This is a genomic window from Glutamicibacter protophormiae (assembly GCF_016894325.1).
GTDB lineage: Bacteria > Actinomycetota > Actinomycetes > Actinomycetales > Micrococcaceae > Glutamicibacter > Glutamicibacter protophormiae.
On record NZ_CP069806.1, the window covers coordinates 1,021,512 to 1,078,951 of the forward strand.

Annotated in this window: 54 protein-coding genes and 1 tRNA gene (1 of these 55 only partly in view); 42 read left to right on the plus strand and 13 right to left on the minus strand. The window is 62.7% G+C overall.

The features are described from left to right. The 4 genes from JQN66_RS04890 to JQN66_RS04905 form a co-directional block, all read left to right on the plus strand. A protein-coding gene (locus JQN66_RS04890) for a phage holin family protein (RefSeq protein WP_204676869.1) crosses the window boundary here: on the plus strand, positions 1-634 show its 3' portion. The gene continues 209 nt to the left of window position 1, outside the view; the window shows 634 of its 843 coding nt (coding positions 210-843); the start codon falls outside the window, past its left edge; its stop codon occupies positions 632-634. Between the two features lie 71 nt (positions 635-705). Next, positions 706-1,626 carry a DMT family transporter gene (locus JQN66_RS04895; protein WP_204676870.1) on the plus strand — a complete coding sequence of 307 codons (921 nt, stop codon included), beginning with the start codon at positions 706-708 and terminating at the stop codon, positions 1,624-1,626. Positions 1,627-1,675: 49 nt separating this feature from the next. Continuing rightward, positions 1,676-2,863, plus strand: a complete 1,188-nt coding sequence (locus JQN66_RS04900; RefSeq protein ID WP_204676871.1) for a glycosyltransferase — start codon at positions 1,676-1,678, stop codon at positions 2,861-2,863. 98 nt (positions 2,864-2,961) lie between these two features. Next, a tRNA-Ile gene (locus tag JQN66_RS04905) sits at positions 2,962-3,035 on the plus strand. Between the two features lie 109 nt (positions 3,036-3,144). Here the strand turns inward: JQN66_RS04905 and JQN66_RS04910 are convergent. Continuing rightward, positions 3,145-3,675 carry a M23 family metallopeptidase gene (locus JQN66_RS04910; RefSeq protein ID WP_204676872.1) on the minus strand — a complete coding sequence of 177 codons (531 nt, stop codon included), beginning with the start codon at positions 3,673-3,675 and terminating at the stop codon, positions 3,145-3,147. Between the two features lie 393 nt (positions 3,676-4,068). Between JQN66_RS04910 and rpsB the strand changes: the two genes are divergently transcribed. The 6 genes from rpsB (at position 4,069) to JQN66_RS04940 (ending at position 9,407) form a co-directional block, all read left to right on the plus strand. Then, positions 4,069-4,905 carry a 30S ribosomal protein S2 gene (gene rpsB / locus JQN66_RS04915; protein ID WP_204676873.1) on the plus strand — a complete coding sequence of 279 codons (837 nt, stop codon included), beginning with the start codon at positions 4,069-4,071 and terminating at the stop codon, positions 4,903-4,905. 141 nt (positions 4,906-5,046) lie between these two features. Further along, positions 5,047-5,883 (plus strand): translation elongation factor Ts, encoded by an 837-nt coding sequence (gene tsf, locus JQN66_RS04920; protein ID WP_204676874.1) that lies wholly within the window; start codon positions 5,047-5,049, stop codon positions 5,881-5,883. Positions 5,884-6,075: 192 nt separating this feature from the next. Beyond that, positions 6,076-6,798: a UMP kinase gene (gene pyrH, locus JQN66_RS04925; protein ID WP_188947692.1), complete on the plus strand. Its 723-nt coding sequence runs from the start codon at positions 6,076-6,078 to the stop codon at positions 6,796-6,798. A gap of 77 nt (positions 6,799-6,875) precedes the next feature. Then, positions 6,876-7,433 (plus strand): ribosome recycling factor, encoded by a 558-nt coding sequence (frr, locus tag JQN66_RS04930; RefSeq protein WP_188947693.1) that lies wholly within the window; start codon positions 6,876-6,878, stop codon positions 7,431-7,433. Between the two features lie 50 nt (positions 7,434-7,483). Further along, on the plus strand, positions 7,484-8,683 hold the full coding sequence (locus JQN66_RS18460; RefSeq protein ID WP_239464144.1) for a phosphatidate cytidylyltransferase: 1,200 nt from the start codon (positions 7,484-7,486) through the stop codon (positions 8,681-8,683). Between the two features lie 151 nt (positions 8,684-8,834). Beyond that, positions 8,835-9,407: a DivIVA domain-containing protein gene (locus JQN66_RS04940; protein ID WP_204676875.1), complete on the plus strand. Its 573-nt coding sequence runs from the start codon at positions 8,835-8,837 to the stop codon at positions 9,405-9,407. 107 nt (positions 9,408-9,514) lie between these two features. Here JQN66_RS04940 and JQN66_RS04945 read toward each other — a convergent pair whose 3' ends face one another. The 4 genes from JQN66_RS04945 to JQN66_RS04960 are packed head-to-tail and all read right to left on the minus strand — an operon-like array spanning position 9,515 to position 13,338. After that, positions 9,515-10,939, minus strand: a complete 1,425-nt coding sequence (locus tag JQN66_RS04945) for a sodium/solute symporter (protein ID WP_204677483.1) — start codon at positions 10,937-10,939, stop codon at positions 9,515-9,517. A 43-nt stretch (positions 10,940-10,982) separates the two neighbouring features. Continuing rightward, positions 10,983-11,375: a hypothetical protein gene (locus JQN66_RS04950; protein WP_204676876.1), complete on the minus strand. Its 393-nt coding sequence runs from the start codon at positions 11,373-11,375 to the stop codon at positions 10,983-10,985. 15 nt (positions 11,376-11,390) lie between these two features. Continuing rightward, on the minus strand, positions 11,391-12,107 hold the full coding sequence (locus tag JQN66_RS04955) for a LytR/AlgR family response regulator transcription factor (RefSeq protein ID WP_188947696.1): 717 nt from the start codon (positions 12,105-12,107) through the stop codon (positions 11,391-11,393). 49 nt (positions 12,108-12,156) lie between these two features. Next, positions 12,157-13,338 carry a sensor histidine kinase gene (locus JQN66_RS04960; protein ID WP_204676877.1) on the minus strand — a complete coding sequence of 394 codons (1,182 nt, stop codon included), beginning with the start codon at positions 13,336-13,338 and terminating at the stop codon, positions 12,157-12,159. Between the two features lie 211 nt (positions 13,339-13,549). Between JQN66_RS04960 and JQN66_RS04965 the strand changes: the two genes are divergently transcribed. Further along, positions 13,550-13,897 carry a DUF485 domain-containing protein gene (locus JQN66_RS04965; protein ID WP_204676878.1) on the plus strand — a complete coding sequence of 116 codons (348 nt, stop codon included), beginning with the start codon at positions 13,550-13,552 and terminating at the stop codon, positions 13,895-13,897. An 11-nt stretch (positions 13,898-13,908) separates the two neighbouring features. After that, complete coding sequence (locus tag JQN66_RS04970; RefSeq protein ID WP_417372844.1) at positions 13,909-15,516, plus strand: solute symporter family protein; 1,608 nt, start codon at positions 13,909-13,911, stop codon at positions 15,514-15,516. 78 nt (positions 15,517-15,594) lie between these two features. On the opposite strand, the gene JQN66_RS04975 is transcribed toward JQN66_RS04970, so the two are convergent. Next, complete coding sequence (locus JQN66_RS04975; RefSeq protein WP_204676880.1) at positions 15,595-16,065, minus strand: Lrp/AsnC family transcriptional regulator; 471 nt, start codon at positions 16,063-16,065, stop codon at positions 15,595-15,597. Positions 16,066-16,215: 150 nt separating this feature from the next. On the opposite strand from JQN66_RS04975, the gene pdhA reads away from it, so the two are divergent. The 11 genes from pdhA to JQN66_RS05030 all read left to right on the plus strand — a co-directional run bounded on the left by pdhA (position 16,216) and on the right by JQN66_RS05030 (position 31,965). Next, entirely contained in the window at positions 16,216-17,334 is a 1,119-nt protein-coding gene (gene pdhA / locus JQN66_RS04980; protein ID WP_204676881.1) for a pyruvate dehydrogenase (acetyl-transferring) E1 component subunit alpha, read from the plus strand. After that, entirely contained in the window at positions 17,334-18,335 is a 1,002-nt protein-coding gene (locus tag JQN66_RS04985; RefSeq protein ID WP_204676882.1) for an alpha-ketoacid dehydrogenase subunit beta, read from the plus strand. The genes pdhA and JQN66_RS04985 overlap by 1 nt, the downstream gene beginning before the upstream one ends. Continuing rightward, positions 18,335-19,675: a dihydrolipoamide acetyltransferase family protein gene (locus JQN66_RS04990; protein WP_204676883.1), complete on the plus strand. Its 1,341-nt coding sequence runs from the start codon at positions 18,335-18,337 to the stop codon at positions 19,673-19,675. Before JQN66_RS04985 ends, JQN66_RS04990 begins: the two co-directional genes overlap by 1 nt. A 196-nt stretch (positions 19,676-19,871) precedes the next feature. After that, the gene (locus JQN66_RS04995) at positions 19,872-21,518 is read left to right on the plus strand and encodes a peptide ABC transporter substrate-binding protein (protein WP_204676884.1); all 1,647 of its coding nucleotides are present in this window, start codon (positions 19,872-19,874) and stop codon (positions 21,516-21,518) included. 190 nt (positions 21,519-21,708) lie between these two features. Continuing rightward, positions 21,709-22,635, plus strand: a complete 927-nt coding sequence (locus JQN66_RS05000; RefSeq protein ID WP_204676885.1) for an ABC transporter permease — start codon at positions 21,709-21,711, stop codon at positions 22,633-22,635. Beyond that, positions 22,628-23,638, plus strand: coding sequence for an ABC transporter permease (locus tag JQN66_RS05005; protein ID WP_204676886.1), 1,011 nt, complete (start codon positions 22,628-22,630; stop codon positions 23,636-23,638). Before JQN66_RS05000 ends, JQN66_RS05005 begins: the two co-directional genes overlap by 8 nt. Positions 23,639-23,641: 3 nt before the next feature. Further along, complete coding sequence (locus tag JQN66_RS05010) at positions 23,642-25,285, plus strand: ABC transporter ATP-binding protein (RefSeq protein WP_204676887.1); 1,644 nt, start codon at positions 23,642-23,644, stop codon at positions 25,283-25,285. A 459-nt stretch (positions 25,286-25,744) separates the two neighbouring features. After that, positions 25,745-27,547, plus strand: a complete 1,803-nt coding sequence (locus tag JQN66_RS05015; protein ID WP_204676888.1) for an ABC transporter family substrate-binding protein — start codon at positions 25,745-25,747, stop codon at positions 27,545-27,547. 139 nt (positions 27,548-27,686) lie between these two features. Beyond that, a complete protein-coding gene (locus tag JQN66_RS05020) occupies positions 27,687-29,204 on the plus strand; it encodes an ABC transporter permease (RefSeq protein WP_204676889.1) in 1,518 nt (505 codons plus the stop codon). Between the two features lie 17 nt (positions 29,205-29,221). After that, positions 29,222-30,277, plus strand: coding sequence for an ABC transporter permease (locus tag JQN66_RS05025; protein ID WP_204676890.1), 1,056 nt, complete (start codon positions 29,222-29,224; stop codon positions 30,275-30,277). Next, positions 30,274-31,965, plus strand: coding sequence for an ABC transporter ATP-binding protein (locus tag JQN66_RS05030; protein WP_204676891.1), 1,692 nt, complete (start codon positions 30,274-30,276; stop codon positions 31,963-31,965). Before JQN66_RS05025 ends, JQN66_RS05030 begins: the two co-directional genes overlap by 4 nt. 92 nt (positions 31,966-32,057) lie before the next feature. On the opposite strand, the gene JQN66_RS05035 is transcribed toward JQN66_RS05030, so the two are convergent. Next, the gene (locus JQN66_RS05035; protein ID WP_204676892.1) at positions 32,058-32,519 is read right to left on the minus strand and encodes a GNAT family N-acetyltransferase; all 462 of its coding nucleotides are present in this window, start codon (positions 32,517-32,519) and stop codon (positions 32,058-32,060) included. A 67-nt stretch (positions 32,520-32,586) separates the two neighbouring features. Beyond that, a complete protein-coding gene (locus JQN66_RS05040) occupies positions 32,587-33,207 on the minus strand; it encodes a TetR/AcrR family transcriptional regulator (RefSeq protein WP_204676893.1) in 621 nt (206 codons plus the stop codon). Positions 33,208-33,435: 228 nt separating this feature from the next. On the opposite strand from JQN66_RS05040, the gene JQN66_RS05045 reads away from it, so the two are divergent. The 15 genes from JQN66_RS05045 to JQN66_RS05115 all read left to right on the plus strand — a co-directional run bounded on the left by JQN66_RS05045 (position 33,436) and on the right by JQN66_RS05115 (position 49,180). Beyond that, a complete protein-coding gene (locus tag JQN66_RS05045; protein ID WP_204676894.1) occupies positions 33,436-34,590 on the plus strand; it encodes an acyl-CoA dehydrogenase family protein in 1,155 nt (384 codons plus the stop codon). A gap of 63 nt (positions 34,591-34,653) precedes the next feature. Then, positions 34,654-35,868 carry a 1-deoxy-D-xylulose-5-phosphate reductoisomerase gene (dxr, locus tag JQN66_RS05050; protein WP_204676895.1) on the plus strand — a complete coding sequence of 405 codons (1,215 nt, stop codon included), beginning with the start codon at positions 34,654-34,656 and terminating at the stop codon, positions 35,866-35,868. Next, complete coding sequence (locus tag JQN66_RS05055; protein ID WP_204676896.1) at positions 35,865-37,220, plus strand: M50 family metallopeptidase; 1,356 nt, start codon at positions 35,865-35,867, stop codon at positions 37,218-37,220. The genes dxr and JQN66_RS05055 overlap by 4 nt, the downstream gene beginning before the upstream one ends. Before the next feature lie 23 nt (positions 37,221-37,243). Next, entirely contained in the window at positions 37,244-37,543 is a 300-nt protein-coding gene (locus JQN66_RS05060) for a YciI family protein (RefSeq protein WP_204676897.1), read from the plus strand. A 92-nt stretch (positions 37,544-37,635) separates the two neighbouring features. Next, a complete protein-coding gene (gene arfB / locus JQN66_RS05065; RefSeq protein ID WP_204676898.1) occupies positions 37,636-38,058 on the plus strand; it encodes an alternative ribosome rescue aminoacyl-tRNA hydrolase ArfB in 423 nt (140 codons plus the stop codon). Positions 38,059-38,187: 129 nt separating this feature from the next. Further along, on the plus strand, positions 38,188-38,742 hold the full coding sequence (locus JQN66_RS05070) for an NAD(P)H-dependent oxidoreductase (protein WP_204676899.1): 555 nt from the start codon (positions 38,188-38,190) through the stop codon (positions 38,740-38,742). Positions 38,743-38,788: 46 nt separating this feature from the next. Further along, positions 38,789-39,698 (plus strand): IS5 family transposase gene (locus JQN66_RS05075; protein WP_239464072.1). Its coding sequence is split into 2 segments (ribosomal slippage): positions 38,789-39,157 and positions 39,159-39,698, totalling 909 coding nucleotides; the frame shifts between segments, so codons are not numbered across the junction. A 160-nt stretch (positions 39,699-39,858) separates the two neighbouring features. Then, positions 39,859-41,025 (plus strand): flavodoxin-dependent (E)-4-hydroxy-3-methylbut-2-enyl-diphosphate synthase, encoded by a 1,167-nt coding sequence (ispG, locus tag JQN66_RS05080; RefSeq protein ID WP_204676900.1) that lies wholly within the window; start codon positions 39,859-39,861, stop codon positions 41,023-41,025. A gap of 37 nt (positions 41,026-41,062) precedes the next feature. Further along, the gene (locus JQN66_RS05085; RefSeq protein WP_204676901.1) at positions 41,063-41,875 is read left to right on the plus strand and encodes a GNAT family N-acetyltransferase; all 813 of its coding nucleotides are present in this window, start codon (positions 41,063-41,065) and stop codon (positions 41,873-41,875) included. Between the two features lie 135 nt (positions 41,876-42,010). Continuing rightward, positions 42,011-42,658, plus strand: coding sequence for a hypothetical protein (locus tag JQN66_RS05090; protein WP_204676902.1), 648 nt, complete (start codon positions 42,011-42,013; stop codon positions 42,656-42,658). Between the two features lie 50 nt (positions 42,659-42,708). Continuing rightward, positions 42,709-43,422 (plus strand): hypothetical protein, encoded by a 714-nt coding sequence (locus tag JQN66_RS05095; RefSeq protein ID WP_204676903.1) that lies wholly within the window; start codon positions 42,709-42,711, stop codon positions 43,420-43,422. Positions 43,423-43,500: 78 nt separating this feature from the next. Next, positions 43,501-44,247 carry a hypothetical protein gene (locus JQN66_RS05100; RefSeq protein WP_204676904.1) on the plus strand — a complete coding sequence of 249 codons (747 nt, stop codon included), beginning with the start codon at positions 43,501-43,503 and terminating at the stop codon, positions 44,245-44,247. A 304-nt stretch (positions 44,248-44,551) separates the two neighbouring features. Beyond that, positions 44,552-46,363, plus strand: a complete 1,812-nt coding sequence (locus JQN66_RS05105) for an APC family permease (RefSeq protein WP_204677484.1) — start codon at positions 44,552-44,554, stop codon at positions 46,361-46,363. Positions 46,364-46,536: 173 nt separating this feature from the next. Continuing rightward, positions 46,537-48,324, plus strand: coding sequence for a proline--tRNA ligase (locus JQN66_RS05110; protein WP_204676905.1), 1,788 nt, complete (start codon positions 46,537-46,539; stop codon positions 48,322-48,324). Between the two features lie 46 nt (positions 48,325-48,370). Beyond that, positions 48,371-49,180 carry a sulfite exporter TauE/SafE family protein gene (locus JQN66_RS05115; RefSeq protein ID WP_204676906.1) on the plus strand — a complete coding sequence of 270 codons (810 nt, stop codon included), beginning with the start codon at positions 48,371-48,373 and terminating at the stop codon, positions 49,178-49,180. Between the two features lie 317 nt (positions 49,181-49,497). On the opposite strand, the gene JQN66_RS05120 is transcribed toward JQN66_RS05115, so the two are convergent. From JQN66_RS05120 to JQN66_RS05130, 3 genes are read right to left on the minus strand one after another with little or no spacing between them, the layout of a single operon-like run. Next, positions 49,498-50,172: a response regulator gene (locus JQN66_RS05120; protein WP_204676907.1), complete on the minus strand. Its 675-nt coding sequence runs from the start codon at positions 50,170-50,172 to the stop codon at positions 49,498-49,500. Further along, complete coding sequence (locus tag JQN66_RS05125) at positions 50,169-51,398, minus strand: sensor histidine kinase (protein WP_239464190.1); 1,230 nt, start codon at positions 51,396-51,398, stop codon at positions 50,169-50,171. Before JQN66_RS05125 ends, JQN66_RS05120 begins: the two co-directional genes overlap by 4 nt. After that, positions 51,365-51,742, minus strand: a complete 378-nt coding sequence (locus JQN66_RS05130) for a hypothetical protein (RefSeq protein WP_204676909.1) — start codon at positions 51,740-51,742, stop codon at positions 51,365-51,367. Before JQN66_RS05130 ends, JQN66_RS05125 begins: the two co-directional genes overlap by 34 nt. Positions 51,743-52,005: 263 nt before the next feature. Here JQN66_RS05130 and JQN66_RS05135 point away from each other — a divergent pair, with 263 nt between their 5' ends. Continuing rightward, positions 52,006-53,151 (plus strand): YihY/virulence factor BrkB family protein, encoded by a 1,146-nt coding sequence (locus JQN66_RS05135; protein ID WP_239464145.1) that lies wholly within the window; start codon positions 52,006-52,008, stop codon positions 53,149-53,151. 76 nt (positions 53,152-53,227) lie between these two features. On the opposite strand, the gene JQN66_RS05140 is transcribed toward JQN66_RS05135, so the two are convergent. Together JQN66_RS05140 and JQN66_RS05145 are read right to left on the minus strand one after the other, a co-directional pair. Next, positions 53,228-53,677 (minus strand): hypothetical protein, encoded by a 450-nt coding sequence (locus JQN66_RS05140; RefSeq protein WP_204676910.1) that lies wholly within the window; start codon positions 53,675-53,677, stop codon positions 53,228-53,230. A 504-nt stretch (positions 53,678-54,181) separates the two neighbouring features. Then, a complete protein-coding gene (locus JQN66_RS05145; RefSeq protein ID WP_204676911.1) occupies positions 54,182-55,246 on the minus strand; it encodes a hypothetical protein in 1,065 nt (354 codons plus the stop codon). A gap of 174 nt (positions 55,247-55,420) precedes the next feature. Between JQN66_RS05145 and JQN66_RS05150 the strand changes: the two genes are divergently transcribed. From JQN66_RS05150 to JQN66_RS18700, 3 genes are all read left to right on the plus strand, one after another. Then, complete coding sequence (locus JQN66_RS05150; RefSeq protein ID WP_204676912.1) at positions 55,421-55,987, plus strand: ribosome maturation factor RimP; 567 nt, start codon at positions 55,421-55,423, stop codon at positions 55,985-55,987. 2 nt (positions 55,988-55,989) lie between these two features. Beyond that, on the plus strand, positions 55,990-56,973 hold the full coding sequence (gene nusA / locus JQN66_RS05155; protein ID WP_188949110.1) for a transcription termination factor NusA: 984 nt from the start codon (positions 55,990-55,992) through the stop codon (positions 56,971-56,973). Between the two features lie 138 nt (positions 56,974-57,111). Next, positions 57,112-57,432: a YlxR family protein gene (locus JQN66_RS18700; RefSeq protein WP_204676913.1), complete on the plus strand. Its 321-nt coding sequence runs from the start codon at positions 57,112-57,114 to the stop codon at positions 57,430-57,432. The last annotated feature ends 8 nt before the right edge of the window (positions 57,433-57,440 follow it).

The following is a 57,440-nucleotide window of genomic DNA, read 5'->3' on the forward strand; positions in this document are numbered from 1 at the left end:
CGGTATCGCTGCCGTGGTCACCTTGATCAACGTTCTGACGATCTGGCTCCCAGGCTGGGCTGCAGCTTTGATTTTGGCGGGATTCTTCCTGGTTCTTGCCGCAATTCTGGCGCTTGTCGGATACCGCAAGGTCAAAAAGGCGATGCCGCTCAAGCCTGAGGCAGCGATTCGCGGCATCCGCCACGACATCGGTGTTCTCAAGGACGGCAGTAACTTCGATGTCAGCACCCTGGATGAACCGTTGAAGAAGAAGTCCGAAGACGCCGAGGGCAAGGACTCCAAGTCCAGCGAGCCCAAGCCGCCGGCACCGAGTGCCGATGAGCTCATCCTGCGCACCAAGCGCCGCCGTCGCCAGATCCAGGCCCTGCGCGACAATCTCGGAGAAAGCATCCAGGTTCCGCTGGCCAAGGTCGACAAGGTCCGCCACTTCGCCGAGAGCACCGGTGAGCGTGTCAGCAACGCGGCCGCCAAGGCTCGCAGCTTCGTGCGCCCGTCCTCCGCTTCGGGCGAAGACCTTTCGGAGTCCGACAGAGCCGCTGCCGAACGTATGGAGAAGGCCAAGCCTTTCGTCGTGGCGGCAGGCTCAGCGACCGCCCTGGCGGTTGTGCTCCGCAAGCTCTTCAAGCGCTCCTAGGCTTTGATGCCGAGGGCGGACGCGCGCAACGCCTCACGGCATGAAAACAACTAGGCCAGAAAGGCACTGACATGGTTTGGATCGCTATTACAGCGGCACTATGCAGTGCCTTTTGCCTTGCTTTCGGAGCCCACTTCCAAGCCATGGCCGTGCGCAATTCCGTGGGCGGTCTCGATCTGAAGATCGGAAACATCGGCAAGCTTGTTTCCAATGGGCGCTGGATGAGCGGTTTGCTCCTGATGGTCTCGGGCATGGCGTTGAATGTTTTTGCGCTGGCGAATGCGCCGTTGACGGTCGTGCAGCCTGTCGGCGCCATCGCGTTGGTCATCACCGCCCTGGTCAACGCCAAGGAATCGGATCTGACGCTGAACCGGCCCACCGTATTGGCCATCGCCAGCTGCATGGCCGGTTCGGTTGGTTTCGTGCTCATGGCCATTATGGTCACCAACACCAACCAGAGCATGACGCAGGCCGAAGCACACCTGATTGAATTCATCCTTGCCTGCGTCGTGGCCGCGGTGGCCCTATGCACCGTGGTGTTCCACAAGCGGCTCGGAGCGTTCTTCTACATCGTCGGCGCCGGAATCCTGTTCGGATTCGTCGCCGTGCTCGTGCGCATGATTGCAGTGGCCGTCCTGGATCTGGGGGACGCAAGCCTGTCCAATCTGCCGTGGCTCGCCGGGCTCTCCGTGGTCGTCGCCGGTTTGCTCGGATCGTATTTCGTCCAGAAGGCCTACGCCAAGGGCCCTCCCGATCTGGTTATCGCTGGACTGACCGTCATCGACCCGATCATCGGCATTGCCATCGGCGTGATCATCCTCGGGGAGCTCCGACCGGATGTGCCGGTGCTGATATCCCTGGCCATGCTGGTCGCCGGCATTCTGGCCATCATCGGTGTGGTGGCCTTGTCCAGGCACCATCCTGATGTCATTGAGCGACGGGTCAAGCATGCGGCGAACCGCAGCAAGAGTATGCAGGGCGAAGAGAAGTAGTCGTGCCACGCGGCACGCAATGGAATTAGTACATGTTGAACGACAAAGGATGCTTGTGGCCGAGGATAAACCGCTGACTATCGTCATCGCCGCCGATACCTACCCGCCGGATGTAAACGGCGCCGCCATGTTCTGCTATCGCCTGGCAACGGCCATGCATGAACGCGGCCACCGGGTGCATGTCTTGGCTGCGCGAGGAGAGTCCGGCCGAACCTATACGGAGGTTCGCGACGAGGCCATCGTGCACCGACTCAGGTCGCACGCCGTGCCGACCCACGAATATTTCCGCATCGTCTTCCCCTGGGAAGTCAATCGGCAAATTGAGAAGCTACTTGCCGAAATCAATCCGGATGTAGTGCATGCGCAAAGCCACTACATGATCGGACAGCACACCCTCGCCTGGGCGCGGAAGCACAAGGTCCGATCCATCGCTACGAACCACTTCATGCCGGAGAACCTGGACCCTTTCCTTCCGTTCCCGGTCTGGTTCAAGAAAATCGTGGCGCACAACTCCTGGCGGGACATGGGCAAGATCTTCGGCCGCGCCGACGCCGTGACCACCCCGACGCCGCTGGCCGCCAAGGCTATGCGGGAGCGGGCCAGGCTGAAGGACGTGCTTCCGCTGTCCAACGGCATCGAGGTCGGCAACTATGAGCTGGCCGAGGGTGAAACTGTGTTCAAGAACGAGGCGCCCACGATCCTCTTCGCGGGCAGGCTGGCCGTGGAAAAGAACATCAATGAACTCATTGAAGCGCTGCCGCTGATGCATTCGGTACCCAACGCAATACTCGAGATTGTCGGCGGCGGCGAGCAACGCAAGAACCTGGAACGTATCGCCGCCGAGCAGAAAGTCGGCGACCGGGTGCGCTTTTTGGGGCAAGTTCCAGATGAAGAACTCCGCCAGGCTTACCTGCGTTGCGATGTTTTCTGCCAGCCTGGCACCGCTGAATTGCAGTCGCTTGTGACCTTGGAAGCATTGTCGGCTTCCAAACCCGTAGTGCTGGCAAACGCCATGGCCTTGCCGCACCTCGTGGACGAAGGCATCAACGGTTACATGTTCACCCCCGGGGACCGGCGGGACCTGGCCGACAAGCTGGAAAAGGTGCTTGGACTCGACGAGGCGGGCCGGGCCAAGCTGGGCCAGGCAGGTCATCGCAAGGTGCTGAACCATGCGCAGGAAAAGACCATGGACGCCTTCGAAGCCCTGTATCGCGGACAAAAAGTGACCATCCACTAATTGGGTTCAAGCCCGTGCGCCGAATCGGCGTTTGGGCTGGTGATGCCCTAGAATATTTCGAGTGTGCTTCGCCTGGACTGACAGGAAAGCTCACGGATGGGGAGTTAGCTCAGTTGGTTAGAGCAGGGGACTCATAATCCCTTGGTCGTCGGTTCAAGTCCGTCACTCCCTACCCAATCGAATCGCCCGTTGACCTGTGTAAACAGGTTGACGGGCGATTTTCCTTTAGTGCTCAAGGGTCCATCTCGACCACGCTTTCACCATAATTTTTCTCCGCGCTCCTAGCGCAGCGGCAGGAGGATGGATGGCCGCAAGTCGCGGATGAGCAGCACCGGATCGATGTATTCGCCGTCGAGCCGAACGCCCCAGTGCAGGCAGCGCTTCGAGCAATGCGCTCCGGTGGCCACGGTTCCGACGTTGTCTCCCGCCTCGATCCAGGTGCCGACCGCGAGCTCGCTGCTGACGGGTTCGAGGCTGGTGACGAAACCCCCACCGTGGTCGATCACGAGCACGGGACGGTCCACCACCGTTGAACGGAAGCTGACTCGTCCCCGGTGCGGCGCCAGCACGTTCGTCCCTTCAGTCGCCCGCAGATCGACTCCCCGATGACCGGCAAGCCATTCCTGTTCGGGTTTGTCGAACGGCGTCAGAATTCCAGGCTCACCAGCCAGCGGCCATTGCCAACCCAGTCGTCCGGTGGCTGCTGCCGACAACGGGGCCTGCACAGCGGTATCGCGCGGCGTGCCCGCGGCGGTCAGCATCGTGAGCAGAAACAGCAGCTGGAGCAGCGCGAGCAGGCGAAAAGTTTTCATGGCTCCACACTGCGCCGCCGGGGGCTGGACTGCGCCGGAATGCCCGCCATTTGTGGGCGGCTCGATGGGCGCTAAGTCACCTGCCCCTCCGGCAAAGCGGGGCCGGCGGGTGTAGTACACTGAAAAGTGCAGTTTTTTGTCAGAGGTGTGTCCAAATTCGGATGTTCCGGACAGGAAATTGACTTCGCGCAAGAAGTCCCTCCCCACGCAAGCGGGGAGGCCGTCCGTTCCAGTGGTCCGAGAGAATCGGTGGACGGCGTGCGGAATGCCAAGCATTCCGGGTTCATGCCAGGGCGGATGCTCACCATGTGCATCTGCAACAACCCAAACAACTAGGGCAGTTACCGCGGGCGTTCGTGCGCCCGGTCCGCTACTGCTGAAAGGAGTTGCGACATGCCAGTCGTAACCATGCGAGAGCTGCTGAACAGCGGCGTACACTTCGGCCACCAGACCCGTCGCTGGAACCCGAAGATGAAGCGTTTCATCCTGACCGAGCGCAACGGCATCTACATCATCGACCTGCAGCAGTCGCTGTCGTTCATCGACCGCGCCTACGAGTTCGTGAAGCAGACCGTTGCACACGGCGGCTCGGTGCTGTTCGTTGGCACCAAGAAGCAGGCTCAGGAATCAATTGCCGAGCAGGCTAATCGCGTTGGCCAGCCATACGTGAACCAGCGCTGGCTCGGCGGTATGCTGACCAACTTCCAGACTGTCTCCAAGCGCGTCCAGCGCATGAAGGAACTGGAAGAGATCAACTTCGACGACGTTGCCGGTTCGGGCCACACCAAGAAGGAACTGCTGCTGCTGAAGCGCGAGCTGACCAAGCTGCAGAACAACCTCGGTGGTATCCGCAACCTGACCCGCACCCCGTCGGCCATCTGGATCGTTGACACCAAGAAGGAACACCTGGCAATCGACGAGGCCCAGAAGCTGGGCATCCCTGTTGTCGCCATCCTGGACACCAACTGCGATCCTGACGAAGTCACCTACCCGATCCCGGGTAACGACGACGCCATCCGCTCCGTCAACCTGCTGACCCGCGTTGTTGCCGACGCAGTGGCGGAGGGCCTGATTGCCAAGAACAACAAGGCTGCAGGCAAGACCGAGGGTGCCGCTGAGCCACTGGCTGAGTGGGAGCGCGAGCTGCTCGAGGGCGAGAAGGCCAAGGCTGAAGCCGCTGAGGCTGCAACCGAGGCTCCAGAAGCCACTGAGGCTCCAGAAGCCAAGTAGTCACTTCCGTGACTCCCGGAGTTTCCCTTCGGGCACTAGCGTGCTGTGAAGGGACACTCCACACTCTCGTGGGACGGGTTGGGTATCCGACCCGTCCCACGGGCAAACTAACTTGAAACTCCTAGCTGAATGGGATTGCACGTGGCAAACTACACCGCTGCTGATATCAAGGCACTGCGCGAGCGCACCGGCGCCGGCATGATGGACGTTAAGAAGGCTCTGGACGAGGCCAACGGCGACGCCGAGAAGGCCATCGAGATCATCCGCGTCAAGGGCCTGAAGGGCGCTACCAAGCGCGAAGGCCGTTCGACCGCCGAGGGCCTGGTGGCCGCTAAGGTCGACGGCAAGGCCGGCGTCATGATCGAGATCAACTGCGAGACCGACTTCGTTGCCAAGAACGACAAGTTCATCACCCTGGCCAACAAGGTCCTGGACGCAGCTGTTGCCTCGGGCGCAGCCGACGTCGAGACCCTGCTGGCATTCGAGGTTGACGGCAAGACCGTTGGCGACACCGTCATCGAAGAGGGCGCAATCCTCGGCGAGAAGGTTGTTGTCCGCCGCGTAGCACGCGTCGAGGGCGAGCATGTTGCTGCTTACCTGCACAAGACCAGCAAGGACCTGCCAGCGCAGGTTGGCGTGCTGCTGGCTGTCGATTCCGCTTCGGAAGCCGCAGCTGCCGTGGCCCACGACGTGGCCGTGCACACCGCTGCAATGGCACCGACCTACCTGACCCGCGACGAAGTTCCGGCAGAGAAGGTCGCCGACGAGCGCCGCATCGCTGACGAGACCGCTCGCGCCGAGGGCAAGCCAGAGGCCGCCCTGACCAAGATCGTTGAAGGCCGTCTGACCGGCTTCTTCAAGGAGCTTGTCCTGGTCGACCAGGCTTTCGCCAAGGATGCCAAGAAGTCCGTTGGTTCGGTTCTCGAAGAGGCCGGCACCAAGGCTGAGGCCTTCGCTCGTTTCCGCGTAGGCGCCTAAGCTTCACCGCTGAAGGCATTCGCACGAAATGCGTCCGCGGCCGCTAGCCGGCCGCACTAGAGAAAAGGGAGGTGGGCACCGAGCATACACTCGGTGGCTCACCTCCCTTTTCTCGAGCCCGGATCCCAGGGTAGCTTGGGACTCGGGATGATCCCCTCACCAAAGAATTACCAACTGCAGGAGTTAGACCCCATGTCAACCACCCCAGAAACCAAGCGTCGCCGCGTACTGCTCAAGCTCTCGGGAGAAGTTTTCGGCGGCGGCAAGGTGGGCGTCGACCCGAATACCGTCCGCGGCATTGCCGAGCAGATCGCCCAGACCGTGGGCGAGGTCGAGGTGGCAATTGTCGTCGGCGGCGGCAACTTCTTCCGCGGCGCCGAGCTGTCGGCTTCCGGCATGGACCGCTCCCGCGCAGACTACATGGGGATGCTCGGCACCGTCATGAACTGCCTGGCCCTGCAGGACTTCCTGGAACAGTGCGGCGTCGAGACCCGCGTGCAGTCGGCCATTGCCATGGCCCAGGTCGCGGAGAACTACATTCCGCGCCGCGCGATCCGCCACATGGAAAAGGACCGCGTGGTCATCTTCGGCGCCGGCGCCGGCCTGCCGTACTTCTCCACCGATACCGTGGCCGCCCAGCGTGCCCTGGAAGTCGACGCCGACGAGGTGCTGATGGCCAAGTCGGGTGTGGACGGCGTGTACACCGCCGATCCGAAGACCGATCCGACCGCGACCAAGATCGACACCCTGACCTACACCGAGGCGCTGGTCAAGAACATCCGCGTGATGGACCAGACCGCCATGACCATGTGCCAGGACAACAAGCTGGACATGCTGGTGTTCGGCATGGAAGGCGAGGGCAATGTCACTCGCGCCATCCGCGGCGAGCGAATCGGCACCACCGTCACCGCATAAGCGGTGAACGTGGCATAGGATTGTTCTAGATTTATTTTCCCTTGGTGGAAACAGCAATGAGTACTTGAGGAGTACCGGTGATTGACGAAACACTGGCGGAAACCGCCGAAAAGATGGACCGCACCATTGAGGCTGCGAAGGAAGACTTCGCGACGATCCGCACCGGTCGTGCCCACCCGGGCATGTTCTCGAAGGTCATGGTCGACTACTACGGCTCGCCAACCCCGCTGCAGCAGCTGGCATCCTTCGCCGTGCCCGAGGCGCGCACCATCACCATTACCCCGTTCGACGTGACCGCCATGCGCGAGATCGAAAAGGCACTGGGTGATCCAGAGGTCGGCGCCAACCCGTCGAGCGATGGCAAGATGATCCGCGTGACCCTGCCGGTGCTGACCGAGGAACGCCGCAAGGAATACGTCAAGCTGGCTCGTTCCAAGGGCGAGGACGCCAAGGTCTCGCTGCGCAGCCACCGCCGCAAGGCCAAGGACGCCATCGACAAGTTCGTCAAGGACGGCGAGATCGGCGAGGACGAAGGCAACCGTGCCGAGAAGGACCTGGACGCCCTGACCAAGAAGCACGTTGACGCGATCGACGAGATTCTGAAGAACAAAGAAGCCGAGCTGCTGGAAGTCTAATGCCGGGCTCGACAGATCACACTGAGGGCACGGCTTCGGCGGTGCCCTCAGTGGCATCCGGTGAAGCCAAACCCCTGACCCGCCGCGAGGCGCGAGCCCTGCAGGAAGCCCAGCAGAAGGAAGCCAAGCGCCGCGGCGCGAAGCCTGCCGCGCAGGAACCCGAAGCCGTGGGCCCGCAGCCGGAGATTGAACCGGTTCCGGCGGCCCCTGGCGCCGCGGTGGACTCGCAGCAGGCCAAGGAACGTGCCAAGGCGGCCTTCACCGCAGAGGACCGTTCACCGGTTCCTCCCGAGGAGCTCAAGGTTGAAGGGCCTGCCGAGCACCCTCCGGTCAGCGAAACCACGGACCTGGCCGAAAGCGGTGAACCGGATGCCGCCCGTGCGGCGGTGCCGACCGAACTGCTGGTGGGGGCTCCGGCCGAACCCAAGAAGTCGCGGGCCGGTCGCAACCTTCCGGCCGCGATCGGCGTCGGCCTGGTGATGCTCGGCCTGGTGCTGGCTGGCCTGTTTCTTTTCGAGCCGCTGCTGGTCGCGCTGATCGTGGTCCTGGCCGGGGTCGGCAGCTGGGAAGTCGCCCGCGCCACCACCCATGCCAAGACCTCGGTGCCATTGGTTCCGCTCTTCCTGGCCTCTGCGATGCTGCCCGTCAGCGCGATCTGGGGTGGCCTGGAAGCCGTGGGCTTCACCTACATGATCTGTTTGGTCATCGCACTGCTGGTGCGGTTGACGGAGGGGCTCAAGGGGGCCGCGGCCTCGGTGATGAGCAGCGTGTTCATCATCAGCTGGGTCCCGCTGCTGTTGTCCTTCGCGCTGCTGATCCTCGAAGAACCCAACGGCCAGTGGCTGATCGCCACGATCCTGCTGCTGGCGGTCAGCAATGACACCTTCGGCTATATCGTCGGGGTGCTGTTCGGCAAGCATCCCATGGCCCCGAAGATTTCGCCCAAGAAGTCCTGGGAGGGCTTCGCCGGGTCGATGCTCGGATCCATGGCGGTCGGCGCCTTGGCCATGCATTTCTGGCTGGACATGCCATGGTGGACCGGCGTGATCCTGGCATTCTTCACCACGATCGCGGCCACTACCGGAGACTTCTCGGAATCCATGATCAAGCGTGAGCTGGGCATCAAGGACATGAGCAACTTGTTGCCGGGGCATGGCGGCATCATGGACCGACTGGACTCGGTGGTCTTCGTCGTCCCGCTCGGCTACCTGATTTCCCACCTGCTGACGTGGAGCGTTTCCCTGCAATAATCCGCAACGCCGGCGCGGTGTGATCCTTTCCCATGGATGGCACCCGCCGGTGTGGCTTTTAACCCATGCCTCGGCTCACCCCATAGAATAACTAGGGATCACGGATCGCCTCGATCCGCCCCTGACTTTATCGAGAGAAGAAGGAACAGTCGTGTCGCAGCAGCAAGATGCTCCGTTTTCCCGGGTCCCGGATTCGGAATTCGGCTACAACGTCAAGCAGGTTGATGCGTTTCTCAGCCGCGCCCGTGCCACCTTCAACGGCGGCGGCAACGACGACAGCGTGGTCACCAGCCACCTGATCCGCCGCACGACCTTCGCCCCGCAGAAGGGCGGCTACCAGGCCCGCGAGGTCGACGGCGCGCTGGACCGCCTGGAAGACGTCTTCGCCAAGCGCGAGCGCGACGACCTGATCGCCCACCAGGGCGAGGAAGTCTGGCTGCAGCAGGTCGGCCGCCTGGCGGCGATCCTGCGCGGCCGCCTGCACCGAGCCAAGGGGGAGCGCTTCCGCCGCCCCTCGCGCACCAACGCTTCGAGCTACAACGTCGAAGACGTGGACCGCTTATGCGACCAGCTGATCGACTACTTCGAGAAGGACGTGCCGATGTCCGTGGACACCGTGCGCCGTGTGGAGTTCCGCTCCGCCACCGGCACGGAGGGATACGAGGAATCTCAGGTTGACGCGTTCCTCGACCGCGTGGTCGAGCTGATGGCCTCGATCGACTAGCACGGCACAGCTTCACAGGCCGCCGCCTGCCCGGTTCCTACCGGCAGACGGCGGCCTTCTGCGTCGCTGCGCGGGCTGCGGGCAAGGCTCCACGCCGGGCCGGCGGCTCAGAAGACCGAGTCGCGGTCCGGGACATGCAGCCGGGCCATGATGCGGTCCGTGTTGGACGGGATGCTGCGCGCGGTGGCCCGGGAGACCGCGATCATCACCACGAACGCCAGCGGGACGCTCCAGGCCGCCGGCTGGCGAAGCATGTGGAACCACAGCGCATCGACTTCCGGCAGCAGGCTGGAGACGATCAGCGACAGGCCGCAGGCGATCGCACCGGCCAGCATGCCGGCAATGGCGCCGCGGGCGGTGAGCGAGCGCCACCAGATTCCCAGCAGCAGCAACGGGCAGATGGTCGAGGCAGTGAACGCGAAGACGTTGCCGATGGCTCCGGCCAGCGCCAGGGAACTGGTCACCACGGCGATGAACACCGGCAGTGCGGTGGCCAGCACCGTGGAGATGCGGAAGCCCCGCACGGTTCCGGCAAAGAATTCCTGGGACAGCGCCCCGGCCAGCGAGACCACCAGCCCGGAGGTGGTCGACAGGAACGCGGCGAAGGCGCCGCCGACCACGATCGCGGTCAGCGCGTCGCCGAGGAACCCGTCCAGCACCGCCGAGGGCAGCAGCAGCACCGTGGCGTCGCTCTCCGCGCTGCCGCCCAGCTGCGGGGTGTAGAGCAGTCCCAGCACGCCGAGGGTGGTGGGCAGCAGGTAGAACACCGAGAGCAAGCCCAGCACGATCACGGTCGTGGAACGCGCCGCCTGCCCGGTGGGATTGGTGTAGAAGCGCACCAGCACGTGGGGCAGTCCCAACGTGCCGAAGAGCAGGGCGAGGATGATGGAGATGGTCTCGTACAGGTTCAGCCCGGCCACCGCTTCGAGCTGCGTCGTGATGCTTTCAAGGCGCGCGGTGCTGGACTGTTCGGGAATCACCTGGATGAGCAGGAAGATCGTGGGAATCACGAGTGCGGCCAGCTTGAACCAGTACTGGAAGGCCTGGACAAAGGTCACCGAACGCATGCCGCCGGAGACCACCGTGATGCACACGACCGCGGCCACGATCACCGGGCCGAGCCAGCCTGGCAGGCCGGTGGCGATCGAGAGGGTCAGCGCCGCCCCGTGCATCTGCGGAACGATATACAACCAGCAGATCACCACCACCAGGTAGGTGGTGATCTTGCGCAGCGACTTGGATTCCTCGAAACGGATCTGGGCGAAGTCCGGAATCGTGTAGGCCTGCGAGCGGCGCAGCGGCGCCGCGACGAACAGCAGCAGCATCAGATAGCCGGCGGTGTACCCGATGGGGAACCAGAGCCCCGACTGCCCGGAGAGCACAATCAGCCCGGCCACACCCAGGAACGAGGCGGCCGAAAGGTATTCGCCGCCGATGGCCGAGGCATTCCACCACGGGCGCACCGTGCGGCTGGCCACGTAGAAATCGCTGGTGGTGCGCGAAAGGCGCAGCCCGTGGAAGGCGATCAGCATGGTGGTCACGCACACCACGACTAGGGCCAGGGCAGAAAGCAGATTAATCACGGCTGATGCTCCGGTAGCGTTTCTCGTTGCGTGCCGCGGCGCCGTTGAACAGCATGCCGGCCACGATGATCAGCGGATAGATCCCCACTCCGAGAATCCACCAGGGCAAGGGGATATGCCACAGGGTGAATTCATAGACCGCCGGCCAGAAGGCGAGCAGCGCGCTGATCCCCACAAGCATGGTCAGCAGGCCGGCGGCCACGGCGCAGGCAAGACGCAGCTGGGAGCGGATAAGCTGTTGGACGTAGAATTCCTGGGCAGTGTGCTCGGGCTTGGCCGTGGCAATGGTCAGCGAGGCATCCTGCGGAGCTTGGACGCGCACCCGCTGCGGGCGCTGCTCGGCAAATCGTCCGGGCAGGGGAGCCTCCGGGGAGTCGCGCTTCACGGAATCACGCCGTACCTAGAGCGGTCGGACGCGGTTGGCTGCCAGGCGTTCGCGCAGGTAGGGCAGTGCGCGCCGGGAGATGGGAAGCTCGGTCCCGTTGACCAGCACTGCCGCCTTTCCGGTCTGCAGCCGGACATTTTCGATCTTGTCCATGCTCACCAGGTAGGAGCGGTGGATGCGCACGTAGCCCGATTCCGCCCACTGCTGCTCCAGATCGTTCAGCGGGACGCGGATCAGGTAGCTGGATTCCTTGGTATGCAGGCGGGCGTAGTCGCCCTGCGCCTGGACATAGGCGATGTCGCCGCGGGGGATGAGCTTGGTGATGCCGCCCTGGTCCACGGTGATCATTTCGGGCTTAGACGGGGCTTCTTCCACCAGCTCGCACAGGCGCCGCACGGACTCGGCCAGGCGCTGCGGGCGGATGGGCTTCAGCACGTAGTCGACGGCGGCGAGTTCGAAGGCTTCCAACGCCTGGTCTTCGTCGGCGGTCACGAAGACCACCAAGGGCGGATTGGCGAAGCGGGAGATGACCCGGGCGATATCCAGGCCGGACAGCGCGGGCATGTGGATGTCGAGGAAGAGGGCGTCCACTTCGTTTTCCTCCAGCGCCTTCAACGCGGCGGCACCAGACGTTGCACGGTGGATTTTCCCGATTCGGGAGTCCTGGCTCAGGAGGAACGCGATTTCTTCCACCGCAGGAAGTTCGTCGTCGGCGACAACCACATTAATCATGAATTGATTCTATCGTTTTTGTTTCGTTTACCTTGGGGCATTTCAGATTTCATTCGTTTATCGAACCCTTGCCGGGGGCCAGGAACTTCGGGATGCGCAGGGTGATCTGGGTGCCGGCCCCCGGCGCAGTGTCGATGATCAGCCCGTTCGAATTGCCGTAGAGCTGGCGAAGACGCACGTCTACGTTGCGCAGCCCCACATGCATGTTGACGGTGGTGCCTGCCAGCACGCTGGCCAGTTGCTCCGGATCCATGCCCACGCCGTCGTCCTCGACGCTGATGACCGCGTGCATGCCGTCCTCGGTGGCGGTGATGGAGATAACCCCGCCGTCGGGCCTGGCCTCCAATCCGTGGCGCACCGCGTTCTCCACCAGCGGCTGCAGCGAGAGGAACGGGATCTTGGTCGGGAGCACCTCCGGGGCGATCTGCAATGACACCCTGATGCGGTCGCCGAAGCGGGCCTTTTCAAGCAGCAGGTAGCGGTCGATGGCCTCCAGTTCTTCGGCCAGGGTGGTGAATTCCCCGCGGCGACGGAAGGAATAGCGGGTGAAATCCGCGAACTCGATCACCAGCTCACGGGCGCGGGCGGGATCCGTGTTGATGAAGGAGGCGATGGCGTTCAACGAGTTGTAGATGAAGTGGGGGGAAATCTGCGCCCGCAGCGCCCGCATCTGGGCTTCGAGCAGCATTGCCTTGTTTTCATCCAGCTGGGCGGTGGAGACCTGTGCGGAGACGAAGACGGCCACCTCGGAGACGGCGCGGACGAATCCGGCTCCGGCCCGCGGGCTCAGTGCGGTCACGGTTCCCACCGGCTGGTTTCCCACCATGATCGGCGCCGCCACGAAATCCTGGCCGGAGAGCCGCTTCACCTGGGTTTTCCCGGTGGCCAGGACGGTGGCGAAGGTTTCTGACGCCTGTTCTTCGAGGTCCGCGGTGAACTCGATGCCGGCGTCCGTGGCAAGGATGTGACGGGTATCGGAGATCAGCAGGACCGGGCAGTTCAGCAGCTTGCGCAGCGCCTTGGCGCTCTTGGCGGCGCCTTCCACTGTCAGTCCGCGTTCCAGGTGCGGAACGGCGACGGACATGTGGTGAAGGGTGGTGAAGGTCGCTTCATCCGCGTCGGTCCCCATCTCCTTGGTCGAACGGGAGATCTTGAATCCGAAATACCCGATGACGGCAATGCCGACCGTCACGATGGTGACGATGAGGGTGATCTGCAGGGCTGGGGACATGTATCAATCCTAAGGTCACAACCCGCAGGCTGACCGCTTGTCGCCGCCGAATGCGCCGTTGGGCGCAGGTTTTGCTCCGTTGAGCCATGACTGAGCCCAACCCCCTAGTCGGAGGCGGAACTTTCGCAGATAGTGAACTTAGTCACAGTAAAGATGTGCCTTGCATCACATCGGTTTTTTATCATCCAACCACCCGCACAAGGAGGGCATCATGAGTGCCAATCCCCACCACAATGTCGAAGACGACATTGACTTCGTGGCGGAGAGCAAGTCGGAGGAATTCCAGGAACTGCGCCGCACCCACCGCAGCTTTGTATTCCCGATGGCTATCTTCTTCCTCGTTTGGTATTTCGCCTACGTTCTTTTGGCCGACTACTTCCACGACTTCATGTCCATCAAGGTCCTGGGCAATATCAACATGGGTATCTTCCTAGGCCTGCTGCAGTTCGTGTCCACTTTCGCCATCACCGCGGCCTACGTGAGCTTCTCCAACAAGAAGCTCGACCCGAAGGCCACCAAGATCCGTGAGCGTCTGGAGAACCAGGGAGCAGATCAGTGAACAACCTAACCATCCTTGCGGCGGCGGCTGAGAAGACCACCGTCGGCAACCCGCTGGTGAATATCGCCATCTTCGTCGCCTTCGTCGGCGTTACCCTGGTGATCGTGCTCCGGGCCAGCAAGAACAACAAGACCGCCGCGGACTACTATGCCGGCGGCCGGTCCTTCACCGGGACCCAGAACGGCACCGCCATCGCCGGCGACTACCTGTCGGCTGCATCTTTCCTGGGCATTGTTGGCGCCATCGCCATCAACGGCTATGACGGCTTCCTGTACTCCATCGGCTTCCTCGTGGCCTGGCTGGTTGCCCTGCTGCTGGTGGCCGAGCTGCTGCGCAACACCGGCAAGTTCACCATGGCCGATGTGCTCTCCTTCCGCTTGAAGCAGCGCCCGGTGCGCATCGCCGCGGCGATCTCCACCCTCGCGGTGTGCGTGTTCTACCTGCTGGCTCAGATGGCCGGCGCCGGTGCGCTGGTGTCCCTGTTGCTGGGCATCGACAGCCGTGCAGGCCAGTCGCTGGTCATTGTCATCGTCGGCGCGCTGATGATCCTGTACGTACTGATCGGCGGCATGAAGGGCACCACCTGGGTGCAGATCATCAAGGCCTGCCTGCTCATCGCCGGCGCGCTGATCATGACCGTGTGGACCTTGGCGATGTTCGGATTCAACTTCTCCGAGTTGCTGGGCAAGGCCGCCGAAGTGGCCGGAAACCCTGAAATCCTCAACCCTGGCATGCAGTACGGCAAGTCCGAAACTTCCAAGCTCGACTTCATCTCCCTGGCCCTGGCCTTGGTGCTCGGCACCGCCGGCCTGCCGCACGTGCTGATGCGCTTCTACACCGTGCCAACCGCCAAGGAAGCCCGCAAGTCGGTCGTCTGGGCCATCTGGCTGATCGGTGCCTTCTACCTGTTCACCCTGGTCCTCGGCTTCGGCGCCGGCGCCCTGATCGGCCCGGATAAGATCAAGGCCGCCCCGGGCGGCGTGAACTCCGCGGCACCGCTGCTGGCCTACGAATTGGGCGGCACGCTGCTGCTGGGACTGATCTCCGCAGTGGCCTTCGCGACCATCCTGGCCGTGGTGGCCGGCCTGACCATCACCGCAGCCGCATCCTTCGCCCACGATGTCTATGCATCGGTCATCTCCAAGGGCAAGAGCACCCCGGAGAAGGAAATGAAGGTTGCCCGTCGCACCGTACTGGTCATCGGCGTCTTCGCGATCGCCGGCGGCATCGGCGCCCAGGGTCAGAACGTCGCCTTCCTGGTGGCACTGGCCTTCGCGGTAGCTGCCTCGGCCAACCTGCCGACCATCCTCTACTCGCTGTTCTGGAAGGGCTTCAAGACCCGCGGTGCAGTCTGGTCGATGTACGGCGGCCTGGGCTCGGCCATCTTGCTGATCATCTTCTCGCCGGTCTTCTCCGGCGCGGAAACCTCGATGATCCCGAGCATCGACATCTCGATCTTCCCGCTGGCCAACCCTGGCATCGTCTCCATCCCGCTGGCATTCGTGCTCGGCTGGCTGGGCTCGATCACCGATCCGAGAACCGAGGATCCGGAAAAGGCGGCGGAAATGGAAGTTCGCTCGCTGACCGGTGTCGGTGCCGAGAAGGCGGTCGACCACTAGGAATACTGAATAGCTGGACCACGCGGCTGGGGGCCGATTCGCGAGAATCGGCCCCCAGTCGCTGTTTTGGTTTTTGGATCAGGCGCTGCGCAGCGAATGCTCCAGCAGCCGAGTGGTGCGGTAGGGGACCAGCTCCGCCATCGAGAGCGCCGAATCAGCTCGGTTGACCCCTTCGATATGCAGCAACTGGCCGTGGACACGGAAAAGTTCTTCGGCATCCTTGGCCGCAACCCGCACCAGGATGTCCGCCGATCCGGTCAGGCCGTGCGCTTCGAGTACTTCCGGAATCTGTTCCAGCTGGGCCGCGATGTCTTCCAGATGGCGCTGCTCCACATGCAACTCGACGAATGACAGCAGCCCGTAGCCCAGGGACTGCGCGGGAATGCGCCGGTCGAGCGAATCGAGGACCTCGTTCTCCAGCCGGGTGATACGGGTTTGCACCGTATTGCGGCCCAGGCCCAGCGTGGTGGCCACGGCGGAGGCGGTCCGCTTCGCGGCGGTGGACAGCGCGAGCAGGATGCGGCGGTCCGTCTGGTCTAGTTGCTGCATAATGAGCACGTTAGCACTGAAATCGCAGTGCCAACAGTGCGTTTTGCCCTAATTTGAATCTAGCCATTGTGCAATCTGCGTGGCGTGAGTAGCATCACATTAAGCCCGAAGTGTGAAACTACCCCGGGCACCGACTACGCGAGAGTAAGGATGCTGATCGTGTCCACCAAGCACATCGATGTAGCCGCAGAGTGCATACCTACGCACCAGCTGCTGAACGTCGCCGGGGAACGAGTCCCGGATCGAGAACTAGACCATTACGTCACCAAGCTGACCGAGTCGGACTTGGTGGATTTCCTGAGGGACATGGTTGTCCTGCGGCGCTTGGACAACGAAGCGACCGCGCTGCAGCGCCAAGGCGAGTTGGGGCTGTGGGCCCCGCTGCTCGGCCAGGAGGCCGCGCAGATCGGTTCGGTGCGCGCCACCCGCGATTCCGATTTCATCTTCCCCTCCTACCGTGAGCATGGAGTGGCCTGGGCCAGGGGAGTGAAGGCTGAAGACCTCCTCAGCGTCTGGCGCGGGGCGCAGTCCAGCGGATGGAACCCCAACGAAGTGAACATCGCCTGCCAGCAGATCGTTATCGGAGCGCAGACCCTGCACGCCGCCGGCTACGGCATGGGCATCAAGTTCGACGGAAGCGACGACGTGGCTATCGCCTACTTCGGCGATGGCGCCACCAGCCAGGGTGACGTCAGCGAGGCGATGGTCTTCGCCGCCAGTTACCAAGCACCGGTACTGTTCTTCTGCCAGAACAACCAGTGGGCCATTTCCGAGCCCGTGGCGCTGCAGAGCCGCACGCAGATTGCCGACCGCGCCCACGGTTTCGGCCTGAAAACCTGGCGCGTGGACGGCAACGACATCCTGGCCGTCTACGCCGCCACCCAGGCCGCCTTGGCGCACTGCCGCAACGGGCTGGGCCCCACCTTCATCGAAGCGGTCACCTACCGCATGGGCTCGCACACCACCGCCGATGACCCGACCCGCTACCGCAAGCCCGAAGAGCTGGAGCAGTGGAAGGCCAAGGACCCCATCGACCGACTGGTCAAGTACCTGCACGTGATCGGCGCCGACGTCCAGTCCTATGAGCAACGAGCACAGAACGCCGCCGACGAGCTGGCCGCGCAGCTGCGTGCTGCCATCACCGCGATGCCGGACCCTGCCGTGGCCGAACTGTTCGACAACGTCTATTCAGAGGCGCATGAGCCCAGCACCCGGGCACGCGAGGGATACCTCGACTACCTGGCCGAGTTCGAGGAGGAGGGGCACTGATGGCCACCACCATGCTCAAGGCGTTGAACCAGTCGCTGCGCGACGCGCTCACCGAGGACGAGAAGGTGGTCCTGCTCGGCGAGGATATCGGAACCCTTGGCGGGGTCTTCCGCGTCACCGACGGACTGAAGAAGGAATTCGGTGAACACCGGGTCGTCGACACCCCGCTGGCCGAGTCCGGCATCGTGGGCGCCGCCATCGGCCTGGCCTACCGAGGCTACCGGCCGGTGGTCGAGATCCAATTCGACGGGTTCACCTATCCCGCCTTCGACCAGCTGGTCTCCCAGCTGGCCAAGCTGCACTACCGTTCGCGCGGCCGGGTGAAGATGCCGGTCACCGTGCGCATTCCCTATGGCGGAGGCATCGGCTCGCCCGAACACCACAGCGAATCCCCGGAAGCCTACTTCGCCCACACCGCCGGCCTGCGCGTTTTCGCGCCGTCCAGCGTGCAGGATGCCTATACGATGCTGCGCCAGGCCATCGCGAGCGACGATCCGGTGATTTATTTCGAACCCAAGCGCCGCTACCACGAGAAGGCGGAGGTCGAGCTCGCTACGCCGGAGAACGACTCTTCGCCGAAGGCCAGAGTTCTGCGCGAAGGCGGGGACGTGACGGTCGTAGGCTACGGCCCGACCACCTATACGCTCCTGGACGCGGCGCAGGCGGCGGAAGACGAAGGCGTCAGCTTGGAGGTCATCGACCTGCGCAGCCTAGATCCGCTGGATATCGACACGGTCGCGGAATCGGTGAAGCGCACCGGCAAGCTCGTGGTGGTTCACGAGGCCAGCCGCACCAGCGGGCTGGGAGCAGAGATCTGCGCCCAGATCACCGAGACCTGCTTCGACTACCTGGAGCACGCGCCGCTGCGGGTCACCGGCTTCGACGTCCCCTACCCGCCGTCCCGGCTCGAAAGCCACCACCTGCCAGATCTCGACAGGGTGATGCATGCGGTTGACACCGTGATGCGCCACCACGAGGCAACCGAAGGAGCTGCCAAGTGATGACCGCCCAAACTTTCAAGCTGCCGGACCTCGGAGAAGGGCTGACCGAATCCGAGGTGCTGAACTGGAAAATCAAGGTCGGCGAGCACGTCAGCCTGAACCAGATCATTGCCGAGGTGGAAACGGCCAAGGCAGTGGTCGAGCTTCCCTCGCCCTTCGCGGGCATCGTGCAGAAGCTGCATGCCGACGAGGGCCAGGTGGTTCCCGTGGGAGGTCCCTTGGTGACCTTCGACGACCAGCCGGTGGAGCCCCAAGCCAAAGACGGGGAGAAATCCGGCGCGGGAACCCCGGGGCATCAGGGCGGTGCCGCCGAGCGGACACCGACGCTGGTGGGTTATGGTGCTCCGGCTGCCAGCGGCAAGCGGCCGGCCCGCCGCGGCCGCGGCAAGCCAGCTGCCGTCGACAGCGCTGCTGCTACTGACAGCCCGGCCGCCGTGCACGAAGCGGCGCGGACAACGGTTGCGCGCAGTACGCCGCCCGTCCGCAAGCTCGCCAGAGACCACGGCATAGATATCGCGCAGGTGAAAGGCAGCGGGCCGGACGGCCTGGTGCTGCGCCGGGATGTCGAAGCTCTTATTAGTTCTTCTGCTGAACCCGCGGCGGATCAGCGGCCGGTTTCGGACGTGCCGGCAGCTGGCAACGGGCAGACCCGGGTCAAGATCAGCGCCATGCGAAGGGCCACGGCCAATGCCATGGTGCAGTCGGCATTCACCGCGCCACATGCCACCGAGTTCTTGATGGTCGACGTCACGAAGTCCTTGGATCTGATTGACAAGCTCCGCGCCCGTCGCGAATTCAGGAACCTCAAGCTGAATATCACGTCGCTGACGGCGCTGGTGGTTTCGCGCCTGCTGCTGAACTTCCCCAGCGTCAATGCGCGGTGGGACGGCGAGAATGATGAAATCATCCACTACGCGGACGTGAATCTCGGCATGGCTGTCGCCAGCGACCGTGGGCTGCTTGTCCCTGTGCTCAAAGAGGCGCAGAATAAGCCATTAACATCACTGGCCGCTGAATTGTCGGAGCTCATCGAGCACGCGAGGTCCGGCAGCCTGACCGCGTCCCAGCTGTCCGGCGGCACTTTTTCAATCACGAACGTTGGGGTGTTCGGCGTCGATGCCGGTACACCTATTCTGCCTCCTGGGCAGACCGGGATTCTCGCCTTAGGCCAAGTCAAACCGAGGCCTTGGGAATACCGAGGGGAAGTAGCGCTACGGCATACCTCGACGCTGGCATTGTCCTTCGACCACAGGGTGGTGGATGGAAAAGAAGCCAGTGAGTTACTTGCCGGTATCGGTGCGGTTCTTGAAGATCCCGGAATGATGAACTTTTTTCTTTAATCGCGTCTAGCTATTGACGTGTGGTCATATCATAAGTTCGAATGACTAAAAGATTGTCAAGCACTACTTTCATGATTATTCATTGGTTGTTTCGCAATATTTGATGTAATCTCATTCACTAAGTGCTATAGCTCACGCTATACCGCACGGCTCCGCGAATTGCGGAAGCAGCAACGAACTGTTGAGGAGAAATAGGATGCGATTCTCGCACGCATCGAAGGCCGTGGCTCTGTCCGCTGCCCTGGCATTGACCCTGTCGGCATGTGGCGGCGGCTCGTCTGAAACCCCTGAGGGCAACGGCGACGCACAGGCAGGCGACACTTCATACATTGTTTCGGCAAACACGACCGAGCCGCAGAACGGTCTGCTGCCGGCCAACACCAACGAAGTTGGTGGCGGCCGCGTCATGGATCTGATCTTCACCGGTCTGGTGAGCTACACCGCCGATGGCAAGACCCAGAATGAACTGGCCGAGTCGATCGAAACCACCGACTCGCAGAACTACACCATCAAGATCAAGTCCGGCCAGACCTTCTCCGATGGTTCGCCGGTGACCGCTGCTTCGTTCGTGGACGCCTGGAACTTCGGCGCTGCCGCAAAGAACGCCCAGCTCAACGCCTACTTCTTCGAGTCCATCAAGGGCTACGACAAGGTCAGTGCAGAGAAGTCGACCGACGACAAGATGGAAGGCCTGAAGGTCGTAGACGACACCACCTTCACCGTCGAGCTGTCCCAGCCTGAGTCCGACTTCCCGCTGCGCCTGGGCTACACCGCCTTCATGCCGCTGCCTGAAGCCGCTTTCAAGGATCCGAAGGCCTTCGGCGAAAACCCGGTTGGCAACGGCCCCTACAAGCTGACCACCTGGAACCACGACGTCAACCTGAAGCTGGATGTCAACGAGAGCTACGACGGCCCTCGCAAGGCCCAGAACGGCGGCATCGACTTCAAGGTCTACCAGTCGACCGACTCGGCATACCAGGACCTTATTTCCGGAAACCTGGATGTCCTGGACCAGGTTCCACCAAGCCAGCTGGCTTCGTACCAGAGCGACCTGGGTGACCGTTCGGTCAACTCGCCGTACGCAGGCAATGCAACCATCACCATCCCGGGCTACCTGGATCACTTCAAGCAGGGCGAAGAGGGCAACCTCCGCCGTGCGGCAGTCTCGCAGGCTATCGACCGCCAGCTGATCATCGACAAGGTGTACCAGGGCGGTAAGGTTATCGCCAAGGAATTCACCGCACCGGTAATCGACGGCTACTCGGACAGCATTCCTGGCAACGAGGTGCTGACCTTCAACGCCGAGGCTGCCAAGAAGGCCTGGGCCGACGCAGATGCGATCTCCAAGTGGGATGCAGATGCAGAACTGTCCATCGGCTACAACGTTGACGGCGCCGGCAACAAGGAATACGTCGAGGCTGTTGTCAACCAGCTGAAGAACAACCTGGGCATCAACGCAGTGGCTAAGCCGTTCAGCTCCTTCAAGGAACTGCGCGAGCAGGTCACCGAGCGCAAGATGACCGGTGGCTTCCGTACCGGCTGGCAGGCTGACTACCCATCGCTGTACAACTTCCTCGGTGCTCTCTACGGCACCGGCGCTGGTTCCAACGATGGCGACTATTCGAACAAGGAATTCGACGCCAAGCTGAAGGAAGGCCTTGCAGCCACCGATCCAGCTGCAGGTGCCGAGATCTTCAACCAGGCTCAGGAAATCCTGATGAAGGACCTTCCTGCCATCCCGCTGTGGTACCAGGCTGTTCAGGGCGGCTGGAGCGAGAACGTCTCCAACGTCGAATTCGGTTGGAACGGTGTCCCGCTGTACAACGAGATCACCGGCAAGTAACTACGCTCAGCATTCAGCCTGATCAAAGGCTAGATTAGCTGGGAACAACGTCAAGGGAGACCCGCAAAAACCAGGGTCTCCCTTTGGCGTGTCTGTCCTGCCTCGCAACAAAGTAACGTCGGATAACCTCCGACGGAAAGAGGAAAATAATGGCCAAGCGCCCTCTGGTGTCTCGAGGTGAGATGCAAGCATGTTAAGTTTTACCCTCAAGCGTATTGCGCAGCTGATTCCGGTATTCATCGGCGCCACGTTGCTGGTGTACTTCCTGGTCTTTGCGACCCCGGGCGACCCTATCGCGGCACTGTCCGGCGGCAAGCCGATGACTCCCGCTACCGAAGCTGCACTTCGCGCACAATACAATCTCGACCAGCCATTCTGGATCCAGTACGGTCTGTATCTGAAGAACCTGGTGACCTTCGACCTCGGCATGTCCTTCTCTGGCCAGCCAGTGGCGGACCTGCTCGGACGCGCCTTCCCCGTGACCGCCCGTTTGGCGATCTTGGCATTGCTGATCGAGGGCGTTTTCGGCATCATCTTCGGCGTGATCGCCGGTATGCGCAAGGGCAAGTTCTTTGACTCGACCATCCTGGTTGCTTCGCTGATCGTTATTGCCGTTCCCACCTTCGTGCTCGGTTTCGTGCTGCAGTTCGTGATTGGTGTGAAGCTCGAGTGGGCCAAGCCCACCGTTTCCGGTGCCGGTACGTGGAGTGAGCTGATTCTCCCCGCCATGGTTCTGGGCTTGGTTTCGCTGGCCTACGTTATTCGCCTGACCCGTACCTCGGTAATCGAGAACAAGAGCGCGGACTACGTGCGAACCGCGACGGCCAAGGGCCTGAGCCGCAATCGCGTGGTGCGGGTGCATATCCTGCGCAACTCGCTGATTCCCGTGGTGACCTTCCTGGGTGCCGACCTCGGCTCGCTCATGGGCGGCGCCATCGTGACCGAAGGTATCTTCAACGTCCCCGGCGTCGGAAACCTTTTGTATCGGGCAATCCTCAAGGGCGAGACGCCAACCGTTGTCGCCGTGGTCGGTGTCCTGGTGATCGTTTTCGTGCTCGCCAACCTGATCGTGGATATGCTGTACGCCCTGCTTGACCCGAGGATCCGTTATGCCTGAGAACCAGAACCATAATTCCGAAGCCGGCCTGCCCCTCAACCGCCGTGCAGGCAAGGTCTCCAAGTACAAGATTGAGCACTACGTCGCTCCGCTGGACGAGACGCCGTTGCAGGCAGTCGACTCCGTCAAGGAGACCGGCAAGCCGCTGTCCATGTGGGCCGAGGCCTGGCGCTCGCTGCGCAAGCAGCCTTTGTTCATCATTTCCGCGATCCTGATTCTCGCGGTCATCATTGTTGCTGCGTTCCCGCAGTGGTTCACGTCGCAAGACCCCACGTACTGCGCGTTGGAGAATTCGAACGAGCCGGGGCGCGAAGGCCACATCATGGGCTTCAACCTCCAAGGCTGCGACATCTACTCGCGCGTCATCTACGGTACGCGAGCTTCGCTGCTCGTCGGCATCTTCACGACCTTGATCGTGATCATCGTCGGTGGCACCATCGGTGCATTGGCTGGCTTCTACGGCGGCTGGATCGATACCATCTTGGCCCGACTGGGCGACATCTTCTTCGCCCTGCCGCTGATCCTCGGTGCAATCATCGTCATGCAGCTGCCTGCCTTCCGCGAAAACAAGAGTGTCTGGACGGTCATTATCACGCTGGCTATCTTCGGTTGGCCGCAGCTGGCCCGCATCACCCGCGGCGCCGTGATCGAAGCGCGCAATGCGGACTTCGTCAAGGCTTCGCGCTCGCTGGGTCTGTCCAAGTTCAAGTCGCTGGTCAAGCACGTGCTGCCGAACTCGCTGGCCCCGATCATCGTGGTCGCGACCGTGAACCTCGGTGTGTACATCGTGGCCGAGGCAACCCTGTCCTTCCTGGGCGTCGGTCTGCCCCCGGAGATCATGAGCTGGGGCAACGATATTGCCTCGGCGCAGACCCAGCTCCGCAACAACCCGATGATGCTGATGTGGCCTGCACTGTTCCTTTCGGTGACGGTCTTGAGCTTCATCATGCTCGGCGATGCAGTGCGTGACGCACTGGATCCCAAGGCCCGGAAGGGAGCCTAGCCCGTGAGCGAGAACGCAACTCCTAAGCCGCTGCTTGAAGTCAAGGATCTGGCGATCACCTTCTCCACTCCTGACGGACCGGTGCATGCGGTGCGCGACGCCAACTTCACCGTGATGCCCGGCGAAACCGTGGCCATCGTGGGCGAGTCCGGATCCGGCAAGTCGACCTCGGCGCTGGCCGCCATCGGCCTGCTGGCCGGCAACGGCCGCGTGTCAGCCGGACAGATCCTGTTCGACGGTGAAGACATTGCCCACGCCAGCGAAAAGCGATTCGTTGAGCTGCGCGGCAACCACATCGGCATGGTTCCGCAGGACCCGATGTCGAACCTCAACCCGGTGTGGAAGATCGGATTCCAGGTCAAGGAAACCCTGAAGGCCAACGGCTTGGCTGGGGACAACCCCAAGAAGCGTGTGGCCCAGGTGCTGGCCGACGCAGGCCTGCCCAACCCGGAAGCCCGTGCCAATCAGTACCCGCACGAGTTCTCCGGCGGCATGCGCCAGCGCGCGCTGATCGCCATTGGCCTCGCCTGCCGTCCTCGCCTGCTGATCGCGGACGAGCCGACCAGTGCTCTGGACGTGACGGTGCAGCAGCAGATCCTGGATCATTTGGACACCATGACCAGTGAACTGGGCACCGCCGTGCTGCTGATCACCCACGACCTGGGCCTGGCCGCGGAGCGTGCCGAGAAGGTCGTCGTCATGTACAAGGGCCGCGTGGTCGAGTACGGGCCGGCGCTGGAGATCCTGCGCAACCCGAAGCACCCGTACACGCAGCGCCTGATCAACTCGGCTCCTTCGCTCTCCGCTGTGCGCGGAGACAAGCACGAGGCCGCTGTTGAAGAGACCTCCCCGGCCAAGGCCGAGCCGCTGTTGACCGTCAGCAACCTGACCAAGGTCTTCGATATCCGCAAGGGCTTCGGCAAGAAGGAAAAGTTCACCGCGGTGGACGACGTCTCCTTCGAGATTCCGAAGGGCACCACGACTGCTGTCGTGGGCGAGTCGGGTTCCGGCAAGTCGACCATCGCGCAGATGGTGTTGAACCTGCTGGACTCGACCAGCGGCGAGATCACCTTCGACGGCCAGCAGATCGGCAACCTGAGCGAGAAGCAGCTGTTCAAGTATCGCCGCCGCGTGCAGCCGATCTTCCAGGATCCGTATGGTTCGCTGGACCCGATGTACTCGATCTACCGCACGATCGAGGAGCCATTGCGCATCCACGGTATCGGCAACTCTGCCTCGCGCCAGAAGAAGGTCAAGGAGCTGCTCGACCAGGTTTCGATGCCTGCGGCAACCATGCACCGTTTCCCGAACGAGCTCTCCGGCGGCCAGCGCCAGCGCATCGCGATTGCGCGTGCCCTGGCCCTGCAGCCGGAAATGATCGTCTGCGACGAGGCGGTTTCCGCACTGGACGTCCTGGTTCAGGCCCAAGTGCTGGAGCTCCTTGATGAGCTGCAGCGCGAAATGGGTCTGACCTACCTGTTCATCACCCACGATCTTGCCGTCGTACGCCAGATCGCGGACAACGTCTGCGTGATGGAACGTGGAAAGATCGTCGAGCAGGGTTCTGTCGACGATATTTTCGAGTCGCCGAAGAGCGACTACACGCGTAATCTGCTGGCGGCGATCCCGGGGGCAACCCTGATCTAGCCGACGCTGTGCATGCTGAAAAGAACGCCGCAACCGATCCGGGTTGCGGCGTTCTTTTTTGTGATTCCAGGAATTGCCTGGCTGCTTGATGACGTGCGCGAACGTCGATATTCAAGATTTGCTTTAGATTATTACTAGATCTACATTGCGTTACCAAACTGTTATAAATGGATTCGAATCGTGACTTCGACTCGGCTGCGCATCTGGTTGAATTTTCCCAATCTGAAAGAAACCCTTGAAATCTTGCGGGTGTGAGCTGGTTCGCATTAACTTGCCGGTAACATGTGAAATCCCGCGGTAACTTTTCGTTGCCTTCTCGTGACTATCTGAAGCGAATCTTTCTATATCCAAGACCGAAAATTCCAGTTAGTCTATTGGTCATTGGATCAGGTGTGACTTGATCCACACTGATTCGGAAGTTTCAGAACTCGTATCAATCGAAGATCTCAAGGAGGCGAAATGCGGTTTCAACGCGTTTCGAAGGCAGTCGTCGTAGGCGCAGCGATGGCAATGGCGCTGTCTGCATGTGCCCCAGGCGGAAGCGAAACCAGCCCATCGGCCAGCGAATCCGAAGGCGCGGGCAACGCCGGCGCTGAGGCGACCACCACCGGCCTAGCGGACCTGGGCGACATCACGACCAAGGATGGAACCATCAAGGTATCCATCGGCGCCCCTGAATTCATCAGCTACAACGGATTCACTCCGCAGACCTACTCCACCTACAACTCCGGCATCACCGACCGCATGTTCGCCGGCTTCACCTACTTCGGTACCGACGGCAAGATCTACGCGAACGAAGATCTGGGTAGCTTCGAGAAAATCAGCGATGATCCGCTGACCATCAAGTACACCATCGCCGACAACGCCAAGTGGTCCGATGGCACCGACATCACCACCGCTGACGCGGTGCTGGCTTGGGCCGTGCAGAACCTCAACCTGAACACCGGATCGAAGGAAAAGCCGCTGTTCTCCTCGGTCTCCACCGATCTTGGCGACACCGTCCCGAAGGGCCCCCAGGGTGATCCTGCGGGCAAGGAATTCACCGTGGAGTTCAAGGCTCCGGATCCGGACTGGCAGATCCAGACCTGGATGCTGCACCCGGCACACGTAGTTGCCAAGAAGGGTGGCCTGAGCACCGAAGAGTTCGTCGCGGCTGTCCGCGATGGCGACTCCAAGAAGCTGGAGAAGGCCGCCAAGTTCTGGAACACCGGCTGGACCACCAAGCCGGGCACCCTGCCGGACGAAGCGGACATGCCGGTTTCCGGTCCGTACAAGCTCGGTTCGTGGAAGGCTGGCGAGTCCGTCACGCTGACCGCCAACGAGAACTACTACGGCACCCCGGCGGCGACCAAGGAACTGAACTTCCGCTTCCTTGCCGATTCGGGCATGGTCCAGGCGCTGCAGAACAAGGACCTCGACGTCATCGGCCCGCAGCCGACCGTCGATACCCTGGAGCAGCTCAAGGGTCTGGGCAGCGCCGTCAACATCCAGCAGGGCGACACCTTGACCTGGGAGCACCTTGACTTCAACTTCGTCGACGGCAACGCGATGACCAATTTGGAATTGCGCAAGGCTTTCGCCATGTGCGTTCCACGCCAGGAAATCGTGGACAACCTGATCAAGCCGCTGAACCCTGGAGCACAGGTGATGAACCTGCGCGAGGTCTTCCCGTTCCAGGAGAACTACGCGGACACCGTGGCCGCAGCCTATGACGGACGCTACGACGAGGTCGACATCGACGGCGCCAAGAAGATCCTGGAGGATCAGGACGCGGTGGGCACCAAGGTGCGTATCGGCTACTCGGCACCGAACGAACGCCGCACCAACGAAGTTGCACAGATCAAGTCCTCGTGCGATAAGGCCGGCTTCGAGATCGTGGATGCAGGCGACCCGAAGTTCTTCGCACCGGGCGGAACCCAGGAGCGTGGCGACTACGAGGTAGCACTGTTCGCTTGGGCAGGTTCGGGCCAGATCTCCTCGGGCCAGAACATCTACGCGACCGGCAAGCCGCAGAACTACGGCAAGTACTCCAACGCCCAGGTCGATGCCGAATGGGAGACCCTGGCCACCTCGCTGGATCCAGCGGTGCATGCGGAGCAGACCAAGAAGATCGAGAAGCTGCTGTGGGATGACCTGTTCGGCATCCCGCTGTTCGCCCACCCGGGTCTGAGCGCTTCGGGCTCCGACATCCAGAATGTCCGCCACACGGCAACCCAGAACGGCATCGTCTGGAACGCCGAGCAGTGGGTGCGTGCTGAGTAGGCCTTCGGCCTGAACAAACGCAAACACCAGCTGTGAGCGCCCGCGGGGCCCGATCATCATCGGGCCCCGCGTCGTGTCCACCTCCTACATCGCGGAGGCGGAAGCGCCACGAGGCGAGAAGAAAGAGGACGTTAGTACCGTGTTGAAATTCATCCTTAAAAGACTGGGGTCGGCCGCCGGCGTGCTGTTAGCCGCATCGCTGCTGCTCTATATCCTGGTTATTAATTCCGGTGACCCGCTCGGCGATCTGCGTGAAAGCAACGCGGAAAACCGCGAATACCTGATGCAGCAGCGCACCGAATACATGAACCTAGAACAGCCGTGGTTCCTGCGGTACCTGACCTGGCTGGCCGGTGTCTCCAAGTGCTTCGTGGGGTCCTGCGATCTGGGCCGCAACATCAACGGCATCCAGGTCACCGATCTACTGGCCAACGCCGCCTCATCGACCCTGAGATTGGTGCTGCTGGCAACCGTCATCGCCGCCATCCTGGGTATCGCCATTGGCGTGCTCACCGCAGTGCGCCAGTACTCGGGTCTCGACTATCTCGTCACCTTCCTGACGTTCCTGTTTTTCTCCCTTCCGGTGTTCTGGGCAGCGGTGCTGCTCAAGGAGTACATGGCGATCGGCTACAACAACTGGCTGGAGAACCCCCAGATATCCCTGGGCACCAGCATCCTGATCGGCCTGGTCGCTGGCCTGGTCCTGCAGATGCTGATGGCCGGTTCGCTCAAACGCCGCGGCATCACCTTTTTGGCCACCGCCGTCTTCGTGCCGCTGCTGCTGCAGTACAGCGTGTGGCTGAACTTCTACCGATTCCCGCAAATGGGTCCAGCAGTCATCATCGTGCTGACCGTGCTGCTGGCGCTGTCCGCCACCGCCATGAGCGTCGGGCTCAAGGAGAAGCGCGTGCTGTACCCGGCACTGATCACCGCGGCGCTCGTGTTGGGAATGTATTACGCGACCTTCTGGCTGCTGGCTGATCCAAGCGGATGGCTGCTGTTGGGCGGTGCCATCCTGGCCGTGGTCATTCCGGGCCTGATCGGCAAGCTCATGGGAGGCCGTTTGTCCAAGTCCGCCATGGGCGTCTCGGTGACCGTAGGCCTGGTCGGAGCCGGCTTGACCGTGCTGGACCACATCTTCCGTGCGTGGCCGGGTTTCCTGGATCTGAAGGGGCGGCCCATTGCAACCATCGGGTCCTCCACCGCGAACCTTGGCGGCGGCTTCTGGGACCACTTCCTGGACAACGCCACCCAGCTGCTGCTGCCAACCATCGTGCTGGCCATCATTTCGCTGGCCAGCTATTCGCGCTACACCCGCTCATCGATGCTCGAGGTGCAGCAGCAGGACTACATCCGCACCGCGCGCTCCAAGGGCTTGAGCGAACGCACCGTGATCTTCCGCCACGCCTTCCGCAACGCGCTGATCCCGATCGCCACCATCGCGGCCTTCGACTTCGCCGGCCTGATCGGCGGCGCGGTGGTCACCGAGACGGTGTTCGGCTGGAAGGGCATGGGAGATATGTTCATCACCGGCCTGCATGCGGTGGACCCCGCACCGGTCATGGCATTCTTCCTGGTCACCGGTACCGCGGCGGTACTCTTCAACCTCCTGGCAGACATTGTGTACGCAATTCTCGATCCGCGGATCCGGGTCTAGGAAACTAAGGACATTCGATGAGTAACACGAACAACAAGATGCCAGAGAACCTGACATCCATTGCAGAAGTCGAGGACGCGAAACTCGCGGTCGCGAGCGAGACTTCCAAGAGCCAGTCGCGGATCGTCCTGGAACGGTTCCTGCACCACAAACCCGCCATGATCTCCGCGATCATCCTCGTGCTGATCACCCTGCTGGCCTTCACCTCGATCGGCTACGGGCCCATTCCCGGCTGGTGGAAGCAGAGCTACCTCGATGCCGGCGCCGTGGTCAACGGCGGCAAGCCCACCTTGTCGCTGCTGCCCACTTGGCTCGGTGGCTCGGGCATCCAGATCGGCGAGCACCCCTTTGGCCAGGACTCCATCGGCAAGGACTACTTCGCCCTGGTCATGAACGGGACGCAGAAGTCCATCATCATCGGCGTGGTGGTCGGCTTGGTGGCCACGGTGATCGGCGCTATCATCGGCGCGCTGGCCGGGTACTTCCGCGGCTGGGTCGACGAGGCGCTGATGCGCATCACCGATCTGTTCATCGTCATCCCGCTGCTGGTGCTGGCCGCAGTGTTGGGACAGATTGCCGGGCGCGGCTCGAGCTCCATCATCCTTCTCGCGGTGGCCCTTGGCTTGGTTACCTGGACCGGCCTGGCGCGCCTGGTGCGCGGGGAGATCCTTTCGCTGCGCGAGCGCGAATACGTGTCCGCCGCCCAGGCCATGGGCTCCAAGACCTCGCGGGTGATTTTCAAGCACCTGCTGCCGAACACCATCGGCGTGATCGTGGTGAACGCAACGTTCGCGATTGCCGGCGCGATCCTGCTGGAATCCTCGTTGTCCTTCCTGGGCTTCGGTGTCCAGCCGCCGGAATCCTCGCTGGGCCTGCTGATCAGCCAGTACCAGAACGCGTTCACCACCCGACCGTGGCTGTTCTGGTGGCCGGGCATGACCATCGTGGCCATCGCCCTGTCAGTGAACTTCCTGGGCGACGGCCTGCGCGATGCCTTCGACCCACGCCACAGTGGCAAGCGCCGCCGCCGCGCCGGCCTGTTTGCCATGCCAACCCGCAAGGAGAAGCCATGAGCCACGCCGCACCAACCAATGACGCCACCGAGGGCTACGCGCTGAGCTTCGACAACCTGCAGGTCACCTTCGAAACCGCGGGCCCGGACGTGCACGCGGTCAAGGGACTCTCGCTGGCCGTCAAGCCCGGTGAAGTGGTCGCGCTGGTCGGCGAGTCCGGGTCCGGCAAGTCCGTGACTTCCACCGCCGCCATGGGACTGCTGCCGGGCAACGCCAACGTCTCGGGCGTGGCCAAGGTCGGCAACGTGAACGTGGTGGGCCTCGAAGCCGGGAAGATGCGCAAGATGCGCGCCACCGACATCGCCATGGTCTTCCAGGAGCCGATGACCGCGCTGAACCCGGTGCTGACCATCGAACGCCAGCTGACCGAGGCGCTGGAACTGCACGGCATCGCCTACGGCAAGGAAGCCACAGCCCGCGCCGTGGAGCTGCTGGCCCTGGTCGGCATCCCCGAACCGGCCAAGCGCATCAAGCAGTACCCGCACCAGTTTTCCGGCGGCCAGCGCCAGCGCATCGTGATCGCCATGGCGATCTCCTGCGATCCCAAGGTCATCATCGCCGACGAGCCGACCACCGCGCTGGACGTGACGGTGCAGGCCGAGATCCTGGACCTCCTGCGCGAGCTCAAGGACCGGCTGAACACCGGCATCCTGCTGATCACCCACAACATGGGTGTCGTGGCGGACATGGCGGACCAGGTGGCGGTGATGTTCCAGGGCAACCTGGTGGAGACCGGCAGCGTGGAGCAGGTGATGCTGCACCCGAAGCACGAGTACACCCAGCGGCTGCTGTCGGCGGTGCCGAAGCTCTCGCCCGTGGTGATCGACGCGAACGCAGCCCACGCCGAGCAGACCGCCTCCAAGGGGCGCGAGCTGGTGCTGGAAGCCAAGGACCTGGTGCTGGAATACGACATGCGCGGCACCACGTTCCGTGCGGTGGAGGGCGTGAGCTTCGACGTGGCCAAGGGGGAGGTGCTGGGCATCGTAGGAGAGTCCGGCTCCGGCAAGTCGACCATCGCCAAGGCGGTCATCGGCCTGCTTCCGGTCGCCGAAGGATCGCTGTCGGTCAAGGGCCACAACCTGCCCAAGCTCTCGCCGCGCGAAGCGCGCAAGGTGCGCAAGTCGATCGGCGTGATCTTCCAGGATCCCGCGGCCTCGCTGAACCCGAGGTTCCCGATCGGCGAATGCATCACCGAGCCGATGGTGGTGCACAAGGAAGGCACCAAGGCCAGCCGCATCCAGCGCGCCATGGAGCTGCTGGACGCGGTGAAGCTGCCGCGCAGCGTGGTCAACCGCTACCCGCACGAGCTTTCCGGCGGCCAGCGGCAGCGTGTGTGCATCGCCCGCGCGCTGACCATGAACCCGGAACTGCTCATTGCCGACGAGCCCACCAGCGCGCTGGATGTCTCGGTGCAGGCGGTGGTGCTGGAAATGCTCCAGGACCTGCAGCGCGACTTCAACTTCGCCTGCCTCTTCGTCAGCCACGACCTGGCCGTGGTGGACATGCTCGCCGACTACGTGGTAGTCATGCAGTCCGGCCGCGCGGTGGAGCAGGGCAAGGTCAAGACCGTGCTGCACGCCCCGCAGCACGACTACACCCGCCGCCTGCTGGCCGCCGCGCCGGTGCCCGACCCGCACGAGCAGGCGGTGCGCCGCGAGGCCTGGCGGACGCTGAACGCCTCCCGGTAGCGGCGGCCGTCGGGCACGGCGATTTGCCCCGGAAATGCATCGAGCCGGTTCCCGCAAGGGGAACCGGCTCGAGGCGTTAAAGCCTGCCGCTGCTAGTCCAGCTGCATGACGTTTTCGGTGACGACTTCTGCCCGGGCATTGGAGAAGATCTGCTCGGTGCCCACGATCTTGAAGCCGCGGCGCTCCAGGACCTTGATGGAGCCGAGGTTGTCCTGCACCACGTGGGCCATCAGCGGGCGCTTGCTGAACTCGGCCAGGAACGCATCCACCGCGCTGGTGGTAATGCCCTTGCCCCAGAACTTGGTCGAGGTCCAGAAATTGATCTCGGGAGCTTCGCCGTCGAAGACCAGGATCGAGCCGGCGACTTCGCCGTCGTGCTCGATGGTGCGCACCAGCACCTTGGGGTCGTTGAGGATCTGGTTCCAGTGGTGGTCGAACACCGCACGATCCGCAGGGTTGCGCGCCTGGTAGGCGGCCATCAGATTCGCTTCTGGTTCCTGCTGGTGAGCGAAGAATGCGTCCAAATCGGAAGCGCGGACCTCACGTAGCTGCACGGCAAAGGCCTTTCGATCGTGTGGGAAGCGTACCGGTTGGCAGGCTTCAAAGAGCAAGGGCTTAAAACTAGGTTACCGGTGAAGTCAGCGCTGCAAGCGCCATATTGGACAGCAGCGGCTTTAATCCCGATTTTTTGGTGCGCGGATTATGTGCCGAGTGCGCGGTGGAGTTCAGCAATCCGAAGACCGCGTGGGCGCGGAACCGCTGGGCCTGCACCGAATCTTTGGGGTGCAGCTTGGCCAGCTGGCCGGTCCACAGGGCGATGTACGAGTTCTGCAGCTTGCGCACGAGCGCCAGTTCCGCTTTGGGCAGCGACTTCAGGTCCCGGTCCTGTACCTGCAGGATGTCGGGGCGCGAGAGTGAAAAATCGGTGTGGAAATCCACCAGCCGGGAGAGCACCTCGATTGGCTCGCCGCCGGCCTCGGCCGCCGCCTGTCCTCCCTCGTAGATGTCCTTCGACATGTCCACGAGCAGCGCGATGAGCACCGCCTGTTTCCCGGCGAAGTGGCGGTAGACCGCGGGACCCGAGATCCCGCACGCGGCGCCCAGATCCTCCAGCGACACCCCTGCGTAACCGTGCTGGGCGAAGAGCCTGGTTGCCTCGCGCAGCAGCGCCTCGCGGCGTTCGGCCTTGGCGCGCTCGCGGTCCGTTGGTTCGTGCAGTGGCTGGTACCTTGCCACAGGCATCATCTCCTTGCGAATACCGACCCCGACTATGGACAACTGTGATGCCTGCCACTAGTGTCAAAAATGTGGCTGATACTAAAAAATATCGGCGATCAGTTAATAGATATTAACCATACTCGCCTTGGGCTTGAGCGGCCAAGTAATGCCCGCCTCAGGGCGACACGGCCCGTCATCCGGTGCCGGCACACCGTGCAACTGGATGCGGAGCCCCAACGGAAAGAGAGCACCATGCTTGATCTGGAACTCGATGAGCAATACCAGGACCTGGTCAACCTCGTTCGGGACTTCGCCCAGCAGGTCGTGGCCCCGCAAAGCGCGGCCAACGACGCCAACAAGACCTTCCCCTATGACATCGTGAAGCAAATGGGCGAGCTCGGGTTGTTCGGGCTGCCGATCTCCGAGGAGTACGGCGGCTCGGGAGGCGACTACTTCCACCTGGCCCTCGCGCTGGAGGAGCTGGGCAAGGTCGACCAGTCGGTGGCCATCACCCTGGAAGCCGGGGTGTCGTTGGGCGCCATGCCGATCTTCCGTTTCGGCAGCCAGGAGCAGAAGCTGAGGTGGCTTCCGGAATTGGCGACCGGGGAGAAGCTGGCAGGCTTCGGGCTGACCGAGCCGGGCGCCGGATCCGACGCCTCGGCCGCGCTGACCCGCGCCCGGCTCGACGGCGGAGAATGGGTGATCGACGGAGGCAAGGAATTTATCACGAACTCCGGCACGGACATCACCTCCCTGGTCACGGTCACCGCGGTGACCGGGGTGGATGAAGCCACCGGGGATAAGCAGATCTCGGCCATTATCCTTCCTTCGGGAACCCCGGGGTTCACCGTCGCCCCCGCCTACGACAAGGTCGGCTGGCGGGCCAGCGACACCCATGCGCTGCACTTCGACGGCGCCCGGGTGCCGCAGGAGAACCTGCTCGGCGAGCAGGGGCGCGGCTATTCCTACTTCCTGGAGATCCTCGACGAGGGGCGCATCGCCATCGCCGCCCTGGCCACGGGAGCAGCCCAGGGCTGCCTGGACGAGGCGGTGGCCTATGCGAAGACCCGCACGACCTTCGGCACCCCGATCGGGAAGAACCAGGGGATCTCGTTCATGCTGGCCCGCATGGCCACCCGGGTGCACCTGGCGCGGCTGGCCTACTATGCGGCGGCGGCCAAGATGCTGGCGGGCAAGGATTTCAAGGTGGAAGCGGCGCACGCCAAGCTGGTGGGCAGCGAGGCGGCCATGGACAACGCGCGGGACGCCACGCAGATTTTCGGCGGCTACGGTTTCATGAATGAAACCCTGGTGGCCCGCCACTACCGGGACTCCAAGATCCTGGAAATCGGCGAGGGAACCACCCAGGTGCAGCAGCTGCTGATCGCCCGCAGCCTGGGGCTGTGAGCACCGTCGCGGACCCGGCGCTGCTCTTTGGGACCTCACAGTTAGAGGAACCATAATGGACGGGTGAGCACCAAAGATTTTTCTCCCGAGCCAGGGCGGCCGCGCCGCGTCACGTTGATCGGTTCCACGGGGTCCATCGGCACCCAGGGGCTTGATGTCATCGACAACGCCCCGGAGCAGTTCAGCGTCGCCGCGCTCAGCGGCGGCTATAACCTGGAGCTGTTGGCGCGCCAGGCGGTGAAGTACCGGCCGGCCGTGGTGGGCAGCGCCGTGGAATCCACCCAGGCGCTCGCCGACGCGATCGCCGCGGCCGCGCAGGAGGCGTCGGTGCGCGGTTATGCGCCCGAGCTGTTCGCCGGCCCGCGGGCCGCCACCGAGGTCGCCGCGTTCGCGGAGGCCGATGTGGTGCTCAACGGGATCACCGGCGCCATCGGACTGGAGCCGACCGTCGCCGCGCTGAAGGCGGGGCACCTGCTGGCGCTGGCCAACAAGGAATCGCTGATCATCGGCGGCCAGGTGGTCAAGCAGTTCGCCGCCCCCGGACAGATCGCCCCGGTCGACTCCGAGCACTCGGCCCTGGCCCAGGCGCTGCGCTCGGGCACCCCGGAGGAAGTGGCCAAGCTCATCGTCACCGCTTCCGGCGGACCGTTCTTCGGCTACAGCTACGAAAAGCTGCGCGACGTCACCCCGCAGCAGGCCATGGCCCACCCGACCTGGGACATGGGCCGCATGGTGACCACCAATTCCGCGACCATGGTCAACAAGGCGCTGGAAGTCATCGAGGCGCATCTGCTCTTCGACGTGCCGCTGGACCGGATCGAGCCGGTGGTGCACCGCCAGTCGATCGTCCATTCCATGGTCGAGTTCATTGACGGGTCGGTCATCGCCCAGGCCTCGCCCCCGGACATGCGCCTGCCCATTGCGCTGGGCATCAACTGGCCGCATCGCGTGGCCGGCGCCGCCGCGTCCTGCGACTTCTCCACCGCCTCCAGTTGGACCTTCGACCCGCTGGACGAATCGGTGTTCACCGCGGTGAAGATCGCCAAGCAGGCCGCCGCGGCCTCCGGAACCCACATGGCCGTGTACAACGCGGCGAACGAGGTGGCGGTGGACGCATTCCACGACGGAAAGATCCGCTTCACCGACATCGTGGAGACCATCGAGCGCGCGCTGGACGACTACACTCCGGTCAACGCGGAGCCCAGCGTGGAAGTGGTGCTTGAAACCGACAAGTGGGCCCGCGCCCACGCATCCAGGATCCTGGGGGTCAGCGCATGAGCGCAGTGCTGTTCATCCTCGGAGTGCTCTTCATGGTGCTGGCCATCGGAGCCTCCATCGCGTTGCACGAGGTCGGCCACCTGGTGCCGGCCAAGCTCTTCGGTCTGCGCGTGCCGCAGTACATGATCGGTTTCGGCAAGACCCTGTTCTCCTTCAAGCGCGGCGAAACCCAGTACGGCATCAAGATGCTGCCGCTGGGCGGCTACATCTCGATGGTCGGCATGTACCCGCCGCGCCCGGCCGCGGAGGGGGAACCGGGGGCGCCGCGGAAGAAGCCGAACCTGTTCCAGCGGGTGTTCGGCCAGATGGTGGACGACGCGCGCTCGCAGGCCAATGAGAACGTCAGGCCCGAGGACGAAGGGCGGATGTTCTACCAGCTGCCCACCTACAAACGCATCATCATCATGCTCGGCGGCCCGTTCATGAACCTGATCCTGGGCTTCGTGCTGATCGGCATCGTGCTCACCAGCTTCGGCGTCGCCACCACCACGACCACGGTTTCCGAGGTCTACAAGTGCATCGCCACGGCCGAGAACGCCGACCAGACCGAATGCTCGGCCTCGGACCCGGCCGCTCCCGCCTACGAAGCCGGACTGCTGCCCGGCGACACCATCACCTCGGTGAACGGCATGGCCGTGGCACAGGGGGAGTGGAACAAGCTCACCGACGTCATCCGCGAGAATCCGGGCCAGCCGGTGTCGCTTGAGTACACCCGCGACGGCGCCAGCCACAGCACCACCATGACCCCGTACCTGACCGACCGGCCGGTCACGGACGCGAACGGCTACCCGGTGAAGGGAGCGGACGGCGGGTACGAAATGGCGAAGGTCGGTTTCGTGGGCATGAGCTCCACCGTGGAGAACCTGCCTCAGCCGATCAGCGAGGTGCCCGGTGTGGTCGGCACCCAGCTGGCCAACATCGGCACCGTGATCCTGCATCTGCCCGAACGCATGGCCGATGTCGCCCGGGCAGCCTTCGGCAACGAGGAACGCGACCCGAACGGCCCGGTGTCCATTGTCGGCGTGGGCCGGATCGCCGGAGAAATCAGTGCGGAGGACTCGATCTCCGTGGGCGACAAGTTCGCCACCCTGCTCTCGCTGGCCGGCGGACTGAACCTTGCATTGTTCGCCTTCAACCTGATCCCGCTGCTGCCGCTGGACGGCGGCCACGTGGTCGGCGCCCTCTACGACGGATTGAAGCGCACGGTCGCCAGGATCTTCAGCCTCAAGAACGTGAAACCCGTGGACACCATCAAGATGCTGCCGCTGACCTATGTGGTGGTCGTGGCCATGCTGGCGATGGGCGGCCTCTTAATATACGCGGACATCTTCAAGCCGATTCAGTTGTTCTGAGCCCGAGCATTTAAGCTGAACCCATGACTGTTTTTGCTGTTGAGTACGTATACGCCGAGAACTCCGCGCAGCTGCGCAACGAGCACCGCCCGGCGCACCGCGAGTTCCTCGGGGGATTTGTCGGCCAGGGGCCGGTGCAGCTGCTGGCTTCCGGTCCGACCCCGGTCAATGACGGCGCCCTGCTGATCCTGGCCGCGGAATCCGAAACGGCGCTCGTGGAGGTGCTGGACCAGGACCCATTCAGCACCACCGGTGCCCTGGCGCAGCGAATCATCACCGAATGGAACCCGGTGACCGGCCTGCTCAAGGACTTCGCCTCCTAGGCGTCCGCCTCTCTGCGGCAAGCCGGCGCCCGCACCCCGCCGCTCGGGGAGCGGGCGCCGGCTTGCTTCTCCTGCCGTGGGAAACTGGGAACATGGACCTGCACATTTCCCGATCGCTGGTGATCCCGGCCTCCGAGCTGTCCTGGAATTTCACCCGTTCCTCGGGACCGGGCGGCCAGCACGTGAACACCTCGGACAGCCGGGTGCAATTGTCGTGGTCCATCGCGGGATCAAGGGCGCTCTCGCCATGGCAGCGCCAACGGCTTCTCGACAAGCTGTCTTCCCGGCTGGCCGGCGGACTGCTCGTGGTCACCTCGGCCCAGGAGCGCTCGCAGTGGCGCAACCGGCAGGATGCCCAGCAGAAGCTGGCCGAGCTGGTTGCCGCCGCGCTGCGCCCCGATCCGCCGCAGCGCCGGGCCACCAAACCCACCCGGGGCTCGCAGCGCCGGCGGCTGGCCTCCAAGTCGAATCGTTCCGCGACCAAGCAGCTGCGCCGCCGCCCTCCGGTGGACTAGACAACGCCATCTGCCGCACGCGGTGAGTCAGATCACCGGAAATCGGGGAATGGATCCGGGGCGACTGGCGGTTGAATCTAGATGAAGCGTCAGCTTTTCTAATTTTCCATTGTTCTAGGAGTATTGCCCATGGCAACCAAAGTCCTCACTCTCGTAGGTTCCCTGCGCAGCGGTTCGACCAACCAGCAGCTGGCCGAGGCCACCGTCGTCAACGCGCCGGAAGGCGTAGAGGTCGAACTGTTCTCCGGCCTGGAGAACATTCCCTTCTACAACGAGGACAACGACGTTGCAGGCAGCGTTCCTGCCGCGGCCCAGGCGCTGCGCGATGCAGCCACCGCAGCCGACGCGCTGATGCTGGTCACCCCCGAATACAACGGCACCATGCCGGCCGTGCTGAAGAACGCCATCGACTGGCTGTCGCGTCCGTTCGGCACCGGCGCCGTCAAGGACATGCCATCGGTGGTCGTGGGCACCGCCTTCGGCCAGTACGGCGGCGTGTGGGCGCAGGACGAGGCCCGCAAGGCCCTGGGCATCGCCGGCGCCAAGGTCCTGGACGACGTCAAGATGGCCATCCCGAACTCGGTGGTCCGCTTCGCCGAGCTGAACCCGAAGGATGACGCCGAGGTTGTCGAGCAGGTCGCCGGCGTGCTGAACAGCATCAAGGCTGTCGCAGAAGCCAACTAGGGCGTGTCTCCTAAATCTAGTTGTGTGCACGCGCCATGATTGAGTCGTGGCACAAAGGTCTAGATTTACGCAGTTCACGAATGCGCAATGGGAACGAGTCGAACCACTCCTGCCATCGAACGAAGGCCGTAAAGGCCGTCCCTTCAGTGACAACCGCCGCGTCGTAGAAGGCATCATCTACCGTTACCGGACCGGAATCCCGTGGCGTGATCTCCCTGACCGGTATGGCCCTTGGCAGACCGTCTGGAAGCGGCATCGCCGCTACGCAACCGACGGCACCTGGGACCGCGTATTCGCGCACATCCTCGCCGAGGCCGATGCCGTAGGTGATATTGACTGGAACGTGTCGATTGACGCGACGATCAGCCGTGCTCACCAGCACGGCACGAACCTTCCGCGTCCGGACCAGGACACAGGGGGCTCTATCGAATTACAAGAATCTGCCGTTATGCGAGGTTGAACCGGAAGGTCATGGGATAGGGAGATCGCGCGGAGGGTTGAGCACGAAGGTGCATTTCGCGGTCGATGGGCATGGCCGCCCATTATCGATTGTGGTCACGGGTGGGCAACGTCACGACGGCGCGATGCTCCAGGAAGTAATCGGCGATATTCGAGTGCCAAGAACCGGGTCGGGGAACGCGCGGACGCGCCCCGAGTCGCTGCTTGCTGATCGTGGTTACACGTCACGAGTGAACCGCACGTACCTGCGTAAGCGGGGCATCACTGCTGTGATTCCGGAGAAATCTAACGAGATCGCTGCCAGGAAGCGTAGGGGTCGCGCGGGTGGGCGCCCGCCGGGGTTCGATGCTGAGAAGTATAAAGATCGCAACGTGGTCGAGCGGGCGTTTGGATTGATGAAGCAGTGGCGGGGGCTTGCGACTCGTTATGACAAGCTTGCGGTCACGTATCGTGCGGGAGTGGTGTTGGCAGCGATTCTGGTCTGGCTACGGATATAAGAGACACGCCCTAGGTTTCCCTCCGCCGCGGCACCTCGCGCGGCAAAGGGCGGAAAGGCCACGGTTCGCCGTGGCCTTTCTCGCATAGATCACCGCTTTGAACGAGTCGGTGACATACTTGGATAGAGAGTATTACCCACAATCCATTCGGAGGCATCCATTGACTTCGGTCAGCCTAGGCATGCCGGCAGCCCCACCGCCGGTTCTCGCTCCACGTCGTAAGACCCGCCAGATTCAAGTCGGGTCGGTTGGCGTGGGGTCTGACTCGCCGATTTCGGTTCAGTCGATGACCACCACCAAGACCCACGACATCAACGCGACCTTGCAGCAGATCGCGGAGCTGACCGCTTCCGGCTGCGACATCGTGCGTGTCGCCTGCCCGACGGACAAGGACGCCGAAGCGCTGAAGATCATTGCGATGAAGTCGCAGATCCCGGTGATCGCCGATATCCACTTCCAGCCGAAGTACGTCTACGCGGCCATCGAAGCCGGCTGCGGCGCCGTGCGCGTGAACCCGGGCAATATCCGCCAGTTCGACGACCAGGTCAAGGAAATCGCCCAGGCCGCCAAGGACCACGGCACCTCGATCCGAATCGGCGTCAACGCCGGTTCATTGGATCGCCGCCTGCTGGCCAAGTACGGCAAGGCAACCCCCGAAGCGCTGGTTGAATCCGCCATCTGGGAAGCTTCGCTGTTCGAGGAGCATGGATTCCACGACTTCAAGATCTCGGTCAAGCACAACGACCCGGTGATCATGGTCCGCGCCTACGAGCTGCTGGCGGAAAGCGGCGACTGGCCCCTGCACCTGGGTGTCACCGAGGCAGGCCCCGCTTTCCAGGGAACCATCAAGTCCGCGACGGCCTTCGGCGCGCTGCTGTCCAAGGGCATCGGCGACACCATCCGCGTTTCGCTCTCGGCCCCGCCGGTCGAGGAAGTCAAGGTCGGCAACCAGATCCTCGAATCGCTGAACCTGCGCCCGCGCAAGCTGGAAATCGTTTCCTGCCCGTCGTGCGGCCGTGCACAGGTCGATGTCTACACGCTGGCCGACGAGGTCACCGCCGGCCTTGAAGGCATGACTGTTCCGTTGCGCGTCGCCGTGATGGGCTGCGTCGTCAATGGTCCGGGCGAAGCCCGCGACGCTGACCTTGGCGTAGCCTCCGGCAACGGCAAGGGCCAGATCTTCGTCAAGGGCGAGGTCATCAAGACCGTGCCCGAGGACCAGATCGTGGAAACCCTGATTGCAGAAGCCAACCGCTTGGCTGAGGAAATGGACTTGGGCGATGACGAGAATCCTGCCGCGGGTTCTCCAGTGGTCTCCGTCAGCTAAATCTGGCCGACGGGTAGACGAGGGACAACCGCGCATCTTGGGCCGCAGGGACACTGCGGCCCTCATCGAGCTGCTCGACCGCGACCCCGTCGCCAACATCTTCACCAGGTCCCAGGTGGACCTGCACCGTTCGGCCGTGCCGGACGGGTTCGCCCACGTGCTGGGAGTCGACGGTGAAGAAGGCCTGCTGTCCGCATGCTGGGTGGGTGCCAATATGGCGCCCACCGCCATGCCGGACGAGCACGCCCACGAATACGCATTGATGGCCCTGGCAACACGCCAGCGCTTCGCCTCCATCTTCGGCCCGGCATCCACCGTGCTTGCCATGCACGAGGTGCTGGTCGACGGCCCGCAGTCGATATTCGACGTGCGCCGCAACCAGCCGCTGATGGAGATCCGCACCAGCCCCGAAGGCATCGCGCGCCGCAGGTTGCGGGTCGCCCACCCCTCCGATTTCGACAAGGTCCTGCCGGCCAGCGCCGCCATGTTCGAAGAGGAGCTCGGTTACTCGCCGCTGGAAAACGGCGGCAGCTTCTACCGGGGGCGCGTCCGCCAGCTCATCCGACAGGGCCATACCATGATCGACACGGACGAGATGGGGAACGTCGTTTTCAAGGCGGACCTTGGGACCGTCACCGAACAGGTAGCCCAGATCCAGGGCGTCTGGATCAACCCGATGTACCGGGGCCACTCGTTGGCCGCGGGCTATATGGCCTCGACCGTCGACTACGCCCTTCAGCAAGCGCCGATTGCCAGCCTGTACGTGAACGACTTCAACGAGGCCGCCGTGCGCACCTACCTGAGAGTCGGTTTCACTCAGGTCGGAACCTTCGCGACGGTCCTGTTCTAGGCGGAACCGGGCACGGTGCCGGTGCCCGAGATCCCGCACTTGCCTTGGCCCATCCCATAGACTCGATAGCAGTCTCTGCAAACGACGGGAAGTGACGTGCTGGCGAATCGACCACAATTTCTGCGGACGGCCGGCTTGGCCGTCGCCGCGCTCATGATGTCATCGTGCAGCGCACCGGCACCGTCCGATACCAATGATTCCCTGGGGCCCGCCATTGAGCGCAATGCCCAGCAGCTGGAAGAAGCGCTGAACCAGTTCGCCGGCGACCAGCCGGGAGCCACCGTCATCACCGACGCCCAATTGCGCTCGATGATTCCCAAAGCGCAGCAATGGCTTGAAGACGTCGAAGTGAACCCCAGCAAATGCGGAATCACCTTCGCCGCGCCGATCGCCGAGCAGCTGCAGAACTCCGTGATGGGCGCAGTGGAAGTGGGGGACCGGCTGATTACCGTCGCGGTGTATCAGGATTCCGAAACCCTGAAATCCCAATGGGATGCGCAGGCGGCCGCCAGCGCCGACTGCTCGCGCTACTCGGTCAAGGTCGATGGCGAATCCCGTGCCTTCCATCTGGCCAAGCAGCCCGTCCAAAGCACCGCGAAACTCACCGAAGCGTACGTGGTCACCGGCAGCGACGGCAAGAAGACCTCCCAGCAACTGGTGGTCCGCGCCGCCACCGCGAATATCCTGCTGGGCATTCAGCAGGACACCAGCGGCGCTGCCACGCCGGAACACCTTGCAGCCGCCTCCGCAACCGTAGACACCCTCATCGACCAACTCGACTGATGCAACGCTGAAACTTGTCCCCTGCACCACTGCACAAAGGAAAATACTTCATGTCACAACGGTTCCTCTGGTTCCTCCCCCTGGCCGCGGCGCTTGCCTTGACCGGCTGTTCATCCGCCGGCGAGCAGCAGCCGGAACCCGGGCAGAGCCAAGCCCAGCAGCAGGGCGGGAATCTGGATGCAGGGCAGGTCGAAACGGTGGTCAGGAACCTGTTGGGGGATGATCCCTCGCTGACCGTTGTCGGTAACGAAACGATGCAGCAGCAGCTCCAGATGGCCAAGGGCGTGGGCTCGGCCTCCGGAATCACCCCGGAAAAATGCGCCAAGCAGATGGAGCAGTACACCGTTACCGACCTGACCGCTTCCGTTTCCGCGACCGGAAGCGTTGCGGATGAAAGCCTGGGCAAGGTGGTCCAGGTGTTCTCCATCACCGACGAAGCGACCCGCAAGAAAATTTCCGATGCGCTCAAGCTGGATGACATTTCCGGATGCGAGAAAGTATCCGTGGAGCAGAGCGGTGAAAAGGTCAGCGCCAAGCGGCAGATCCTGCCGCTGAAGGTGGAAGCCGACCAAGCGCTGACGATGTCCACCCAGATGGACGTCGGAGGAGGCCAGGAGCTGAGCTCGGTCGTCGTGCAAGCGCTGAAGGGGAACAGCTTCGTCATCGTCACCTTCCAGACCGGGTTGGCAGAGTCGGCAACCATGTCCGCAGAAGCCGTCGAATTGATAAACAAGGCCTTCGCTGACATCGATGCGCTTAACTAAGCGGATAGAAAGTTTTATTTCTAGTTGCTTGTGAAATAGAGTTGTGTCCATCACCACCAAACGTGAGGACAAGACATCATGAAGAAGCGTTCATTCCTGCTGCTTCCACTGGCCGCCGCGCTGGCCTTGACCGGCTGCAGCGGCTCGGCCAACGAGACCCCAGGCTCCACCGACGCGGGTGCCTCCCAGGAGAAGGCGGCACCTGAAACGGCGGCCCTGAGCACCGAGCAGGCCACTGCCATCGTCAAGAAGCTGGCCGGCGACTCTGCCGATGCCCAGATCATGGACGGCGACACCATCGCCGCGGCCCTTCCGCAGGCCAAGAAGCTGATCGAGCAGATGGAAATCAGCCCCGAGAAGTGCGCCGAGTTCGTCAGCCAGCAGGCAGCATGGGATATCGACGGCATCAACATGGCCGTTGCCGTGCTGATGGATGATTCTACGATGGAGTCCACCAGCTACAGCGTGGCCGGTTACGAAGATACCGCGAAGCTGGACCAGATCACCAAGCAGGTTAAAAACAAGGACCTGCAGGGGTGCGACAAGATCGGCATGACGCTCCAGGGCCAGAATGCAGAAGTTGGAGTCAAGATTCTCGATGCCTCATCGGATGCGGACCTGACCTACGCCACCAGCAATACCACCAAGCTGAATGGCACTGATGTTCCCGGCGGCGGCAGCTACCAGATGCAGGGGCTGGTTGGAAACAACGCAGTCTCGGTATCCATGACCGGAACCGACGCGGAGTCCGAAGCCGACGTGCTCAAGAAGCTCACCGAAGAGCTCAACAAGGCCGTCGCCGAGGTCAAGGCGACAGCCAAGTAGCGAGACTGGAAACTCCCTGAAACGGGGGTCGGATTCCGGGGATACCCGGTTCCGGCCCCCGTTTTTCCGTGCGCCGCGGGGTAGGGGAGAATACCCTGATTTCTTTTTGGGAAACCAGTGACGCGAGGTCAATCTAGGCGTACAGTTCACATTCGTGAATACGAATATTGGGACGCTGAACGTCTCTCAGTCTTCGAATTCGGACTCGGCCCGCCTCCGCCTCTACCGGTGGTTGAATGACCAATCCGTGGGCCACGAAGACCTCGGCGATGACAAGAAACACGCCGGAAAATGGTGGCAGGTCATGTGCCTTTCGGGCCTGGACTACTTCTCCACCCTGGGATACCAGCCAGCCATCGCCGCCCTGGCCGCCGGCGCCCTGGCTCCGTTCGCCACATTGATCCTGGTTGCCGTGACCCTGGGCGCAGCCTTGCCCGTATACCGCCGGGTCGCCGGGGAATCCCCGCATGGACAGGGATCAATCGCCATGCTCGAACGCCTGCTGCCGCATTGGAAGGGCAAAATGCTGGTGCTGATCCTGCTGGGCTTCGCGGCCACCGACTTCATGATCACCGCGACGCTTTCGGCGGCGGATGCCTCCGCGCACCTCATCGAGAACCCCTTCACCCCCGCATGGTTCACGGGCAAGCAGATCCCTTTGACGGTGATCCTGCTACTCCTGCTCGGTGCCTTGTTCATGCGCGGGTTCAACGAGGTCACCTGGATCGCCGTGACGTTGGTCGGCACGTTCCTGGCCCTGAACCTGGTCGTCATCGCGGTCTCCTTCGCCAATATCGCCGAGCACCCGGCCAGCCTCGGCAACTGGATGGATTCCCTGCTGGCCGCACACGGCAACCCGGTGATGATGCTGCTGGTCTGCCTCATCGTCTTCCCGAAGCTCGCCCTGGGCCTGTCCGGCTTTGAAACGGGTGTGGCCGTCATGCCCCAGATCAGCCTGAAGCCCGGAGAATTGGCCGCGGATCCAGTAAGCCGCATCCGCGGCGCCCGCAAGCTGCTGACCACTGCCGCGCTGATCATGAGCAGCTTTCTGGTGCTGTCGTCGGTGGTCACCACGGTACTGATCCCCGCTCCGGAGTTCCAGGAAGGCGGAACCGCCAACGGCCGCGCCCTGTCATGGCTTGCCCACCGGCTGATGGGGGACGGCTTCGGGACGGTCTATGACATCTCGACCATCTTGATCCTGTGGTTCGCCGGCGCCTCGGCCATCGCCGGGCTGCTGAACTTGATCCCGCGCTACCTGCCGCGCTTCGGCATGGCGCCGGAATGGGCCCGTGCCGTGCGCCCACTGGTGCTCGTGGTCATTCTGGTGGCGCTGGCCATCACCTGGCACTTCGATGCAGACGTCAATGCCCAGGGTGCCGCATATGCAACGGGCGTGCTGGTGCTGATGAGCTCGGCCGCCATCGCGGTGACGATCTCCGCCCGGCGGCACCACGAACGCGGCAGGAGCATCCTGTACATGTTCGTCACGCTGGTTTTCCTGTACACCACGGTGGTCAACTGCTTTGAAAGGCCCGAGGGCCTGAAAATCGCCGCGTTCTTCATCGGCGCGGTGCTTCTGGTATCGCTCTCCTCGCGGTTCCACCGCTCGACCGAGCTGCGTGCGACATCGGTGCGTTTCGACGCGGCCGCCGAACACCTGATCTCCGGATCCGCGCGCCGGGGGATCGTGCAGCTGATCGCCCACGAACCGGCCAACACCACCAAGGCGCGCTACCGCCGCAAGCTGCACCATGCGGTGCTGGCCAGCCACATTTCCGACAAGGCCCCGGTCATCTTCCTGGAGGTCAAGGTCTCGGACTACTCGGATTTCGCCGAGGACATCGAGGTGCGCGGCATCACCCGGCATGGATTCTGGATCCTGGAGTCGACCGCGTCCTCGGTACCCACCGCCATCGCCGCGATCTGCCTGGCGATCAGGGACAACTACGACGTCATGCCGCACATCTACTTCCGCTGGACGGAGGGAAACCCGCTGAGCAACCTGGTTCGCTTCCTGCTCCTGGGCCAAGGCGAAATCGCGCCGCTGACCCGCGAGGTGCTGCGTGAAGCCGAACCGGACCTGCAGCGCCGGCCCTGGGTGCATGTGGGCTAGGAGTATCAGGCCCGCGCAGCGTGTCGGTTCCTGTCCCGGATTGCCCGGGCGCAGAGCCGAACCCGGTAGGATTGAACGTGGCTGCCTCGACGGCAGCTCACAACAGATTTTGCCTAGCACGGCGGCAGTCGCGCATCACTGCGCCTGCCGTCATACGGAAAAGGACACCACGCGTGGTTTTGAAGCTTTCCACAACGTTCCTGCGCACCCTGCGCGAAGATCCGGTTGACGCCGAGGTTGCCAGCCACAAACTCTTGGTTCGCGCCGGCTACATCCGCCGCGCCGCGCCTGGCATCTACACCTGGCTGCCGCTGGGTCTGCGGGTCCTGGCACGCGTGGAAGCCATCGTCCGTGAAGAGATGAGCGCCATCGGCGCCCAGGAAGTCCACTTCCCGGCGCTGCTGCCGCGCGAGCCGTACGAGCAGACCGGCCGCTGGACCGAATACGGCGAGGGCCTGTTCCGCCTCAAGGACCGCAAGGATGCCGACTACCTGCTGGCCCCGACCCATGAGGAAATGTTCACCCTGCTGGTCAAGGACCTGTACAACTCGTACAAGGATCTGCCGGTCTACCTGTACCAGATCCAGAACAAGTACCGCGACGAGGCCCGTCCTCGCGCGGGCCTGCTGCGCGGCCGCGAATTCATCATGAAGGACTCCTACTCCTTCAACATCGACGACGAGGGCCTGGACGAGGCCTACATGGCCCACCGCGGCGCCTACCTGAAGATCTTCGAACGCCTGGGTCTGGAAGTTGTTCCGGTCTTCGCCCAGGCTGGAGCCATGGGCGGATCGAAGTCCGAGGAGTTCCTGCACCCGACCGCGATCGGCGAGGACACCTTCGTGCGCTCGCCGGGCGGCTACGCGGCCAACGTCGAGGCAGTGACCACCGTGGTCCCGGACGCCATCGACTTCGCCGACGCCCCGGCCTTCGAGGTTGTCGACACCCCCGACACCCCGACCATCGACACCCTGGTCGCCGCCGCCAACGAGCTGCGCCCGCGCACCGACCGTGCCTGGGAAGCCAAGGACACCCTGAAGAACGTGGTGCTGGCGATCACCGACCCAGAAGGCAACCGCCACCTGGTTGTGCTGGGTGTTCCCGGCGACCGCCAGGTCGACGAGAAGCGGCTTGAGGCTACCATCGGCACCGCCTTGGGCATCAGCGGCGAGGTCGAGGTCGGACAGGCGACCGCCGAAGACCTGAAGAGCCATCCGGAGATCGTCACCGGCTACCTGGGTCCTGCCCTGGGACTTGACCAGCAGCTGCTGGGCAGCGAAACCGAGAACGGCATCACCTATCTGGTCGACCCGCGTGTGGTCTCCGGCACCACGTGGATCACCGGGGCCAACGAAAAGGGCAAGCACGTCTTCGGCCTGGTCGCCGGCCGAGATTTCACCTTCGACGGCACCATTGAAGCAGTCAACGTGCTGGAAGGCGACCCGGCACCGGACGGCTCCGGTCCGCTGCGCACCGAGCGCGGCATCGAGATGGGCCACATCTTCCAGCTCGGCCGCAAGTACGCCGAAGCACTGGAGCTGAAGGTCCTGGACCAGAACGGCAAGCTGCAGGTTGTCACCATGGGCTCCTACGGCATCGGCGTCACCCGCGCGGTGGCCGCCCTGGCCGAGGCATACCACGACGACAACGGCCTGACCTGGCCCAAGCAGATCGCCCCGGCGGACATCCACATCGTGGTCACAGGCAAGGGCGCCGAACTGCTGGAAGCCGGCGACAAGCTGGCCAAGGAATTCGAGGCTGCCGGCAAGGAAGTCATCTTCGATGACCGTCCGAAGGTCTCGGCCGGCGTGAAGTTCTCCGACGCCGAGCTGATCGGTGTGCCGACCATTGTGGTGGTCGGCCGCGGCCTGGCTGACGGCCTGGTCGAGGTCAAGGACCGTGCCACCGGCGAACGCCGCGATGTGCAGCTGAGCGAAGTGGTGGCCGAGCTGTCCGCCTAGGACATCAATCGGCGAAGCCATGACAACTGCATAGGAGAGTAGCGCGGTGCAAGAGGTTCTCGATTTCCTGTCCGTCAACGGCGAACCAATCTCCCTGTGGCCCCTTCTCCTGCTGTTACTGGCAGGGTTCGGGGCCGGGTGGATTGACGCGGTGGTTGGCGGCGGGGGATTGATCCAATTGCCCGCGCTGCTGCTCTTTCCAGGCATTACCCCGGTCCAGGCGCTGGCAACCAACAAGATGGCATCCATCTTCGGAACCTCCACCAGCGCCGTGACCTACTACCGCCGGACCAGCCCCGACCTGAAAACCGCCATCCCGATGGCGGTCACCGCCATGTTCGGGGCCTTCGGCGGAGCGGCCTTGGCCACGATGCTTCCTGCCGCGGCGATCAAGCCGATCATCATCGCGGCGTTGGTGGCGGTATTGCTGTTCACGATTCTCAAGCCCAAGGCCGGGGAGCTTTCCCGCTTGCGCTATAGCGGCAGGCAGCACTATTTCCGCGCGGTGCTCATCGGCCTGGTGATCGGCGGCTACGACGGGATGATCGGGCCGGGCACCGGATCCTTTTTGATCATTGCCATGGTGACGGTGCTCGGCTACAACTTCCTGCAGTCGTCGGCCAAGGCGAAGATCGTCAACCTGTTTACCAACTTGGGTGCGCTGGCTCTGTTCCTGCCCACCGGCCACGTGCTGCTGGGCGTAGGCCTGGCCATGGGAGTGATGAACATGCTCGGCGGTTACCTCGGTGCCCGCATGGCCATTTCCAAGGGCAGCAAATTCATCCGGGTCGTTTTCGTGGTGGTGGTTGCCGCGCTGATCCTGAAGCTCGGCTCCGACCTGCTCCTGGGACGCTGACTCGGCCCGGCCATTGGAAGGCCGCTCAAAAGGATAATGCCCATTGCGTGCCCGGCGAAGACCCGGGAACACAATGGGCTTGCGGTTATCCTCCCCCAAGGAACACCACAATCGATTCCGTTGAGTGACGCATTGTTCGTTACGCCGAACAGAATGCGGTGAAGACCGCTCAACCGATTAGGAATCTTTATCTCTATAACGCGAGGTGGACAACCTGCGCGTATTTCAAAATGCCTCTCCAAGGTGCCCGAAGAGATCCATTTCCCTTAAAGCATGGCTCATTATTCGAGACAAAGCGTCATACCAGGACGGTATGTTCAGGCGGGCAGCTGGTCGTCGGGGCGGACGAAACCCGATCGGTAGGCCAAGGCCACGGCGGCGGCGCGGTCCCGGGCTCCCGTCTTGAACAGGATCCTGGCGACGTGGGTTTTCACCGTCGCCTCGCTGAGCACCAGCGACTCGAGGATCTGCTGGTTGGACCGCCCTGCGGCGACGTGCCGCAGGACCTCCTGCTCCCGGCGGGTGAGCACTTGGCGGATGTCAACATGTTCGTCGCTGCGTTCACGCAACTTGGCCACGAGCCGCGTGGCCGCGGTGGCATCCAGCCAGGTGTCGCCGCCGGCCACCCGGCGCAGCGCGTCGGCAATTTCGGTGGGTGAGGCATGTTTGAGCAGGTAGCCGCTGGCGCCGGCCTGGAGGGAGGAGACAACGATGTCCTCGTCGTCAAAAGTTGTCATGATCAGTACCCTGATCAGATGGTCCGGGTCGCTGCCGTTCTGCCTGATGAGCTCGCTGGTTGCGGTGACTCCGTCCATGCCGGGCATGCGCACATCCATCAGCACCACATCGGGAGCGAGCTCCTGGGCAAGCACCAGGGCCTCGGCCCCGGATCCGGCCTCGCCGATAATTTCTATGTCGTCTTCGGCGGAGAGGATCATGCTGATCCCGGCTCGTACCTGCGGCTGGTCATCGACTATTAGCACGCGAATCATGAGACCTCCTTGGCCTTTGCAGTATTCGTGCCTCGCCGGACGGCGCCGGGAAGTTCCTCTGGTGCATCGACCGGCAGAGTTGCCTTGAGCAGATAACCACCGGGCGTGGGACCGTGGCTTAAAGAACCCCCGGAGACACCGATCCGCTCGCGCAATCCCAGCAGCCCGAATCCGCCGGACACAGCAGGCCTTTTCATGACCCCGGAAATTGACGTTACGGAGATGGTCAGCAGGGTCGCTGTCCAACGCGTGGAGATTTCCACCCGGCAGCCCTCGCCACCATGCTTCATCGCGTTGGCCAGGCCTTCCTGAACCACTCGGTAGCCGGCATGGCTGATGCTGGGGTCCAGCATTTGAGCCTCTCCACTGGATGTCAGTACGACGTCGAGACCGGAGTCCTGGGCCGATGAAATCAGCGAGGCAATCTCCTCAAAGGTATGCGACTGCCCGACCTGGGATTCTTCCTCGCTACGCAGCATGCCCAGCAAGCGGTGCAGTTCGCGCATGCTCTGTTCGGCGGTAACCTGGATATCGGCGAGCACCGGGTCGACCTTCTCGAACTCTGCGCCTTTTTTCAATATCGCGCGCACGCCAGCCACCTGAAGCACCACAGCCGTCATGGAATGCGCCACGGAGTCATGCAGGTCGCGGCTGATTCGCAGGCGTTCCCCGGCGCGAGCTTCTTCCAGCGCCGCTTCGGCCCAGCTCCGTTCGGTCGTCAACCGATTTTCGGTTCTCCGCAGGGTCCGGGCGGCGAAGTAGCAGAGCAACGTAACGGCGGCGTAGAAGCCGATATTCCACGACATCAGGACCAGCAGACCCTCGGACTGGCCCTCGTAAGTCACGGAACTATAAGTCGCCACCGAAATAGGCAAAATCATTCCCGCTAGCGCGGTGTTCGCAACCTTCGTGCTCGAATGCCGAACCATGAGGAATAACGCCATATAGGATCCGACGATTCCAACAATGGAGGAGATTGCGAGACCCAGCAGCGATACGAGGAGGAAAGCAGTGAACCCCAGCCAAATCCTGCGCTGGGTCAGAAGTACCGCATACGCACCGGCCAGTGCGGCGGGGATCAACCACATGGGCATCTCCATACCGCCCGGCGTGGTGACGGCCCCTTGCCACAGGAACAGGTCAAACACGAAGGCTAATAGCGCGGCCACCACACGCAGAACGTGACGACGTTTTAGCATTCCGGCAACCATGGAAAGAACCTGCACCAAGGGGAATCCCCGAGTTCATCGTCATGATCAAAACCTTCGAAACCGGGCGGGAAGGCATCATACCCGACATGCAGGGTTCCCGTTTCCAGGAGCAGCAAGGTCCAGGGCTCCCAACCCTTGAGTTCGCGGCCAACGTAGCGGATCTCTACGGGTTTGACATGCTCGCCTTGGATATTAACCTGGACGGACTCGCCCATTCCGCCCGCCTGGACCAGGAGTGCATCGGAGCGGATTGCCCAGCCAACCAGCAGCAGATTGTCGACGTGGACCGGAAACGAGCGGGCAACAGGAAGCAGGGAACCACGGTTCCCCGATGTTGCCCCTTCAGATGTCTCTGACATGGTGTTCTCCTCAAACGAGTACCCTTAGAAGAATCGTGGCACATTCGCTACCCGCGTGCATCATCCGTGCACTGTATGTCTGTCCGGTACCGTCGCAAACAGCGACTAGCTGGTGTGCGAAGCATCGATGCCGAGAATCCGTTGCCCGCACGCAAGCTGGCTTCCTACTGTGTATTGGGGAAAGTATGTTGAGCTGATGCGCTAACCCTGTTTGAATGGCCGGGATGAGTACGTTCAGATCACGCAGACTTCGGGGTGGGCAGATGTCCGAGAATAACCAGACAAATCCACTGAGCGCAGAAGAGCGACCGGGGACCAGCATGGCCGGCCTTGCCGGAGTCGACCGCGAGTTTGAAACTGCGGTCAAGACAGAGCTGGACAAGTCGCATAGGCTGCGCGCAGATTCATGGAAATACGTTGCTAAACGCTCTTTGCATGAGTTTTCTAGAAACAAATGCACCGACCTGGCCGCGGCGCTGACCTATTACACCATGCTGTCGATTTTCCCGGGGTTGCTGGCAGTGGTCTCATTGCTTGGTGTTGTGGGGCAGGCGGAGACCACCACCAAATCGATGCTGTCGCTGCTGGAAGAGTTCGCCAGCCCCCAGGTGGTCGAAACACTACGCCAGCCCATCGAACAGCTGACGTCGACTCCTGCCGCCGGATTGGCCTTGGCGGCAGGTCTTCTGGGTGCGATCTGGAGCGCCTCGGGTTATGTCGGGGCATTCGGACGAGCCATGAACCAGATATATTCCGTGGACGAAGGCCGGCCATTCTACAAGCTCAAGCCGATGATGCTTCTGGTGACGCTGTTCCTGCTGGTTGCCGCCGCAGTCATGGGCGCGCTGTTTGTGCTCTCCGGCCCGATTGCGCAGACACTCGGCAACTTCATCGGGCTAGGTGAATCCGCCTTGCTGATATGGAACATCGCCAAATGGCCGGTGATGGCGGTATTCGCGGTCATGCTGGTCGCGGTGCTCTATTACGGAACCCCGAACGTCAAGCATGCTAAGTTCAGGGTGCTCAGCATGGGAGCCTTCGTCGCCCTCATCGTCCTGGCGTTGTCCACGGCCGGCTTTTTCTACTACGTCTCCAATTTCGGAAACTACAACAAGACTTATGGCGCGATCGGTGGCGTGATCGTGCTTTTGCTATGGATCTGGATCGCGAACTTGTCGCTGCTCTTTGGAGCCGTGCTGGATGCGGAACTCGAACGTGGCCGCGAACTCCAGGCCGGACTCAGCGCCGAGCACTCGTTGCAGCTGCCCCCGCGCGATGTTGCCGGACTGCAGAAGCAGCACCAGCAGAGGGAGCAGGACATCCGAGAGGGCGAACAAATCAGGATCGTGAGTGAAATCGCCGCGGTCGACACTGTCGAGCGGGACGTCGAGAAGGAGAAGCGGGACTAGACGGCAAAACGCCAGCCGCTTCGAACTGCCGGCGATGGGCAGATCCGGGAAGCAGGGCTGGCGCAGCGGTCAGTAGTTAGGCGTGGCGGACGTCGGCGACGTTGGGGATCCCCGGATATTTCGCGCCTGCAGTCTTCTGCAATGGTGGAATCGCATGGGCGATCGCGCTGTGTGTCAGCGGTTCGACCCGAAAGGTCAGGCATGGCGTGGATTGCGCGTCACGGTACAGATCAAGGATGGAATCGTTGGCGTTGCGTGAAGAGACAACTTCCAGATCAGTGCATCCAATCACTACATAGGTGAAACAGAGGTCGTTGGATTGCGGGGAGAGCGTGGCGATCAGCACCGGAGGCCGGTGCATCACGGCGAGTGCGATGACATCGCTGAGTTTCTCGTCATGCTGGGCAATCACGACAGGCATTCCCTCGGTCCAGCCATGTTCTCTCAACACTTCTCGACCGTGGCGCGACCCGATGGTCTCCGCCGCGAGCTCTGCGATTTTCGATCGGACAATGCGACCTGCCATGGGATTCTACCTTTGTTCGAAGTGAGCAAAACGAGGGACAGCATCGGATAATGCACGGCACTCGAAGCGGAAAATTCCTTTCCGGAAAATGTCGGATTCGATGATTTAAAATATCGAATTTAAATCTTCTGATAATTCGACTCTAACCTGATTGGGCGAAAATAGCGAGGTGGAACTAGTGGGTTCGGATGAAATCGCGCGTCGCTTTTCCTGGTGTCCGCGCATCGGTGAATCGGCAAACTATCAGGCCGGATTGCATGTTGCCGGGTGCGGCAGGTGCGGGGGCCGTTGGGTTTTAGCCACATTCAAATTTCCTGAAACTGCGGAATTCATCTTGCGGAAAGCTTGCGGGCATCCTTTGGCGGCGCGACGCCTGCCATGAGAAAACTTGTCATTTAAATGCTGGATTTTTGTTTCCTGCTGAGGTGGCAAGAAAATCAGAAATGATTTGAGAATTCGGTACTGCCAGAGCGGCCGTGCGTGGAAGGGCCCCGGATGGGCAGGCTACTTGGCTCCCGAGCGCAGGATGCGTTCGGCTCCGGCCTTGGACTGTTGGGTGCTCAACGCGTCGTTGGCGACACCGGCTACCGTCGATTGCTGGTCGCCGGCGATATTCCCCGCTGCAGTGAGGAGCGCATCCGAGTAGCCGGATTGTGCGGAAGCGGCGACTTCTTCCAGCCGGTCCAGTCCGTTCTTCGGGAGTTCGTATGCGGGCAGGCGGAGATCTGTGCAGTCAGCGGGCAGGGCCGAACGCAAGGTACGCAACTGCGCATTGAGCGCCGTCCGCTCCCTCTCTGCCGCCTGCGCCGCCGTGCTGCTGCCCCTGGCCGCCTTGAGCTGCAGGGTGTAGTCCAAGGCGTATCCGCGATCTAGGGCGCGGGCCAGCACGACGGGTTCGACAAGATCCTGATCGGCGGGCGAGGAGGAGCCCTCTATCAAACTGTGGTCAGCCAGGCAGGCTACAGTTTGCGCAGCCTCCGGTGAGTCGGCGTCGGTGATTGCCTGAGGCAACTTCGCAGCCAACTCCTTGTCCACCAGCTTCAAGGCTTCGCGGGCGTCGAAATTGATTTGAAAGGCAATTCGCGCGAAGGTCTCGCCACGCTGGAGATCGGGTTCGGAGAAATCGGGAATGCTGGAGCTCAGGGCCGCGACCGATGACGCCAAGGCTTCCAGCTTTTCGGGGGAGTAGCTCCCTGGCTGGGAGGCCGGTGGCTGGTCGTCGAAACGCAATTCCCCTGCCAGGGCCGCACCCTGCGAGAGCGAAGTGCCCAGATCGGCCAGGGCGGCCGCGACCTTCCCGTTTTCTGCCAACTTGGCCAGTGCTGTGGCCTGGCTTCCCAAGTCCGCCAGCTGAGCACCGTACTGCCACTGTGCCTGCTGGTCGGTCGAAGCCGCGCTGACGGCCTCCGGGAGGCCTCGGTCGACCAATGCGCCGTGGAACACCGTGACCCCGATTCCGCAGGTAGCGGCTCCGGCAATCGATGCGAGCAGCACCGGGGCGATCCAGCCGGGGGCTCGCTTGGCCGGCGGCTGATGCGGTTCTGCGGGACGAGGGGATGGATAAGTCATAGCGAAATGATCATCCCATGAAGTCGGCCAGCGGCGAGGCCTTTGGCCCTGGTGCCGTGGCGTGGTGCATACGTCGGGCGTGAGTTCCTTCACCTGAGACGGTGAACGAGTTCTCAAGCGGGGTTCGGGGAGATAGGCTTAACGGACAACATCGAATAGCGTGGGAGGATATCCATGACCGGTATGCCGGCCGATACCGAACAGGAAGCGCAGCGTCTGAGTGCTGTGTTGAAACCGGAAGTAGAATCCCACGGATTAATTCTGGAAGAAGTCTCTCTTCGCCCGTCGGGCAAGCAGATGATTATCCAGATCATCATCGACAAGGCCGACGGCCGCGAGTCGGTGAATCTCGATGCGCTCGGTGAAGTCACCACCACCATTTCCAACGCCCTGGACAAAGACGTCGTCTATGCCTCGGCCTCCCCCTATGAACTTGAAGTCAGCTCGCCGGGCCTGTCCCGCCCGCTGACCGCGCCGCGCCACTGGGTGCGTGCACTGAACCGCATGGTCAAGCTCACGCTGACCGACGGCACCAAGCTTCGCGGACGTATCAACGAGGTTTCCGACGACGAGGTCGTTATTGCCGAGCACCGCGAGCCTGCCAAAAAGGGCATGAAGACCAAGATCTTGGATCCGGTCAGCTACTCCTTTGAAAACATCCGCAAGGCCGTAGTCGATCCGGAGCTGAACATCGACGACGAGCTGTTTGACACCATTGACACTGAAGATTGGGAGGGCTAGGCGTGGATATTGATCTCGACGCACTACGCATTCTGGAAAAAGACCGCGACATTCCGATGGAAGTCCTGATCCCGACCATCGAGTCCGCGCTGCTGCTTGCCTACAACAAGACCGAAGGCGCGATGCCCGGCGCCCGCGCCCACATCGAACGCAGCAACGGCCACGTCTCGATCCTCGTTGAGGACCGCGACGCAGCCGGCGTGGTGCTGGGAGAATTCGACGACACCCCGCACGGTTTCGGCCGCATTGCCGCTTCGACTGCACGCCAGGTCATCATGCAGCGCCTGCGTGAAGCAGAGGACGCCCAGGTCGTCGGCGAGTACGCCGCCCGCGTAGGAACCTTGATTTCCGGCGTCATCCAGCAGGGCTACTCCTCGCACATGGTGCAGGTCAACATCGGCGCCGTCGAAGCGCTGCTGCCTCCCGTTGAGCAGGTGCCGGGGGAGAAGTACCAGCACGGCAACCGCCTGCGCGCCTACGTGGTCTCCGCCGAGCGCGGCAACAAGGGCCCGGCCGTGACGCTTTCGCGCTCGCACCCGAACCTGGTTCGCCTGCTGTTCGAAATGGAAGTTCCGGAGATCGCCGACGGCACCGTCGTGGTCGAAGCGCTGGCCCGCGAAGCCGGCCACCGCACCAAGATCGCCGTGCGCGCCACCAAGCCTGGCGTCAACGCCAAGGGCGCCTGCATCGGTGAAATGGGCACTCGCGTGCGCGCCGTGATGAACGAGCTGAGCGACGAGAAGATCGACATCGTCGACTACAACGAGGACCCGGCCAAGTTCATCGCCGCCGCCCTCTCGCCGTCGAAGGTCGTCTCCGTGGAGATCCTGGATGAAGCCGAACGCCGCGCCCGCGTAGTGGTTCCGGATTCCCAGCTCTCGCTGGCCATCGGCAAGGAAGGGCAGAACGCCCGCCTGGCCGCCAAGCTCACCGGCTGGCGCATCGATATCCTGGCTGCTTCGGGCGGCAAGGAGCCCCAGCTCTAGAACAGTCGGGACATGGTTCACGGTCTGCTGCAGTTGCGCCGGGGTGCGTGTGATACCAAACTCACGCGCACACCGGGGCGCAAACGCGCTAGACTGGTAGTTGGTTCATTTCAACAGGAAGGTGGCGACGGCGCTCGCATGAAGCTGCATCAGCAACGCACGTGCATTGGCTGTCGGACCTCTACCTCCAGAAATGATCTGATTCGTTGGGTTCTCACCGAGCAGGCACCGCTTCCCGCGGTGCTTCTTGATGTGGGCGCTTCCGCCTCCGGGCGGGGCGCCTGGACCCACGGGATTGAAAAGTGTGTGCGGCAGGCAGTTCAGCGTCGGGCGTTCTCCAGGGCTTTCAAGTCCGCGGTCAACGCCGAAACGGTGCTAGAGCAATTCACCGCATACGAAGATCGACCGGCCTCAGGCCGGCCATCTGGCAAACATGATGAAAGCGGGTCAGAAATCTGATGGCAACC

What these genes read in the sequence shown, in the direction of transcription:
- JQN66_RS04955 (WP_188947696.1), bottom strand. Translation starts at nt 12,107, where the DNA reads ATGATTAATGTGGTTGTCGCCGACGACGAACTTCCTGCGGTGGAAGAA.
- JQN66_RS18700 (WP_204676913.1), top strand. Translation starts at nt 57,112, where the DNA reads ATGAAGCTGCATCAGCAACGCACGTGCATTGGCTGTCGGACCTCTACC.
- JQN66_RS05120 (WP_204676907.1), bottom strand. Translation starts at nt 50,172, where the DNA reads ATGATTCGCGTGCTAATAGTCGATGACCAGCCGCAGGTACGAGCCGGG.
- JQN66_RS05100 (WP_204676904.1), top strand. Translation starts at nt 43,501, where the DNA reads ATGAAGAAGCGTTCATTCCTGCTGCTTCCACTGGCCGCCGCGCTGGCC.
- JQN66_RS05150 (WP_204676912.1), top strand. Translation starts at nt 55,421, where the DNA reads ATGACCGGTATGCCGGCCGATACCGAACAGGAAGCGCAGCGTCTGAGT.
- JQN66_RS05060 (WP_204676897.1), top strand. Translation starts at nt 37,244, where the DNA reads ATGACTGTTTTTGCTGTTGAGTACGTATACGCCGAGAACTCCGCGCAG.
- JQN66_RS05095 (WP_204676903.1), top strand. Translation starts at nt 42,709, where the DNA reads ATGTCACAACGGTTCCTCTGGTTCCTCCCCCTGGCCGCGGCGCTTGCC.
- JQN66_RS05025 (WP_204676890.1), top strand. Translation starts at nt 29,222, where the DNA reads ATGAGTAACACGAACAACAAGATGCCAGAGAACCTGACATCCATTGCA.
- JQN66_RS05015 (WP_204676888.1), top strand. Translation starts at nt 25,745, where the DNA reads ATGCGGTTTCAACGCGTTTCGAAGGCAGTCGTCGTAGGCGCAGCGATG.
- pdhA (WP_204676881.1), top strand. Translation starts at nt 16,216, where the DNA reads ATGCTGATCGTGTCCACCAAGCACATCGATGTAGCCGCAGAGTGCATA.
- JQN66_RS05030 (WP_204676891.1), top strand. Translation starts at nt 30,274, where the DNA reads ATGAGCCACGCCGCACCAACCAATGACGCCACCGAGGGCTACGCGCTG.
- JQN66_RS05140 (WP_204676910.1), bottom strand. Translation starts at nt 53,677, where the DNA reads ATGGCAGGTCGCATTGTCCGATCGAAAATCGCAGAGCTCGCGGCGGAG.
- arfB (WP_204676898.1), top strand. Translation starts at nt 37,636, where the DNA reads ATGGACCTGCACATTTCCCGATCGCTGGTGATCCCGGCCTCCGAGCTG.
- JQN66_RS04990 (WP_204676883.1), top strand. Translation starts at nt 18,335, where the DNA reads ATGACCGCCCAAACTTTCAAGCTGCCGGACCTCGGAGAAGGGCTGACC.
- rpsB (WP_204676873.1), top strand. Translation starts at nt 4,069, where the DNA reads ATGCCAGTCGTAACCATGCGAGAGCTGCTGAACAGCGGCGTACACTTC.
- JQN66_RS04965 (WP_204676878.1), top strand. Translation starts at nt 13,550, where the DNA reads ATGAGTGCCAATCCCCACCACAATGTCGAAGACGACATTGACTTCGTG.
- JQN66_RS04995 (WP_204676884.1), top strand. Translation starts at nt 19,872, where the DNA reads ATGCGATTCTCGCACGCATCGAAGGCCGTGGCTCTGTCCGCTGCCCTG.
- JQN66_RS05005 (WP_204676886.1), top strand. Translation starts at nt 22,628, where the DNA reads ATGCCTGAGAACCAGAACCATAATTCCGAAGCCGGCCTGCCCCTCAAC.
- JQN66_RS04895 (WP_204676870.1), top strand. Translation starts at nt 706, where the DNA reads ATGGTTTGGATCGCTATTACAGCGGCACTATGCAGTGCCTTTTGCCTT.
- JQN66_RS05070 (WP_204676899.1), top strand. Translation starts at nt 38,188, where the DNA reads ATGGCAACCAAAGTCCTCACTCTCGTAGGTTCCCTGCGCAGCGGTTCG.
- JQN66_RS05135 (WP_239464145.1), top strand. Translation starts at nt 52,006, where the DNA reads ATGTCCGAGAATAACCAGACAAATCCACTGAGCGCAGAAGAGCGACCG.
- JQN66_RS05130 (WP_204676909.1), bottom strand. Translation starts at nt 51,742, where the DNA reads ATGTCAGAGACATCTGAAGGGGCAACATCGGGGAACCGTGGTTCCCTG.
- JQN66_RS04985 (WP_204676882.1), top strand. Translation starts at nt 17,334, where the DNA reads ATGGCCACCACCATGCTCAAGGCGTTGAACCAGTCGCTGCGCGACGCG.
- JQN66_RS05055 (WP_204676896.1), top strand. Translation starts at nt 35,865, where the DNA reads ATGAGCGCAGTGCTGTTCATCCTCGGAGTGCTCTTCATGGTGCTGGCC.
- JQN66_RS04960 (WP_204676877.1), bottom strand. Translation starts at nt 13,338, where the DNA reads ATGTCCCCAGCCCTGCAGATCACCCTCATCGTCACCATCGTGACGGTC.
- JQN66_RS04910 (WP_204676872.1), bottom strand. Translation starts at nt 3,675, where the DNA reads ATGAAAACTTTTCGCCTGCTCGCGCTGCTCCAGCTGCTGTTTCTGCTC.
- JQN66_RS05040 (WP_204676893.1), bottom strand. Translation starts at nt 33,207, where the DNA reads ATGCCTGTGGCAAGGTACCAGCCACTGCACGAACCAACGGACCGCGAG.
- pyrH (WP_188947692.1), top strand. Translation starts at nt 6,076, where the DNA reads ATGTCAACCACCCCAGAAACCAAGCGTCGCCGCGTACTGCTCAAGCTC.
- JQN66_RS05000 (WP_204676885.1), top strand. Translation starts at nt 21,709, where the DNA reads ATGTTAAGTTTTACCCTCAAGCGTATTGCGCAGCTGATTCCGGTATTC.
- JQN66_RS05045 (WP_204676894.1), top strand. Translation starts at nt 33,436, where the DNA reads ATGCTTGATCTGGAACTCGATGAGCAATACCAGGACCTGGTCAACCTC.
- JQN66_RS04900 (WP_204676871.1), top strand. Translation starts at nt 1,676, where the DNA reads ATGCTTGTGGCCGAGGATAAACCGCTGACTATCGTCATCGCCGCCGAT.
- JQN66_RS04975 (WP_204676880.1), bottom strand. Translation starts at nt 16,065, where the DNA reads ATGCAGCAACTAGACCAGACGGACCGCCGCATCCTGCTCGCGCTGTCC.
- JQN66_RS05105 (WP_204677484.1), top strand. Translation starts at nt 44,552, where the DNA reads ATGTGCCTTTCGGGCCTGGACTACTTCTCCACCCTGGGATACCAGCCA.
- JQN66_RS04945 (WP_204677483.1), bottom strand. Translation starts at nt 10,939, where the DNA reads ATGCTGATCGCCTTCCACGGGCTGCGCCTTTCGCGCACCACCAGCGAT.
- JQN66_RS05145 (WP_204676911.1), bottom strand. Translation starts at nt 55,246, where the DNA reads ATGACTTATCCATCCCCTCGTCCCGCAGAACCGCATCAGCCGCCGGCC.